General features: G+C 55.4%; 46 protein-coding genes, 1 tRNA gene, 1 rRNA gene and 3 pseudogenes. 31 read left to right on the top strand and 20 right to left on the bottom strand.

Features of this window, described 5'->3' with window-relative positions; all coding sequences use genetic code 11:
- Positions 1-2: 2 nt before the first annotated feature.
- The 3 genes from rrf (at position 3) to LZP73_RS18440 (ending at position 1263) form a co-directional block, all read left to right on the top strand.
- A 5S ribosomal RNA gene (gene rrf, locus LZP73_RS18450) occupies positions 3-118 on the top strand.
- A 92-nt stretch (positions 119-210) separates the two neighbouring features.
- Positions 211-287 (top strand) — tRNA-Asp (locus LZP73_RS18445).
- A 724-nt stretch (positions 288-1011) separates the two neighbouring features.
- Positions 1012-1263, top strand: a complete 252-nt coding sequence (locus LZP73_RS18440) for a YkgJ family cysteine cluster protein (RefSeq protein WP_169564992.1) — start codon at positions 1012-1014, stop codon at positions 1261-1263.
- A 1-nt stretch (position 1264) separates the two neighbouring features.
- Here the strand turns inward: LZP73_RS18440 and LZP73_RS18435 are convergent, their stop codons facing one another.
- Genes LZP73_RS18435 through gpmM form a run of 4 tightly spaced genes read right to left on the bottom strand, consistent with a single transcriptional unit; the run spans position 1265 to position 5957 of the window.
- The gene (locus LZP73_RS18435) at positions 1265-2026 is read right to left on the bottom strand and encodes a divergent polysaccharide deacetylase family protein (RefSeq protein ID WP_234236400.1); all 762 of its coding nucleotides are present in this window, start codon (positions 2024-2026) and stop codon (positions 1265-1267) included.
- 12 nt (positions 2027-2038) lie between these two features.
- Positions 2039-3244 (bottom strand): S41 family peptidase, encoded by a 1206-nt coding sequence (locus tag LZP73_RS18430; RefSeq protein ID WP_234236399.1) that lies wholly within the window; start codon positions 3242-3244, stop codon positions 2039-2041.
- Between the two features lie 24 nt (positions 3245-3268).
- Positions 3269-4402 carry a murein hydrolase activator EnvC family protein gene (locus tag LZP73_RS18425; RefSeq protein WP_234236398.1) on the bottom strand — a complete coding sequence of 378 codons (1134 nt, stop codon included), beginning with the start codon at positions 4400-4402 and terminating at the stop codon, positions 3269-3271.
- Positions 4403-4409: 7 nt separating this feature from the next.
- Positions 4410-5957, bottom strand: coding sequence for a 2,3-bisphosphoglycerate-independent phosphoglycerate mutase (gene gpmM / locus LZP73_RS18420; RefSeq protein WP_234236397.1), 1548 nt, complete (start codon positions 5955-5957; stop codon positions 4410-4412).
- A 298-nt stretch (positions 5958-6255) separates the two neighbouring features.
- Between gpmM and LZP73_RS18415 the strand changes: the two genes are divergently transcribed.
- From LZP73_RS18415 to LZP73_RS18400, 4 genes are all read left to right on the top strand, one after another.
- Positions 6256-6690 carry a rhodanese-like domain-containing protein gene (locus LZP73_RS18415; RefSeq protein WP_234236396.1) on the top strand — a complete coding sequence of 145 codons (435 nt, stop codon included), beginning with the start codon at positions 6256-6258 and terminating at the stop codon, positions 6688-6690.
- A 218-nt stretch (positions 6691-6908) separates the two neighbouring features.
- The gene (gene secB, locus LZP73_RS18410; RefSeq protein WP_169564987.1) at positions 6909-7397 is read left to right on the top strand and encodes a protein-export chaperone SecB; all 489 of its coding nucleotides are present in this window, start codon (positions 6909-6911) and stop codon (positions 7395-7397) included.
- 8 nt (positions 7398-7405) lie between these two features.
- Complete coding sequence (gene gpsA / locus LZP73_RS18405; protein WP_234236395.1) at positions 7406-8422, top strand: NAD(P)H-dependent glycerol-3-phosphate dehydrogenase; 1017 nt, start codon at positions 7406-7408, stop codon at positions 8420-8422.
- Between the two features lie 139 nt (positions 8423-8561).
- Positions 8562-9746: an NAD(P)/FAD-dependent oxidoreductase gene (locus LZP73_RS18400; protein WP_234236394.1), complete on the top strand. Its 1185-nt coding sequence runs from the start codon at positions 8562-8564 to the stop codon at positions 9744-9746.
- 31 nt (positions 9747-9777) lie between these two features.
- Here LZP73_RS18400 and LZP73_RS18395 read toward each other — a convergent pair whose 3' ends face one another.
- From LZP73_RS18395 to LZP73_RS18385, 3 genes are all read right to left on the bottom strand, one after another.
- Positions 9778-10461, bottom strand: a complete 684-nt coding sequence (locus tag LZP73_RS18395; RefSeq protein ID WP_234236393.1) for an HD domain-containing protein — start codon at positions 10459-10461, stop codon at positions 9778-9780.
- An 85-nt stretch (positions 10462-10546) separates the two neighbouring features.
- Positions 10547-11008 carry a GNAT family N-acetyltransferase gene (locus tag LZP73_RS18390; protein ID WP_234236392.1) on the bottom strand — a complete coding sequence of 154 codons (462 nt, stop codon included), beginning with the start codon at positions 11006-11008 and terminating at the stop codon, positions 10547-10549.
- A gap of 17 nt (positions 11009-11025) precedes the next feature.
- A complete protein-coding gene (locus tag LZP73_RS18385; protein WP_234236391.1) occupies positions 11026-11439 on the bottom strand; it encodes a rhodanese-like domain-containing protein in 414 nt (137 codons plus the stop codon).
- A gap of 196 nt (positions 11440-11635) precedes the next feature.
- On the opposite strand from LZP73_RS18385, the gene LZP73_RS18380 reads away from it, so the two are divergent.
- From LZP73_RS18380 to LZP73_RS18365, 4 genes are all read left to right on the top strand, one after another.
- Positions 11636-12505, top strand: a complete 870-nt coding sequence (locus LZP73_RS18380) for a LysR family transcriptional regulator (RefSeq protein WP_234236390.1) — start codon at positions 11636-11638, stop codon at positions 12503-12505.
- Between the two features lie 158 nt (positions 12506-12663).
- On the top strand, positions 12664-13128 hold the full coding sequence (locus tag LZP73_RS18375) for an NlpC/P60 family protein (RefSeq protein WP_234236389.1): 465 nt from the start codon (positions 12664-12666) through the stop codon (positions 13126-13128).
- A gap of 163 nt (positions 13129-13291) precedes the next feature.
- Positions 13292-13825: a molybdopterin adenylyltransferase gene (gene mog / locus LZP73_RS18370; RefSeq protein ID WP_234236388.1), complete on the top strand. Its 534-nt coding sequence runs from the start codon at positions 13292-13294 to the stop codon at positions 13823-13825.
- Positions 13826-14095: 270 nt separating this feature from the next.
- Complete coding sequence (locus LZP73_RS18365; protein WP_234236387.1) at positions 14096-15124, top strand: LacI family DNA-binding transcriptional regulator; 1029 nt, start codon at positions 14096-14098, stop codon at positions 15122-15124.
- A gap of 92 nt (positions 15125-15216) precedes the next feature.
- On the opposite strand, the gene gtfA is transcribed toward LZP73_RS18365, so the two are convergent.
- On the bottom strand, positions 15217-16719 hold the full coding sequence (gtfA, locus tag LZP73_RS18360) for a sucrose phosphorylase (RefSeq protein WP_234236386.1): 1503 nt from the start codon (positions 16717-16719) through the stop codon (positions 15217-15219).
- A 261-nt stretch (positions 16720-16980) separates the two neighbouring features.
- Between gtfA and LZP73_RS18355 the strand changes: the two genes are divergently transcribed.
- From LZP73_RS18355 to LZP73_RS18345, 3 genes are all read left to right on the top strand, one after another.
- The gene (locus LZP73_RS18355) at positions 16981-18201 is read left to right on the top strand and encodes an MFS transporter (RefSeq protein WP_234236385.1); all 1221 of its coding nucleotides are present in this window, start codon (positions 16981-16983) and stop codon (positions 18199-18201) included.
- A 266-nt stretch (positions 18202-18467) separates the two neighbouring features.
- Positions 18468-20864, top strand: a complete 2397-nt coding sequence (locus tag LZP73_RS18350) for a TonB-dependent receptor domain-containing protein (RefSeq protein WP_234236384.1) — start codon at positions 18468-18470, stop codon at positions 20862-20864.
- A 135-nt stretch (positions 20865-20999) separates the two neighbouring features.
- Positions 21000-22019: a carbohydrate kinase family protein gene (locus LZP73_RS18345; protein WP_234236383.1), complete on the top strand. Its 1020-nt coding sequence runs from the start codon at positions 21000-21002 to the stop codon at positions 22017-22019.
- A 506-nt stretch (positions 22020-22525) separates the two neighbouring features.
- On the opposite strand, the gene LZP73_RS18340 is transcribed toward LZP73_RS18345, so the two are convergent.
- On the bottom strand, positions 22526-22726 hold the full coding sequence (locus LZP73_RS18340; protein WP_234236382.1) for a hypothetical protein: 201 nt from the start codon (positions 22724-22726) through the stop codon (positions 22526-22528).
- A 150-nt stretch (positions 22727-22876) separates the two neighbouring features.
- On the opposite strand from LZP73_RS18340, the gene LZP73_RS18335 reads away from it, so the two are divergent.
- Positions 22877-23884, top strand: coding sequence for a GlxA family transcriptional regulator (locus LZP73_RS18335; RefSeq protein WP_234236381.1), 1008 nt, complete (start codon positions 22877-22879; stop codon positions 23882-23884).
- A 38-nt stretch (positions 23885-23922) separates the two neighbouring features.
- Here LZP73_RS18335 and LZP73_RS18330 read toward each other — a convergent pair whose 3' ends face one another.
- From LZP73_RS18330 to LZP73_RS18320, 3 genes are all read right to left on the bottom strand, one after another.
- Positions 23923-25059, bottom strand: a complete 1137-nt coding sequence (locus LZP73_RS18330; RefSeq protein ID WP_442800762.1) for an ABC transporter permease — start codon at positions 25057-25059, stop codon at positions 23923-23925.
- Positions 25060-25138: 79 nt separating this feature from the next.
- Positions 25139-25873: an ABC transporter ATP-binding protein gene (locus tag LZP73_RS18325; protein ID WP_234236380.1), complete on the bottom strand. Its 735-nt coding sequence runs from the start codon at positions 25871-25873 to the stop codon at positions 25139-25141.
- The gene (locus LZP73_RS18320; RefSeq protein ID WP_234236379.1) at positions 25870-27441 is read right to left on the bottom strand and encodes an alpha/beta hydrolase; all 1572 of its coding nucleotides are present in this window, start codon (positions 27439-27441) and stop codon (positions 25870-25872) included. Before LZP73_RS18320 ends, LZP73_RS18325 begins: the two co-directional genes overlap by 4 nt.
- Before the next feature lie 257 nt (positions 27442-27698).
- On the opposite strand from LZP73_RS18320, the gene LZP73_RS18315 reads away from it, so the two are divergent.
- The 3 genes from LZP73_RS18315 to LZP73_RS18305 all read left to right on the top strand — a co-directional run bounded on the left by LZP73_RS18315 (position 27699) and on the right by LZP73_RS18305 (position 30712).
- A complete protein-coding gene (locus LZP73_RS18315; RefSeq protein WP_234236378.1) occupies positions 27699-29492 on the top strand; it encodes an AMP-dependent synthetase/ligase in 1794 nt (597 codons plus the stop codon).
- 164 nt (positions 29493-29656) lie between these two features.
- Positions 29657-30064 (top strand): acyl-CoA thioesterase, encoded by a 408-nt coding sequence (locus LZP73_RS18310; protein WP_234236377.1) that lies wholly within the window; start codon positions 29657-29659, stop codon positions 30062-30064.
- Positions 30065-30244: 180 nt separating this feature from the next.
- A complete protein-coding gene (locus tag LZP73_RS18305) occupies positions 30245-30712 on the top strand; it encodes a methyltransferase family protein (RefSeq protein WP_234236376.1) in 468 nt (155 codons plus the stop codon).
- Here LZP73_RS18305 and LZP73_RS18300 read toward each other — a convergent pair.
- A complete protein-coding gene (locus LZP73_RS18300) occupies positions 30696-31151 on the bottom strand; it encodes an acyl-CoA thioesterase (protein WP_234236375.1) in 456 nt (151 codons plus the stop codon). The genes LZP73_RS18305 and LZP73_RS18300 overlap by 17 nt on opposite strands.
- 203 nt (positions 31152-31354) lie before the next feature.
- Here LZP73_RS18300 and LZP73_RS18295 point away from each other — a divergent pair.
- Positions 31355-31891 (top strand): annotated as a pseudogene (locus LZP73_RS18295) (hypothetical protein); the annotation flags it as partial.
- Positions 31892-31905: 14 nt separating this feature from the next.
- Complete coding sequence (locus LZP73_RS18290) at positions 31906-32664, top strand: hypothetical protein (RefSeq protein ID WP_234236373.1); 759 nt, start codon at positions 31906-31908, stop codon at positions 32662-32664.
- A gap of 171 nt (positions 32665-32835) precedes the next feature.
- On the opposite strand, the gene norR is transcribed toward LZP73_RS18290, so the two are convergent.
- Positions 32836-34491 carry a nitric oxide reductase transcriptional regulator NorR gene (gene norR / locus LZP73_RS18285; RefSeq protein ID WP_442800761.1) on the bottom strand — a complete coding sequence of 552 codons (1656 nt, stop codon included), beginning with the start codon at positions 34489-34491 and terminating at the stop codon, positions 32836-32838.
- A gap of 317 nt (positions 34492-34808) precedes the next feature.
- Between norR and LZP73_RS18280 the strand changes: the two genes are divergently transcribed.
- The 3 genes from LZP73_RS18280 to LZP73_RS18270 all read left to right on the top strand — a co-directional run bounded on the left by LZP73_RS18280 (position 34809) and on the right by LZP73_RS18270 (position 37029).
- Positions 34809-35138: a hypothetical protein gene (locus LZP73_RS18280; RefSeq protein WP_234236372.1), complete on the top strand. Its 330-nt coding sequence runs from the start codon at positions 34809-34811 to the stop codon at positions 35136-35138.
- A 51-nt stretch (positions 35139-35189) separates the two neighbouring features.
- Positions 35190-36503 carry an NnrS family protein gene (locus tag LZP73_RS18275; RefSeq protein ID WP_234236371.1) on the top strand — a complete coding sequence of 438 codons (1314 nt, stop codon included), beginning with the start codon at positions 35190-35192 and terminating at the stop codon, positions 36501-36503.
- Positions 36504-36657: 154 nt separating this feature from the next.
- Positions 36658-37029 carry a hypothetical protein gene (locus LZP73_RS18270; protein ID WP_169564964.1) on the top strand — a complete coding sequence of 124 codons (372 nt, stop codon included), beginning with the start codon at positions 36658-36660 and terminating at the stop codon, positions 37027-37029.
- A 124-nt stretch (positions 37030-37153) separates the two neighbouring features.
- Here the strand turns inward: LZP73_RS18270 and mtnC are convergent, their stop codons facing one another.
- The 3 genes from mtnC to ubiU form a co-directional block, all read right to left on the bottom strand.
- A complete protein-coding gene (gene mtnC, locus LZP73_RS18265) occupies positions 37154-37834 on the bottom strand; it encodes an acireductone synthase (RefSeq protein WP_234236370.1) in 681 nt (226 codons plus the stop codon).
- A 173-nt stretch (positions 37835-38007) separates the two neighbouring features.
- Positions 38008-38862: a U32 family peptidase gene (locus tag LZP73_RS18260; RefSeq protein WP_234236369.1), complete on the bottom strand. Its 855-nt coding sequence runs from the start codon at positions 38860-38862 to the stop codon at positions 38008-38010.
- 12 nt (positions 38863-38874) lie between these two features.
- A complete protein-coding gene (gene ubiU, locus LZP73_RS18255; protein WP_234236368.1) occupies positions 38875-39876 on the bottom strand; it encodes a ubiquinone anaerobic biosynthesis protein UbiU in 1002 nt (333 codons plus the stop codon).
- Positions 39877-40016: 140 nt separating this feature from the next.
- On the opposite strand from ubiU, the gene ubiT reads away from it, so the two are divergent.
- The 3 genes from ubiT (at position 40017) to LZP73_RS18240 (ending at position 42096) form a co-directional block, all read left to right on the top strand.
- Positions 40017-40550 (top strand): ubiquinone anaerobic biosynthesis accessory factor UbiT, encoded by a 534-nt coding sequence (gene ubiT, locus LZP73_RS18250; RefSeq protein WP_234236367.1) that lies wholly within the window; start codon positions 40017-40019, stop codon positions 40548-40550.
- Positions 40551-40659: 109 nt separating this feature from the next.
- Positions 40660-41133, top strand: coding sequence for an Hsp20/alpha crystallin family protein (locus LZP73_RS18245; RefSeq protein WP_169564959.1), 474 nt, complete (start codon positions 40660-40662; stop codon positions 41131-41133).
- 222 nt (positions 41134-41355) lie between these two features.
- Complete coding sequence (locus LZP73_RS18240) at positions 41356-42096, top strand: hypothetical protein (RefSeq protein ID WP_234236366.1); 741 nt, start codon at positions 41356-41358, stop codon at positions 42094-42096.
- Positions 42097-42163: 67 nt separating this feature from the next.
- On the opposite strand, the gene LZP73_RS18235 is transcribed toward LZP73_RS18240, so the two are convergent.
- Positions 42164-44032: a DUF885 domain-containing protein gene (locus tag LZP73_RS18235; RefSeq protein WP_234236365.1), complete on the bottom strand. Its 1869-nt coding sequence runs from the start codon at positions 44030-44032 to the stop codon at positions 42164-42166.
- A 152-nt stretch (positions 44033-44184) separates the two neighbouring features.
- On the opposite strand from LZP73_RS18235, the gene LZP73_RS18230 reads away from it, so the two are divergent.
- On the top strand, positions 44185-44418 hold the full coding sequence (locus LZP73_RS18230) for a hypothetical protein (protein ID WP_234236364.1): 234 nt from the start codon (positions 44185-44187) through the stop codon (positions 44416-44418).
- A gap of 28 nt (positions 44419-44446) precedes the next feature.
- On the opposite strand, the gene LZP73_RS18225 is transcribed toward LZP73_RS18230, so the two are convergent.
- Together LZP73_RS18225 and LZP73_RS18220 are read right to left on the bottom strand one after the other, a co-directional pair.
- Positions 44447-45136 (bottom strand): RES family NAD+ phosphorylase, encoded by a 690-nt coding sequence (locus tag LZP73_RS18225; RefSeq protein ID WP_234236401.1) that lies wholly within the window; start codon positions 45134-45136, stop codon positions 44447-44449.
- Positions 45136-45576: an MbcA/ParS/Xre antitoxin family protein gene (locus LZP73_RS18220; protein WP_211164416.1), complete on the bottom strand. Its 441-nt coding sequence runs from the start codon at positions 45574-45576 to the stop codon at positions 45136-45138. The genes LZP73_RS18225 and LZP73_RS18220 overlap by 1 nt, the downstream gene beginning before the upstream one ends.
- A 384-nt stretch (positions 45577-45960) precedes the next feature.
- Between LZP73_RS18220 and LZP73_RS18215 the strand changes: the two genes are divergently transcribed.
- From LZP73_RS18215 to LZP73_RS18200, 4 genes and pseudogenes are all read left to right on the top strand, one after another.
- Positions 45961-48162, top strand: coding sequence for an OsmC domain/YcaO domain-containing protein (locus LZP73_RS18215; RefSeq protein WP_234236363.1), 2202 nt, complete (start codon positions 45961-45963; stop codon positions 48160-48162).
- Between the two features lie 969 nt (positions 48163-49131).
- Complete coding sequence (locus tag LZP73_RS18210) at positions 49132-49815, top strand: hypothetical protein (RefSeq protein ID WP_234236362.1); 684 nt, start codon at positions 49132-49134, stop codon at positions 49813-49815.
- 177 nt (positions 49816-49992) lie between these two features.
- A pseudogene (locus LZP73_RS18205) lies at positions 49993-50334 on the top strand (transposase); the annotation flags it as partial.
- 72 nt (positions 50335-50406) lie between these two features.
- A pseudogene (locus LZP73_RS18200) lies at positions 50407-51094 on the top strand (IS3 family transposase); the annotation flags it as partial.

The following is a 51094-nucleotide window of genomic DNA, read 5'->3' as shown; positions in this document are numbered from 1 at the left end:
TGTCTGGAAACCATAGCATTGTGGCACCACCTGATCCCATCCCGAACTCAGAAGTGAAACGCAATCGCGCCGATGGTAGTGTGGGGTCTCCCCATGTGAGAGTAGGTCATTTCCAGGCGCCTAATTTCTCTTTTGAAGAGAAAGTCTACTGATAATGACATATCAACGACTTTAAAAGAATTTAGCATCCTGCGTAAGCAAATTGCTAAAGGAGCGGTAGTTCAGTTGGTTAGAATACCGGCCTGTCACGCCGGGGGTCGCGGGTTCGAGTCCCGTCCGCTCCGCCAACTTAAGATTGAGGCCTTTGCAGAAATGCAAAGGCCTTTTTCGTGTTTGAAACTTATACAGTTACTAAAGATTGAGCGGTAGTTCAGTTGGTTAGCTTCTTATTAAATAGAAAGCGGCCTGTCACGCCGGGGGTCGCGGGTTCGAGTCCCGTCCGCTCCGCCAACATCAAGACGAAAGCCTCTACAGCAATGTAGAGGCTTTTTTCGTTGTGTCAAAGAAAGCTAAAGGAGCGGTAGTTCAGTTGGACCAACAATGTTCCCGACATTGTTTGGCATTCACCCCATCCATGGGGATTTTAGCTTTTTTATAAATAGAAAGCAGTGTGCATCCCTGCACTGAGCCAGTTCGACCTCCTATCTCTCGTTCATGAGCGCATGACTTCGTCATATTCACCCTGTCACGCCGGGGGGCGCGGGTTCACTCTTTCAACATCGGCGTCCGCTGTGCCACTTACATAGAGGGCTCGTCATATGATGAGGCGTTTTTCGTATGTGCGTCTCATGAATAATCCGTGCGGCTTCTGCTCAAAAGCAGCGCCCGCTGAGTCCATATCAAGATGAGAGCCGCTGCAGCAATGTTACGGCGCTTTCGTTTGGGGGTTTATTGATAACGCCTCTTCAAGGCCGGGTGAGCCTTTGGCTGTCACTGTCATCCTTTGAGGGTATCTCTGTGGGGATAGGGGTATAATAGCCGCTTTACAGGCTCAGGTTGTGGAAGGATAAGATGGATTGTCGTCTCGGCTGCGGTGCTTGCTGCATAGCGCCATCAATAAGCAGTGCTATTCCGGGCATGCCGAATGGCAAGGCCGCCGGGGTGCGCTGTATTCAATTAACGGACGATAACTTGTGTGGCATCTTTGGCCGGCCGGAGCGGCCCGCTGTGTGTGGCGAATTCAGTGCCTCACCAGATGTGTGTGGCGGCTCGAATGAGGAGGCCCTATGGCTGATCACTTCGTTGGAGACCCAGACAGGCTAGCTTAACGGCTGGTGCTCTGGTTACTCTCTAGTTGCGCCTTAGCCAGTCTCTGTGTCCCCAGGCCCAACAGGGCCGAGGTGGGCACCAAAGTAATTCCCTGCGCCGCCAGTCTCCCCAGGTTTTCCTTCAAAAACAGCACAGTTTCCGGGTGTGGGTGGGCGATGACGACCAGGTTTCCCTGAGTCTTTGCCCGGGCAATGGCCTGACGAAACTGCTTTTCCAATACCTTGGGAGTCAAATCATTGTCGAGGAAGATGCCACGCTCCAGCAGAGGCACACCTTCGCGTCTTGCTTGATTGCCTGCCTGGGTAAAATGTGTCGTTACACTGTCGACAAAATAGAGTTCATGCTGCTTCAGGCGCTGCATTACCCAATGCATGGGCAGTTGCAGCTGCGTGAGCAGGCTTCCCATATGATTATTGACCCCTTTGGCGAAGGGAATGCGCTCTAATGCCTTGTCTACCTGAGATTTAATCTCGGCTTCATCCATGAGGTTGGTGAGGCCTCCCATGCCCAGGGCGTTGCCATTGAGCGCCTGCATGGGCAGATGCAGCATGATCTCATGGCCTTTGACGTGGGCCTTATGGGCGAGTTGGTCGCCGAAGGGGGTGTAGGGCAGAATCGAGAGGGTGACATTCTGCGGCAGGCTCAATACCGCCGCATCGGTTCGTCTATAGCCTATGTCGTCTATGATGAGCGCTAATTGGGCCGCATAAGCACTGGGTATGCCTGTCAGTAACAAGACTAGAAGAAGATAGCGCACTCGGCCTGCTTTTTAGTTATTGGTTTTAATCCATGCGATCGCCGAGTTTACCACTGTATCTTGGGCTATATCATCATGGGGATAGCTGGGCTCGATTATAGGCATATTCTCCCCCGCTAATACAGTCTCGGATGGAAAATTTATGTCTGGTTTTATGCCTTTAGTATGAATGTCTTCGCCGTTGGGCGTCTGGTAATGCGCTATGGTCAGCTTGATGGCATTGCCTTGGTTCAGGGTCGGGATCAGGCTCTGGACTGTGCCCTTGCCGAAGCTGGTCTGGCCCATGAGTTTCGCCCGGCCATTTTCCTGCAGGGCTGCCGCCAGGACTTCAGATGCGGATGCCGAGCCCTTGTTGATCAATACCAGCATGGGCTTGTCGGTCATTAAGGTATCCGAGGAGGCATAGTACTCGGAATTGGCATCGAAGAAGCGTCCCGAGGTGGAGACAATTTTGCCCTTGGCGAGAAAGAGATCGGCGATTTTGATGGCTTGATCCAACAGACCGCCCGGATTATTGCGCAGATCCAGTATCAGCCCCTTGAGCGGCTGGCTTTGCCATCCCTGGAGCAGTTTCATCATGTCTTGGGTCGAGTCTTCCTGGAAGCTCGACAGCCTGATGTAGCCAATCTTATTGTCGAGTATTTTGCCTTCTACCGAGTCGACTTCGATGAGCGCCGGACTGAGCACTATCTGAAATTTTCCTTCGGTATTCTGGTGACTGATGACCAGGTCTATCGCCTGGTTCTTCAGGCTATGTTGCTTGATTTCCTGCAGCAGTTCGGACAGGTTGCCGGCGCTGACCTGGACATCGTTGAGCGCTATGATCTGGTCGCCGGCACGGATCCCTGCGTGTGCTGCCGGGGAGTTGGGGAAGGGGGTCACTATGGTGATCTTGTCGCTGTCGGTGGCGATTTCGAAGCCGAAACCGAAATACTCGCCCTTATTGCTGTCTCTGAGGCTCAGCTGCTCCTGATAGTTGAGCAGACTGGAATAGGGATCCAGATGGGCGAAGATCCCCTGAATCGCCGCCTGTATGAGCTCTTCCTTGGACATGGGTTGCACATAATAGGTCTCTATCGTGTCTACCACATCCAACAGCAGCGGAAAATCAAACTGAGTGTCTTGGGCCTGAGTATTTTCTTTACCCGAAAGGGTGACCGACAGTCCCAGGGTCAACCCAAGGACGAGGCAGCAGAGATAGCGGATATAGGATGACATGGAACCCCCTTAGTGGCTAAGGGGTCAGTGGCAGTATCTCGCCGGATCGACGGCTTGCCCCTTATGCCGTACCTCGAAGTATAGGCCAGGCTCTGTCTGTCCACCCGAACGTCCGACGAGTGCGATGGCTTCACCGGTTTTGACCAAGTCGCCGGGCGCCTTCAGCAGCGCCTGGGCATGACCGTAGAGGCTCATGTAGCCCTTGCCATGATCTATGACCAACACCATGCCGAAGCCCCTGAGCCAATCGGCATAGATGACTTGCCCGGCCGCCACCGCGTTGACATTCTGGCCTTCCGGTGCCGCCAGCATTATGCCTTTCCAGTTGAGTCGCCCGGAACGGCTGCTGCCGAAGCTGGCGCTGACTCTGCCCTTGGTGGGCCAGCCCAGTTTGCCCTTGAGTGCGTCCAAGCCGTCCATGGCGGGGGTGTCCTTCATGGCGAGCAAGGCCTGCTCCACTATGCGTTTCAGGCTGGCCTCTTCTATCTGTAACTGTTCCAGCTCTTCGGCCTTGCTTGAGAGGGTGCGCTGTAGCTCGGTCAGGGTGGATTTACGTTGGCTCTGCTCCTGGCTCAGGCGCTTGGCCTGTTCCTGTTGGGTGATGACCAAGGCATTGAGCTGCTGCTGCTTGTCCTTCTGACTGCTGCGGATCTCATTCAGGGCCGAGAGCGTTTGTTTCAGCTGATCTATGGCCTGGGTGCGGGCCTTGTTCAAGTATTGGTAGTAGGCCAGCAGGCGTTCTATGCTGGCCGGATCCTGCTGATTGAGCAACATCTTGCTGTAATCGTGGTTGCCGGCGAGGTAGGCGCTGGATAGCTGTTTCGACAGTGTCTGTTGTTGGCTGAGCCTGAGGGTGTCCAGCTGTTGCTGGCGCCGGTTGAGCTCGACCAGCTTGGCATCCAGAGCGGCGAGTTCGCTCTTGGTGGCGTTGACCCGCTTCGCCGCCTCGGCAATCGCCTTCTCGTCACTCTTGAGCAGGCTGACCAGCTTTTCTCTTTGCTTGCCGGTATCCTGCAGGGCGCTCTGCTGCTTATTGATCTGCGCCTGGATGGACTTGAGCTCGGATTGACGCCGCTCCAGATCCGAAGACAGCGCAGGTTGAGACAAGATAAGCAAGCCAGCGACCAGGCTGGCCTTGATTGACAGTCGTATATTCACTGCCGGCTTATGACTCAAGTAATTCGATCAGTGGCTGTCCGGTCATTTCCTCGGGAATGGCTTCGCCCATGAGGGCCAGCATGGTTGGCGCTATGTCACTGAGGCGACCGCCTTCCCTGATCTTGGCCTTGCGGCCAACGAAGAGGAAAGGCACCAGCTCGCTGGTATGGGCTGTGTGGGCCTGGCCGGTAGACTCATCGACCATCTTCTCGGCGTTGCCATGATCCGCCGTGATGATGCATTCGCCGTCGACCTTGGCCAGGGCCTCGACCACCCTGCCTATGCAGGCATCTACCGCCTCACAGGCCTTGACCGCGGCGTCGAAATTACCGCTATGGCCCACCATGTCGCCATTGGGATAGTTGCATATGATGACATCGTACTTGGTCGACTCTATGGCTTCGACCAGCTTATCCGTCAGTTCGGCCGAATTCATCTCAGGCTGCAGATCATAGGTGGCGACCTTGGGCGATTGGATAAGTATCCGATCTTCACCCTCGAACGGCGTCTCTTTCCCCCCGTTGAAGAAGAAGGTCACATGGGCATACTTCTCGGTTTCCGAGATGCGCAGCTGGGTCTTGCCGCGGTTCTGCAGCACTTCGCCCAAGGTGTTGACCAGATCCACCGAGGGATAGGCGACAGGCGCCTGGATATCGGCGGCGTATTCGGTCAGCATCACGAAATGTATCTTGGGGGTGACGGCCCGCGGGAAGCCGTCGAAGTCGGCATTGACGAAGCTGCGGGTGATCTGACGGGCACGGTCGGCGCGGAAATTCATGAAAATCAGCGCATCGCCATCCTCTAGGGTGGCGACCCGGCCGTCGGCATCCGTGATCGCCGAGGCGCCGACGAATTCGTCGTTTTCATCACGGGCATAGGCGGCATCCAAAGCGTCGAGGGCGTTGCCATAGCTGTGCTTACCCTTGCCTTGGGTGATCAGCTCATAGGCCTGGGATACCCGATCCCAGCGATTGTCCCTGTCCATGGCATAGTATCTGCCTATGATGGAGGCGATGCGGCCATGGCCCAGGTCGGCAAAGAGGTCGTTGAAGTGTGCCAGGCTGCCCTTGGCACTGCGGGGCGGGGTGTCGCGACCATCGAGGAAGGCATGCAGATAAACCTTGGTTGCACCGCGCTTCACCGCCATGCGGCACATGGCTTCGATATGGTCTTCGTGGCTGTGCACGCCACCGGCCGACAACAGGCCCATGAGGTGTACCGCACCCTTGGCGGCGATAGCGGCATCGACCGCTGCGACCAGCGCCGGGTTGCTGTCGAATTCACCATCTGCTATGTCTTTGCTGATGCGCGACAATTCCTGGTAAACGATGCGACCCGACCCCAGGTTGATATGTCCTACTTCCGAGTTGCCCATCTGCCCGTCCGGCAGACCGACATCATAGCCTGAGCCAGACACCAAACTGTGGGCATACTGGGCATTGAGTCGATCCAGCACTGGGGTATTGGCGTGAAAAATCGCGTTCTTATGGGTTTCTTCACGGTAACCCCAGCCATCGAGTATGAGTAATGCCAGAGGACGTTTACTTGTCTTCATCTTGATACCTTTAAGTTTGATCTGGCCCGAATCGGATGCGACAAGGGACTTGGCGCCGAATTGCAGGGCATTGGAAGCGGTAGAAACCTGAAATTGGTTAAATATTACTACGTAAGGCAGGTGTGAAAAAGCGCTTTACCCGGATAATCCTCACCGAGTGCTTAATAATGGCTGCCAAGGCCGGCTCTGTGGCCCCAACCCATGGCTTGCCCGGCGCCGACTAACTTGCTGCATTCTGCCAAGGCAATGGGTATACTCTGGGCCTTAAACTTCTTCGCCATCTAAATGGGCCTAAACCATGCAAGAATATATCGAATTTTTTAAAGCTCACGCCATGCTCAGTCTGGCCTGGGTGGGTTTGTTTGTCGTACTCCTGGTGAGCCTGATCAAGTCCGGCACCTCGAAGGTCAAGAATATCAACCCACAGGAGCTGACGCTGCTGATCAATCGTCAGGAAGCCAAGGTGGTCGATGTGCGGACCAAAGACGAGTTTCGCAAGGGCCATATAGTCGATGCCATCAACCTGACTCTGGCAGAGATTAAAAATAATCAGCTGGCAAGCCTTGAAAAGCATAAAACCAGTCCCATTATATTGGTATGTAACACTGGCATAACATCATCACAGGCGGCCCAGCTGCTGATTAAACAAGGTTTTGAGCAAGTGTTTAATCTCAAAGGCGGCATGGGCGATTGGCAGGCGGCAAATATGCCGGTTGCCAAGAGCAAGAGATAATGTTGTAGACTTGAGCGCCGAGCTTGCTCTGCTGCGTTATGGCAGCAGGGATTCGGCAGCATAAGGATGATGTCCAGCGCGGCAGGATCGACTAGGGCTCAAGCTTAAGTTCGTTCTAAACCCCGGGATAGTGCTGAGATCTCAGGTCTCGCAAGGCAAAAGCCCTGAATATTGGCTTTCAAAGAAAAAGCCGAACTAACATTGGAAGGTAGGAAATTATGGCTGAAGTAGCAAACAACGAACAACAAGCCCCACAGTTCAACATTCAACGCATCTACACCAAGGACATTTCTTTCGAAACGCCTAACAGCCCAGGCGTATTCCAGAAAGAATGGAACCCGGAAGTTAAGCTGGATCTGGACACTCGCAGCGCCAAGCTGGCCGACGATGTCTACGAAGTCGTACTGTCTCTGACCGTGACTGCGAAAAATGGTGAAGAAACAGCTTTCCTGTGTGAAGTTCAGCAAGCGGGTATCTTCTCTATTCAAGGTCTGACCGAGCCGCAACTGGCACATTCTTTAGGTGCATACTGCCCTAACGTGCTGTTCCCATACGCTCGTGAAGCCGTTGGCAGTCTGGTTGGCCGTGGTACTTTCCCACAACTGAACCTGGCACCTGTTAACTTCGACGCCCTGTTTGCCCAATACGTGCAACAACGTCAAGCCGCTGCGGCCGAAGCAACAACTGCCGAAGAAGCCAACGCGTAAGTTAAAGCATGAAAAACTCTGCCGAAATTACGGTATTGGGGGCGGGCTCTTATGGCACCGCCCTCGCCATTTCTTTGGCCAGCAACGGCCACAAGACCCTGTTATGGGGGCATGACCCTGACAAGTTGCGCCTGTTGGCCGACGAGCGCTGCAATCAGGCCTTTCTGCCCGGCATTCAATTTCCCGATTGTCTGGAAATCGAAGCCGACTTGGGCAAGGCGCTGGCGGCCAGTCGCAATGTGCTGCTGGTGGTCCCGAGCCATGTGTTCGGAGAGGTATTGGCCCAGGCCAAGCCGCTGCTGCGCAGCGATGCCCGCATCGTCTGGGCCACCAAAGGGCTGGAACCCGAAACAGGACGTTTGCTGCAGGATGTTGCCCGCGATGTATTAGGCGAGCAATTTCCCTTGGCTGTGCTGTCCGGGCCCACCTTCGCCAAAGAGTTGGCTCAGGGCCTGCCGACGGCCATTTCCGTTGCCGGGACTTGTCCTGCGTTCACCCAGGATCTGGTGGAGTTGCTGCATAGTCCCAAGCGTCTGCGTGTCTATGCCAACGATGATTTCATCGGCCTGCAACTGGGCGGCGCCGTCAAGAACGTCATCGCCATAGGTGCCGGCATGTCCGATGGCATAGGCTTCGGTGCCAACGCCAGAACGGCACTGATCACCCGCGGCTTGGTCGAACTGACCCGTCTGGGTGAAGCCCTGGGCGCCAATGCGGCCACCTTCATGGGCATGGCAGGTTTGGGCGATCTGGTGCTGACCTGTACCGACAACCAATCCCGTAACCGCCGCTTCGGTTTGGCGCTGGGTAAGGGCTGTGATGTCGACACTGCCCAGGCCGAAATAGGCCAGGTGGTCGAAGGCTACCGCAACACCAAGGAAGTCTACACCCTGGCGCACCGCCTCGGGGTTGAGATGCCGATCACAGAGCAGATCTATCAGGTGCTCTATGGTGGTAAATCGCCGGTGGATGCCGCCAAAGAGTTGCTCAGCAGAGAACAGAAATCGGAAACACCCGCGTCCTAGCATGGGGGTGATGCTGAAAAGAACAAAGGGTGCTAGAATAGCGCCCTTTTTTGTGGGCGAAATTTGAGCAGTTTTGTGTTCGAATCGCCGTCAGGGCCGACAAGTTGAACTCGTTTATTTTTACGTTTGGAGCAGTGCAGTGAAACATCATGAGGTTATTATCATCGGCGCCGGCGCGGCAGGATTGATGTGCGCAGCCACTGCGGGTTACCGAGGTCGTGATGTGCTGCTACTGGACAACGCCAAGCAGGCCGGCCGCAAGATCCTCATCAGCGGCGGTGGCCGATGTAACTTTACCAATCTGAGGGTCGAGCCGGGCAATTTTCTCTGCGGCAACCCGCACTTCGTCAAATCGGCGCTGGCCCGTTACCCTTCGGGGCAATTTATCGAGCTGGTGGAACGTCACGGCATAGAGTATCACGAGCGGGATCATGGCCAGTTGTTCTGCAACGACTCGGCCAAGGAGATAGTGCAGATGCTGCTGACCGAATGCGACTGGGCCGGGGTGACCATCAAGCTGCGCACCGAGATCCTGGCCGTGGTCAAGACGGCGGCGGGCAAGTTCGAACTCAATACTGCCAATGGCCCCTTGAGCTGCGATTCGCTGGTGATCGCCACCGGCGGCCTGTCCATGCCCAAGTTGGGCGCCACGCCCTATGGGTACCAGCTCGCCGAGCAGTTTGGTCTCAAGGTGTTGCCGACTCACGCCGGCCTGGTGCCTTTTACCTGGCACAGCGAAGACAAGCTGCGCTTCGAGCCCCTGTCGGGCATAGCCGTGCCCAGCCGCATTACCGCCAAAGATGGCACTGCCTTCAGCGAAGCCTTGCTGTTTACCCACCGCGGCCTGTCGGGACCGGCGATACTGCAGATCTCCAACTACTGGAAGGCCGGTGAGACCATAGAAATCGACCTGTTGCCGTCACTGGATGCGGCCCAGGCGCTGGAACAGCAATTGGCGGCCCATCCCAGGCAGAGCCTGCGCAACACCCTAGGTCAGTGGCTGCCCAAGCGCCTGGTGGAAGTGCTGTTCGCCGAAGCCCTGTTGGATAAGGCCCTCAATCAGCTGCTGCATGCCGAGCGCGCTGGCTTGGCCGACAGCCTGCATCGCTGGACTGTGCTGATGAACGGCACCGAAGGCTACCGCACCGCCGAAGTAACCCTGGGCGGCGTCGACAGCAACGAGCTGTCATCCAAGACCATGGAAGCCACCAAGGTGCCTGGGCTGTATTTCATCGGCGAAGTCATGGACGTCAGCGGCTGGCTCGGTGGCTTCAACTTCCAGTGGGCCTGGGCCTCGGGCGTCGCCGCCGGTCAGGCCGTATAGTCGCTATGCTCTCTGTCGGAGACCGGCGTTTTCACAATGCCAGGCCGCCGATGCTTTCAGACGCGAGCGCTTCGGTAAACTCTCTGGCCTCGGCCACTCTCTGTTTGGCTAGCTCTCTCGAGCTTGGGTAGAGGAGTTTGGCCGGGAGTTCACGGTTGAACTTTGAAATCGATTCAAGCGCATCAGGCAGGTCCTTGGCCCATCTATGGCGGGATGTGACTGAGATGATCCTGGCTATGCCTATGTTACCCAGAAAATCCAGGGTGTCGGCATCATGGAGTACGCGGGCCGTTTCACTGTCGTTTGGCGTGGAATAAAACATATGGGACAGTATGCATCTTTTCACCTCCCGGATTTTCTCCATTGGAAATCCGCTCTGGTCTAAGATCTGTTCCACATGCTGCGCCGCCACTGCCGCGTGGTCGGCGCCGGCCGTCTCATAGGGCTTGAAGACCCCGATATCGTGCAGGAATGCGGCGGCGAATAACACGTCATAGTCAATGTCGAGCCGTTCCGCTGCTGCTATCCGTTTTGCCAGCAGATAATCCCGCTCACTGTGAGCCAGGCCCCAGGCGGAATGTTGCAGTTTATCTACGGCAAACCGGTAAACCCTCTGTTGCCATGGCTTGGATAAGTCTATTCCGCTCTGGGTGGTGGCAGCGTAACCTGCGCCCGACATGAACAAGGTTGCGAAAAACAGCAGCAGGTATTTCATCTTCATCTCTCTTGTGTTTTTAAGTGGCATTGCGGTCCCGATTTTTGCAATGCGCCAGCTGTGGTTAATATCATCCAGTAAGCGATCACTGTGGCGATAACGGCCAGAAGAAGCGTTGCTTCTCACGGCAGCTGGCACCGAGTCCCAGGTAGAAGCCTATGGCCGATGCATTGTCACTTGGGGTTTGCCATTGGATGAGCGCGATGCCGTTTTCTTTGGCATAACATTCGAGCCTCTGCATTAATTCCAGGCCTATGCCCCGACCTCTGGCGTCTTCTCTGAGATAGAGGCAGTCGAGGTACAGATACCAGTCCATATCCCAGGTGGAGAACTGTTTTGTCACCGAAGCGTATCCGAGTAACTCCTCTTTTGACTCTACAACGAACAGAGTCAGTGGCAGCCTTGTCGGGTCGCTTAAACGTTCCCCTTGCTTGATGACTCTCAGTTTATGGCCTTCATATAGCGCGTGTTCTTTCATCAGGCCTAATAAGGCCTCGCCATCCATGGCGGTCGCGGTGCGAATGTGGTGTGTGTTCCGGATCAGCATTTGGGTATCCACTCACATTAACTTTGGGCTTCGGCCACCCGACGATTGACCGGATAACGTTCGAAATCTTCCCAGTAATGAATGCCGCCGATCATCTCCTTGACGGCAAATCCCAGCGCCGAAATTTTTAACGCGGCCCGGGTGGCACCGTTGCAACCCGGTCCCCAGCAATACACAACGAAGCGCGTGTCTTTGGGGTATTTTGCCATCGAGGCCTGGTCTATCTCTGCGTGGGGCAGGTTGTGCGCGGTAATGGCATGGCTCTTCTCGAAGGCTTCCCGGGAACGCACATCCAGTAATACATAGTGCCTGGTGTCAGCTCTTATGTCGGCGTACACATCCGAACAATCGGTTTCACAGGCGAGTTTTGTGGCAAAATAGCCGTGCGCATTGGCGGCTTGGCCGGGAAAAGCTTTGGTCTGGTCTGACATAGAGTGATGCTCCTGGCAATCTGTTATTCGGTCACTATTGGGTGATGCCGGACTAATCTAACCTGTGTGCTGCGAGCTTAAAATTCACCTTGGCTGAAGCCTGAGTTCATGAGAAATGAATGAAGTGGCAGGGGCTTTGGCTGTATGCTGGGAAACGTGCGTTTGGAGTAATCATTTTCAGTATCGGGAACTGACCTTGGAATTTTATCATTTGCGTTCATTCGTTGCCGTGGCACAAGCGGGTAACTTAACCCTGGCGGCCAAGCGGCTGTATACCACCCCGCCGGCGATCAGCGCCCACATCAAGGCACTGGAAGAAGAGCTGGCAACGCCTCTGTTTATTCGCTCAAGTAAGGGCATGTGTTTGACGGACAAGGGGCGAATATTGCTCAAAAAAGCCCAGCATACCCTCGACAGTGCCCTCGAACTCGTCAATACGGCCGCAGAAAACCAGCATGAAATCATGGGAACATTTCGCGTGGGCATCAATCTGTCCGCAGAGCTCGTCAGGCTGGCCGAATTGGTCATGAACCTGAGGGAAAATTGTCCGGGCATCGGCCTGGATGTGCATCCTCTGTGGAGCGGCAAGACCCTGGAGGGCATTCGGGCCCATACCTTGGACGGCGGTTATATCTATGGCGAGGTTCCGGAGGATATGGCTGGTATCCAAGTAAAACTGCAGGCGATCACCACGGTCGCACCCAAGGATTTTGATGTGAGTGATGTCAGGACCGCCGGTGATCTCTGCGCTTATCCCTGGATAAGCATGGGCAAGGACTGCCCCTTCGAAGCTTTCCTCGCCGAGAAGCTGGGAAACGATCTTGCTTCTGTGGTGAAAAGCGCAGATGAACGGGCTCGGCTGGAGCTGGTAAAGAGCGGCATGGGGCTGAGCTTTCTTGAGTTGGAAGAGGCTCGTCGGCAGGAGCAAAGCCAGGCATTGCAGGTGATTTCAATACTGGACTTTCATGCTCCCCTGTACTTTGTCGTTGCCAAGAGCAGGGCAAATGAGCCGATAGTGCGTGCCATGCTGCAGGAGATCAGAATTCTGTGGGAGCTGGCTATCTAGCAGATATCTCGGCAGCGGGCTGCCAATGTCCTAAACGCGCCGAGATCAGCGATTATGTGTCCAAGAAGCAGCTGGACCGCAAACGTACCTTGCAGCACTTTGGCCATGGAGACCTTGGCCTGGTTATGCAGGGCAGAACACCAATAATAGAGTGTCCAATGAAGTCAGTCATACCCCTTGTTTTCATCCTCCTGTTGCAGACAATACTGGCTGGTTGTGCCGGCAAACCTGAGGCGCCCAAGGCTGTACCAATACAGAGCCCGTTGAAGGCTTTATTGGCGCTGCATGAGGAATGGCAGGGGGTGCCCTATCGTTTCGGTGGCAGCAGCAAGCGCGGCATAGACTGCTCGGCGCTGGTGGCCCTGGCCTTGAAGGATATGCTGGGGAGGCAGCTGCCGAGAACCGTTGCCGAGCAGCGCAGGTTAGGCAAGGAAGTGCCCCGCAATGAGCTGCAAAGCGGCGATCTGCTGTTCTTCAAGACGGGTAGCTCGAGCCGGCATGTGGGCATCTATCTGGATAAGGACAGATTCCTCCATGCTTCGACCAGCAAAGGGGTGACCATTTCCAGCCTGCTCAATCCCTACTGGGCGGCCAAGTACTGGGTGGCGAAACGCCTCCGGTAGCCTGGCACTCTTTCAGGCCCGGAGCGCCCCCAAAGGGGAAGATTTCCCTGTGAAGGCGCACACAATCGCAAACCAATTATGCTATTTTAACGGCCGGCAATGAGTGTTGTTGCCATGATTGCCCGGCTAACGGATAAGTTGAATAAGCAGGAGATAGAGTGACATGGATAAGGCGAAAATAGGCATAGTGACTGTCAGCGACCGGGCCAGTGCCGGCGTGTACGAGGACCTCTCCGGGCAGGCGATCCTGGATACCCTCAAGGCCTATCTCACTTCCGAGTGGGAGCCGGTATACAAGGTGATCCCGGATGAGAGGCAGCTGATCGAGAATACCCTGATAGAGTTGGCCGATGATGTGGGCTGCTGCCTGATAGTCACCACAGGCGGCACAGGGCCGGCCAAACGCGACGTGACCCCGGAGGCGACCGAGGCCGTATGTGAGCGCATGATGCCGGGATTCGGTGAGCTGATGCGCGCCGAGTCGCTGAAGTTTGTGCCCACAGCGATACTGTCGCGCCAGACTGCCGGCTTGCGCGGCCATAGTCTGATAGTCAATCTGCCCGGCAAGCCCAAGTCGATCCGCGAGTGCCTGGATGCCGTGTTCCCAGCCATTCCCTACTGCATAGATCTGATGGAAGGGCCCTTTTTGGAATGCGATCCTGAGGTGATCCAGGCGTTTCGGCCCAAGGCCAAATAATCTTCAGCTGCCAAGCCGAGCGTGCCTGGATGCGCTCATTTCTCGCCATCCCATCTCCCTGTATTCAGCTGGAGCCGATGGCAGGGGGCGCTTGCGTGTCATGCGCTGCATCTGTGCCCGAGACGCTGCGGCCCAAGGCGTAATAACCTGATATCTGCCATTCCAGCCCTTGGCATTAACCTGGATTTGCAGGTGCGTGACCCATTTAAGGCGTGTACTATTTGCGCTGAGCCGTACTTTTGTGGCCTTATTCGACTCCAGGAAATAAGCATGACAACAAAACACTGGACCCTAAAGAGCATAGCCAACGAGTTGGGTGTCTCTAGTGCCACAGTTTCCAACGCGTTTAATCGCCCCGACCAACTATCGGAAAAACGTCGTAACGACATTTTGGCTGCCTGCACTAAGCTGGGCTATTTCGGGCCGAATAAAGCGGCTCAGTCCCTACGCAAGGGCAAGTTTGATACTGTGGCCTTGGTATTGTCTGACAGCGTGGAATATATGGTGTCCGATCCCGTCGCCAGTAAATTTATGAAGGGTGTCGCCTCGGTTTTGGAGCAGGAGAAGCTGAATTTACTGCTGTTTTCGGGCAGTTCCGACAGCGTGAACGCGGTCGCCGACTTTGTGGATGGCTTTATCTGTTATGGTCGCCCGCGCAATGCCCTGTTGGCCGAGCAGTTAAAGCAGGTCAAGAAAAAGGTCGTCACGGTCGACTTTGATATCCATCGCAATGCGTCTGTGGGTATAGACAATAAGTCAGCCGCCTATGAAGTGGCGAAACTGGCATTGCAGTCGCCTGCGGATAATGTGGCTATTTTGGGGCTGCGTTTGCTCGATACCCACTTAACTTGCCGAGTTTATGATTTGAATTTGCTGGAGATAGATACCTCTATCGCCCATCAAAGGTTGCAGGGTTACTTGCAAGCGATCGCAGAAGCAGGTGTTGTACTGGGGCAAGACAGGATTTGGAATATCCCGGAGAGCAATGCCGACTATGCGGCGATAGCGGCAAAAGAAGCGCTGAACTCGACTCCGCGTCCGAATGTGTTTTTATGTATGAGTGACTTAATCGCCCTGAGTGTGCTCGATGAAGCACAGGCCATGGGGCTGAGTGTTCCCGAACAAGTGCGAGTGGTGGGCTTTGATGGCATAGATGAAGGCATGCGCTCCAATCCGCCGTTAACCACTGTCTACCAATACTCTGAGCAGAAGGGCCGAAAAGCGGCGCAAATGTTCGTCAGTGATGCAGTGCATGCGGAAGTCTTGGGCTATGAGTTGCGTCTGGGCAAGAGCTGCTAGCAGCTAATCTCTTAACTAAGAAGGCGCATTGAATGCGCCTTCTTGCTATCTGCCGACTAGGTCGTTCGGCTTACACTCAAGTTCGGGCAGGCTCAGACTTGAGATTGCGCCAGCAGCCTTGATAACGACACCTGCGTCTCTTGGCCTTGCTCATCCAATAGCATGATTTGGCCATCCTTATTGGTAAAGTCGAGCGTGAGACTCGCCCGAGAAGCTGCCGCAGCCCAAGATAGGGTCAAGGTGTGCTCCGCCGATGCCCCAGCTTTATTCGATGTCATGGTAAAACGGCCATCGAAGGCTGGGCTGCTGTTACGCAGTTTAATCAGCTTCGTTAGCGCCTTGACTACGGGTTTCTGTAACCCTTGCTGCACCTTTTCTGGGGTCAAGTAGGGCCGATTGATGTCGCGACCCACCTGGGTGTTGTTGAGCAGTGCCATATCGTTCGGCATCGCCAGCAGACCCGCGTAATACACCTGCGGAATACCAGGTGCGAAAAACTGAATCGCCCGCGCCATCAAATAATCCAGGTCATTCTGACCGAGGGCATCGTAGTAGGTGCAGTTGATCTGGTACAAGTCGACGTTGCTGGCGGCGGCACCCGTGGCCTGTAGACTCTCGCCCTTGCTGTTGTCGTGTATGGTCTCAACCAGATTATCGATTTGATTTTCGGTCAATAATCCGCGCAAGCCATCCATGGGGCCGACATCTATGATGCCGATGCCGTCGTGGGTGTCGAGCACGGTAATGCAGTTGCGCGGCGCCATTTCGAGCCAATGGGTCAAGGCTTGGCAATCTCGGCTGAACAGCGTGTGCAATATGAGCGGTGGCAGGGCGAAGTCGTACACCATGTCTACCCGTTTCGCGATTTCGACCTGAGTCATATGGTGCGAATGGATTTCGGCCAGAGTAGTCATGCCCAACTCATTGGCTTGCTTGGCCAATTTATCCACAAACTCGAAGGACTCTTCAATCATAAAGCAACTGGTGCCGGGCTTCTTAACCGCATAGCCAGCGGCATCCAGGCGGATCAAATTGACTTTACTGTGGTCGAAACGCGCCAGAACCCGGTTTAAATAATCTTTACCCGCGGCCGAGTTGACGTCGATATCGATTTGATTGCGGGTAAAGGTGGTCCAAAATTCTTCGGTCGAGCCATCGGCTAAGGTGTAAGTGCTGAAACAACTGCCCGGACGTGGACGATAGATAGCGGATTGATCTTGCTCGCTTAATCCCTCGGGGAATACCTTGTCTTTGGTTAGAAACAAATCCCAGTAAGCCGATTGCTTGCCGTGCTTGAGCACGTCTTTAAATTCTGGCGACTCGGCGGACATATGGTTAACGATAAGGTCGGCCATGATGTCGTAGTCATCACCAATGCGTTTAACGTCATCCCAATTGCCTAAGCGTGAATCGACTTGTACATGGTCTATGGGATCGAAGCCCGCATCACTGCCGTCAATGGGAAAATAGAAAGGCAAAAGATGCACGCCGCCGAACAGGCCTTGCAACTCGTCATCGAGCAGCGCTTTGAGCTCTTTGAGCCCTGCATTGCTAATCCTGTCGACATAGGTGATCAGTTGCACTTGATTTTTCATACTTTGCCCACGCTTGAGTTGTCTTTCCAGAGTAAAGGTTTATGGCGATCTTTTAATTGATTTGCACAACCAAACTTAATCGATTAAGTTGTATGTTTAACCAATGTGAAACATTATTCAAGTGGTTTGTTGGATTTTTGAGTTAGTCTCAAGTTTTGGGGGAGGCTGGCTCGTTGCTGTACATAAAAGCCGAAACCCTTGCAGTATGCTGTCACTAGCGGCTGAGAGCGAGTAGGTATAATAACGATAAGGTGAAATGGTATGGTAAGTGATTCAAAAGGTTGCGATAAGCGTAATCATACCCGTATTCGGGTACTCACATATTTGATGTTTTTCATGTTCGCTATGACCTCGGATGCCGTGGGCGTCATTATTCCAGAGTTGATATCCCAGTTTGGTTTGTCCATGTCGCAGGCCAGTGCTTTCCACTATATGCCTATGATTTTTATCGCGATTAGTGGGCTGTTTTTAGGCTTCTTGGCGGATAAGATAGGGCGTAAGTTAACCATTCTATTGGGGCTGTTATTATTCGCGCTCGCCTGCTTCATGTTCGCGCTGGGGGAATCTTTTTACTATTTCCTGTTTCTGCTCGCCTTTGTCGGCACAGCGATTGGTGTCTTTAAGACGGGCGCGCTCGGGCTTATCGGCGATATCTCGGCCTCCTCAAGACAGCACTCGAGCACTATGAATACTGTGGAGGGCTTCTTTGGTGTCGGCGCCATGATAGGGCCGGCCATCGTCAGTTATTTACTGATCAGCGGCGTCTCTTGGAAGTACTTGTATTTTGGGGCGGGTTGCTTCTGTTTGGTGCTGTGTTGGCTAGCCTTCCGGGCGGATTATCCACAGATTAAGCGTTCCTCCACTGACGCCATTAACCTTGCCAGCACCTTTAGGATGATGAAAAACCCTTATGCATTAGGGTTTTCTCTCGCGATAGGCTTATACGTTGCGACCGAAGTGGCGATTTACGTGTGGATGCCGACCTTGCTGCAAAGCTATCAGGGCGATTACGCCACTCTGGCCGCCTACGCCCTGACGATCTTTTTTACCCTGCGTGCGGGTGGCCGCTTCTTGGGTGGCTGGGTGCTCGAACGCTTCCCCTGGCAGCTGGTGATGTTCTGGTTTAGTTTTGCGATAAGTGCTTGTTACCTTGGGTCGATGATCTACGGTATTGAGGCCGCCGTCGTCTTGCTGCCCTTGTCTGGGCTGTTTATGTCCATGATGTATCCCACGCTTAACTCCAAGGGAATTAGCTGTTTCCCTGTGGATCAGCATGGCTCAGTGGCCGGGGTGATCTTGTTTTTTACTGCCGTGTCCGCCGCCGCAGGGCCCTTGTTGATGGGCCTGGTGGGCGACATCTTCGGCCATGTTAAATATGGCTTCTACCTCGCCACAGGTTTTGCCATTTTGTTGTGCCTCCTCAGCGGATTTAACCTGGCCAAAGATCCGGCACGCCATTTGTTGGCCTTAGATGTGCACTAATTTGGGCTGCGGCAGAAAATATTTTTATGTCACATTTCTACAATTAATCAATGCCTTGACTTAATACACCCAGAGTGTGAACCAAAACTGTGCAAAAAACGCACTTGCTTTTTGTGGCTAAGTTGCTAGCTTGTTAACTTAATCGATTAAGTTGATTCAATGTGACTTTGAATGATGACTGAGATGATTCTTCGATTAATCACAATTCGGTAGATGCAGCCATGGGGAGAGTGGGCTGCATCTCACATATGGGTGGGGACATAAAAATGATAAAAAGCACATCACAGAAATTCTTGTTGAGTACATTGGCCGTGTTGGTGAGTTCTCACCTTTGGGCTGCCGAAGCACCACAACAGCAAGACGCCAAGAAAGACGCGCTGGGTTTGGAAAGAATTGCCGTGACTGGGGTTGCCCGCGGCACTCGTGTCATGGACTCGAGTGTGTCAGTGAGCAGTGTGTCACTCGCCGAGCTTGAAGTGAGCTCGCCACGTTCATCGGCCGAGGCATTTCGTATTATTCCTGGGATGAAGGTTGAATCTACGGGCGGTGAAGGTAATGCTAACATTGCCGTTCGTGGTTTACCCGTGGCGTCTGGTGGCGCCAAGTTTCTGCAAATTCAAGAAGATGGTTTGCCAATCCTGCAGTTTGGCGATATTGCCTTCGGTAACTCAGACATCTTTTTGCGCTTGGACTCTACAGTGCAAACTATTGAATCTATCCGTGGCGGCTCGGCATCGACCGCAGCCAGTAATGCGCCCGGCGGCATTATCAATGTGATCAGTAAAACAGGCACCTCTGATGCGGGCAGTGTTTCTGCCACCTTGGGGCTGGATTACGACACTTTCCGTACCGACTTTGAATACGGCACCAGCATCAACGACAGCCTGCGTTTCCATGTGGGTGGTTTTGTGCGTACGGGTGAAGGCCCACGCGAAGCCGGCTATAACGCCAACAAAGGCGGTCAGATCAAAGCCAATTTAACCAAAGAATTTGATAAGGGCTATGTTCGCCTGTATTTCAAACATTTGGATGATAAAAGCATAGGTTATTTACCTATGCCCATGTACTCGGATGGCAGTTCAATCCCGGGTTTTGACGCTAAATCCGATGCGATTCAATCCGCTTATTTCCAGTCAACCTTGAGCTTGGGTGCCGATGGCGAACGTCGTCGTGGCGATATGCGCGATGGCATGAATCCTGTGGTCGATTCTGTCGGCTTGGAGGCGTCCTTCGATCTGGGTAACGATTGGCAGGTGGAAAACCGTTTCCGTTTCTCCGATGTGAGCGGTAACTTCATAGCGCCGTTCCCCGCCGAAGTGGCAAACGGCAGCGATATCGCCACCAGTATTGCCGGCACCGGCGCTAAGCTGATTTACGCCAACGGGCCGAACGCGGGCAATGCTATGGCCGGTTTAGCCATGCGTATCAATACCTTTGATGTGAAAATGAATGATTTTGGCTCGATCGTAAACGATCTGAAGTTAACCAAAACCTTCGACGACACCAGCGTGACCTTGGGTTATTACAATGCGACCCAAAACATCGGCATGAGTTGGATGTGGAACTCCTATCTGATGGAAGTGAAGGGCGACAACGCCGCGCTGCTGGATGTGGTGGCCGCCGATGGTACCTCTTATTCCGACAATGGCCTCTATGGTTATGGCGTGCCTTACTGGGGAAATTGTTGCCAACGTAATTACGCTACCGACTACAGTATTAAAGCACCTTACCTCGCATTGGCATCGAATCTTGGCGACTTGTCGCTCGATGCCAGTGTGCGTTATGACAGCGGTGATGCCAGCGGTTATTACGCAGGCAGTGTGCAATCACAGGTGGATATGAATCTCGATGGGGTGATTTCCATCCCTGAGCAGAGCGTGTCTTCAATCGACAATGCCAATCCTCAGCCAGTCAATTACGATTGGAGCTACACCTCCTATTCATTGGGTGCTAATTATAAATTTTCCGGTGATTTAGCCGCCTTTGGTCGCTTGAGCCATGGTGGCCGCGCCAATGCCGATCGCTTGTTATTTGGCAAGGTGCGTGCCGATGGTTCGGTGGCGAAGGAAGATGCGGTGGATATCGTTGATCAATACGAGTTGGGTGTTAAGTACCGTCACAATGATCTGTCGGTGTTTGCGACTGCGTTCTACTCAGAAACCGAAGAGCAAAACTTTGAAGCCACCAGCCAACGTTTCTTCGACCGTAAGTACAAAGCCAAAGGTATCGAAATCGAGTCGGCGTATTTTATCGGCGACTTCGACTTTAGGGGCAACCTAACCTGGACAGATGCCGAGATAGCCAAAGATGCCTTGACGCCGGAAGTGGTCGGCAATACCCCAAGAAGACAGGCTGACTTTATCTACTCTTTGATGGGACGTTACAACTTTGACCAAGGTTCAGTGGGGGCCAACTTAATCGGCACCACAGATTCTTATGCTCAGGACAATAATGACTTAAGTTTTGATGGCTACAACCAAGTCAATGCCTTTGCGACCTACAATCTGACCGGGGCCATGAGTGTGTCCTTAAACGTCAACAATTTGTTTAATGCCACGGGCCTTACCGAAGCGGAAGAAGGTTCAATCCCAGATAACAATATCATCCGTGCCCGTACCCTCAATGGCCGCACAACCAGCCTGACGCTTAAATACGAGTTCTAAGCTGATGTTGCTACAGAAACTGTTGCTACAGAAACTGTTTTTACAGGAAAAATGCTAAACCCAAAACAGCCCATGAAAGTGGGCTTTTTGCCCGATACAGAACACAGAATATAGAATGACAAGGTTGGAAGGAATATGAAGGTATTACTCAGTTTCGGTGAGGTGTTAGTGGATTTGCTGCCAACCGATGCCACGGGCAAGCAGCATCAGCCGATTGCCGGCGGCGCGCCGGCAAACGTGGCCGTGGGTTACGCTAAACTCGGCGGCAAGAGTTATTTTGCCGGTGGCATAAGCACAGATCCATATGGCGTCATGTTAACCGCCGCCTTGGCGGAGCAGGGGGTGGCGACCGATTATCTTGCCGAAGTGCCGGGCGCGCCTACGGCGACGGTGCAGGTTTATTTGGATGAACAGGGTGAACGCACCTTCGAGTTCAATCGCAATGGCACAGCAGATATGCGCTACAGCAAACAGCATTTCGACACTATTCCATGGCAGGGGATTGATATCTTTCACCTTTGCTCTAATACCTTTACCGAAACTGCTCTCTTCAACACCAGCCTTTACGGTGCGCACTGTGCCAATGCGTTCAATAAGTTAGTGAGTTTCGATGTGAATCTGCGTTTATCCCTGTGGCAGGATACTTCTCTGTTGGCCGAGCGGGTCGAGCGGTGTTTCAGCCATACCCAAGTGCTGAAGATGAGCCGTGAAGAAGCCGATTATTTAGCGCTGGCGCGGGATAAAAGTTTAGCGCGGGCGCGGGAAATGAGTCTAGCAGAGGCGCGCAGCAGCAGTGGCAAGAATAGTTTTGAAGATTATCTGCAGTTCTGCCTCGCCCAAGGGGTTGAGGTGATTCTGGTCACAGATGGCGCCAATCCTGTGCAATGCATCAGTGCGCGGCAAAGGTTTAGCGTACCAGTCCCCCAAATTGCTGCCGTAGATACCACGGCCGCGGGCGACAGCTTTATCTCTGGTTTCCTGTTCGCCTTAGGCTTAGAGCTCGAATACGATCTCGAACACTTAACCCTGCTGCAAAGGTTAGAAAGCAGAGCGCACTTAGAGGCTGCCGTGGCATTTGCCATCCGCTGCGGCGCCATGACTTGTGGGCAAAAGGGCGCGTTTCCCGCCTTGCCGACACTCGCGCAGATCGGTTAAACGTGACTCCATTAACCATGACATCCAAGTCGGGCCGTGAGTGTCTGTGCGGCCCAAGGCAAAATCACTGCAAGCCTCGGCAGCTTTTAACACCTAAGCCACTAATGTATAAGCCATCAGCGCTCTAGCCATCAGCACCCAAGCCATTAGCACCCAAGCCATTAGCACTCAAGCCGTTAGCACCCAAGCCATTAGCACTCAAGCCGTTAGCACCCAAGCCATGCCGCGTCGGCGGCATCAGCAAAACATCAGCTTTTCATCAGCTTCAACTCAGGCTTTCTCCCCGCACTCGGCTTAGTCTCTGGCCGTACTGGTCCTCCCGCCTGGGCTGGTGGCCGGTGAATCAATCGGCATGAATACAGCCGGGTCCAACGCGCCCGGATAAGGCCCAGATAAGGAGAGTCTCGATGCGAGCAGGGTTAGGTTTCTTGATGTTGTTATGGAGTATAAGCATGGGGGCCGCCGCTGCCGCCCAGGCAGAAGGTGCCAGCGACAGCGACCGGGTGCTAGTGGCGCTCCGGCCGCTTGCCCAGATACAGGGCGGAGAGGCCGGTCGCCAACAGCAGCGAGGGAATGGCGACCAGGTGGGCGAAGACGTTGGGCTCTATGGCGAAGTTCAGCCATAGCAGCAGCGACCAGCTCAGCAGCAGGTAACCCAGGCTCAGCAGTCTGTAAGTGTGGCGCGTGGCGGTGACGTATTTGGACATGACAGGCTCCTTAATGGCTGTACCTCAGATGCATCGCCAGTATAAAAACTGGACAATGTAACCGGGAGTGGCATTATTGACATTAATTGGGTGATAAGTGACATTCGTGTGTGCCGGCACCTAAGCTGGCTAGGTCATGGAGTGGGTTAGATGAAGAAGATACTGATATTGGCGGCGAACAATTCGGTGGCCGGTGGCTTGGTCGGCTTTCTCGATGTGTTCAGTTTCTGCAATGCCTATTGGCGCAGAGCGAACCCCGAGGTGCAGGAAGACTTATTCCACTGCCAGCTGGTGTCCCACGATGGCCGGGCGATCGTGACCAACCAGGGCATAGCGTTGCCTGCTGTGGGGCTGGAACGACCGGAAGATATCCTGGCCGCGGATGCGGTGATCTTGGGGTCGGCATTCGTGACCAATAAGGCCGAGTTTCAGGCCTATCTGAGTGAATTCGAGTCTTTCTTCGCGCCTCTGGCACTCTTTGCCCTAAGCGACAAACCGATAGCCGCCTACTGCTCGGGTACTCTGGTGCTGGCCGCTTCCGGTCTGCTCGATGGCCGGCAGGCGACCACCGTCTGGTGGCTCGCCGAGATGTTTCAGCGCAATTTCTCCAGGGTGCAGCTGCGCCTGGATAAGCTGGTGGTGTCGGACGGTCAGTTTCACACCGCAGGGGCGACCACCTCCAACCTGAGCCTGGCACTGCATCTGGTGCAGCTGCTGGCGGGGGAACAGTTGGCGAGCCAGATGGCGAAGATACTGCTGATAGATCCCAACAGAATTTCCCAGCAGGCCTTCATGTCGATGGCGCTCGATCTTGACAGCCATAAGGACACTCTGGTCGGCAGGGTACAGCAGTGGATGCAGAAGCATCTGACCCAGACCCTGCTGCTCGATGATATCGCCGCCCAATTTGCCGTAGGCAAGCGCACCCTGATCCGCCGTTTCAAGCAGGCGCTCAATGAGACTCCCGCCAGCTATCTGCAGCGGATGAGGGTCGACGAAGCCAAACGTCTGCTGGAAACCACAGAGCTGGCCTTGGAGGAGATAGTCACCCGGGTCGGCTACGAGGATGTCAGTTCCTTCAGGAAGCTCTTCATCCAACTGACCAGCCTGTCACCCAGGGCCTACCGGCAGAAGTTCAACACCCGGCATGGCCAATGACGGCGCGGCGCCCTTGGCCTAGGGCCGGGTGTTGAGCCTTAGAGGCCGAAGATCACCTTCTCACTCTTGAGGGATCTCTCCATTCCCAGCGCCAGCGCCAGGGCGAGAGCCAGGGTGGCAAGGGAGGATACCAGCAGCTGCAACATGGGGATCTCCCGCCCCTTGATGAAGGCCATCAAGGCCTGTTGCTGACCCGAGACCGGCAGCCATTGCAGGGCGTCGGGGGCTATGTTGTAGCTGGCCGCCATCGACAGCGCCAGCGGCACGAACAACACCATGGTCAGGTAGGACTGGGCCTCCTTGAAGGTCTTGGCCATGAAGGACACGAACAGCTGCATGCTGGCGGCCATCAAGGCCACCGGCAAGCCTATGGCCAGCATCAGCACCATGAATTGCGGGCTGATGCTGATGCTGAATCCCAGCTCCTGCCAGGGCACCAGGGTGTAGGCCAGCTTGGACACCAGCAAGATCAGCACCAGCCCCAGCATGGCGAACAGGGTCACGGCGATGATCTTCGACAGCACCAGCTGACGGGTCGACAGAGGATGGCTGAGCAGCAAGGCCAGCGAGTTGCGTTCGCGCTCGCCGGCACTGGTATCTATCGCCAGGTTCATGCCCGAGATGAATACCGAGTAGATCATGGTGAAGATGGCGATGCCGAGTATCATCCCGCCCTTGGAATCCGGGGTGGCCTGATCTTCCAGGTTGACCTGCAGCGAGCGCACGACCCTGGGATCTATGCCGCGGGCGACCAGTCGCAGGCTGCCCATCTCGCTGCTGTAGGCCTGCAGCTGGGTCTGCAACCTGCGGATGGAGGTCTGAAGTTTTTCGTCTGAGTTATCTGCGATGATGGTCACCTGGGCGGATCTTGCCTTGGCCATCTGCTGCGGGTAATCCTGGCTGATCACCAGGCGGATCTTGGCGGCGTCCTCGCTGTCGCTGTGGTTTATGCCCTGATTGCCCAGGTACCTGACAAGATCCGGCGCCCTGTCGGCGTTGCTTATCTTGATGTCCAGATCTTCCGGGCTGGCGAGCTGGGCTATCAGCACCATGAACAGGGCACACATCACAAGTGGCGTGCCTATGGCGTAATAGAGGCCGGCCATCACAGAGCGTTTGTCCCGCGCGGCATCCAGCAACTCCTTGCGCACCAGGGTCAATAACTTACTCAACATGCTGTAATTCCTTCGTTTGTATCAGGCCTGCGAAAGCTTGGGGCTGCCTTATGCCCTCCAGGGCGCAGTGACTCATGCATCATGCCGCTATGCCCTCGTCCGTGCCTATCAGCTGGATGAAAGCTTCCTCGAGCGAGTCTTTACCCGTTTGCCGGCATAACGCCGCCGGGCTGCCGACGGCCACTACCTTGCCGCCGGCCATGACGATCACCTTATCGCACAGGGCGGCGACCTCCTGCATCACATGGCTGGAGAAGAGCACGCAATGCCCCTGATCCCTCAGGTCTTTCAATATGTCGCGCAGCAAGCGGGTGCTCATCACATCCAGGCCGCGGGTGGGCTCATCCAGTATTATGTTGCTCGGCTGGTGGACTATGGCCTGGGCCAGCGCCGTCTTCATTCTCTGCCCCTGGGAGAAGCCCTTGCAGCGCCGGTCGGCGATATCCTGCAGGTGCAGCCTGGTGATCACCCTGGCGGTGGCGTCCCAGGCCTCGGCGCGGCCCATGCCGCTGAGCTCGGCGAAATAACTTATGTACTCCCTGGGTGTCAGGCGTTCATAGAGGCCGAAGGGATCCGGAAATAACCCCAGTTGTTGCTTGGCCCCCAGGGGATCCTTGGCCACGTCTATGCCGTCGATCTCGGCAGTGCCGCTGTCCGGGGTCAGGAGGCCGAACAGGGTGCGCAGGCAGGTGGTCTTGCCGGCGCCGTTGGGGCCGAGCAGGCCGGTGATCTGGCCATTGGCGGCGTCGAAGCTGAGATCGGCCAATGCCTGTACCTCGCCTATATGCTTGGTTAAGTTGGATACCCGGATCATGGTTGCTCCTTGGCGGGGCCGGCCGCCGCCGTTTGTTTGCCGGCGCTGGGAATCGCCTCGACCGTGCTGGCATTGAGGTAGAAGCTGCGGCGCACGTCCTTGCTCAGGCAGTCGGCGTCGAGATCCTCGAGGGAGCCGGACTCCACCAACTGGGCGACCAGGTTATTGCCGCAGGACTGAAAGGCCACCCCATGGGTGGCATGGGGGGCGATGAAGTGTTTGGCGTGGGTGAGTCTCGCCAGCGCCAGTTCACCCCAGCTCGGCGGGGTGGCGGGATCCAGCTCGCCGGATAACACCAGGGTCGGCAGATCGCTGGCGATGGGCTCGGCGAAGTCGGCGCTTGCGGCCGGGATTTGCCACACGGCGCAGGTCTGGCTCAGGCCGTCCAACATGTCGCGCCCGATTCGGGACGCCCGGGTCCTGGCTTTGAGTGCCGGGGTCAGGCGCTGCATGTCCTCGCCGCACACCACTGAGGCATGCATGCCCATGGCCATACCGGCGCCGTCCAGCGTCAGGGCATACAGGCCGAGTATCGGCTGATAATTTTCCCTGGCCGCCTCATGGATCGCATGGGGCAAGAGGGCGCGGGTGTTGGGCATGTACAAAGCCATGCGGATGGCCCCGAGGAACTTGCCCAGGGTCATGGTCAGTGGCGTCGGCTCGCCCGTGAGCGGATCCCGGCTCTGGCTCAGGTTGGGCGCCTTGGCCAGGCGGGCTTCGACCTGAGTGAGATCGTCTGCCAGGGTCGGGAACTGGGCCTGGCAGGCGCGGGTCTCACGACAGTCCCGCAGCAACAGCTCGAAGGCCCTGTCTATGGCGCCGGCGATGGCGAGCACGCTTTGCTGCATGGGCACTACGCCGTCCAGGGTGACGCTGGCCAGATGCTCCGGATAGCGGCGCATATAGAGTTGTGCCATGCGGGTGCCGTAGGAAATCCCGTACAGGTGCAGCTTGTCATAGCCCAGCTTGCGGCGCACGAGTTCGAAGTCGGCCAGCGCCTGCAGGCTGCCGTATTGGGTGACATCTGCGTCCAGCTTGGCCAGACAACGGCTGGCCTCTGCGCCTATGTCCAGTGCCGTGTCGTCCAGTGCCAGGGGCTCGAGTGTCGGATCCGAGTCGCAGTTGAGTGGATGGGATCTGCCCGTGCCGCGCTGATCTATCAGCAGTATGTCTCTCTGCTGGCGCACCTTGGTGAAGATGCGGTCGAAATTGGCGGCATTGTCGATCGCCGACTGCCCCGGGCCGCCGGCGATGGCCAGCAGGGCTTCCCCAGGATGACTCTGCTTGATCGCCGGCAACACGGCATAATGTATGTCTATCTGCCGCCCGGCCGGCTTGTCCGGGTTTTCGGCCACAGTGATGAAGCCACACTTCAGCCTGTCGGCCAGGCCTTCGACATAGCAGCTGGCGTCCCCGGTTTCTGTGCCCGTGGTGGTTGCCTCCGCCCAGGCCAGAGGCGCCAATACCAATGCTTGGGCCGACAGCAGGGCGAAGAGGCCGATGGCCCCCTGGCTGCGTCTGGATAAGAGGTACGCCTTGCTGACGTTGGCTGACTGGCTCGGGTGCATGTCCCATCCCCTTGAATCTATGGTGAAATGAATTATTTTGCAATTCTATCAGTAGTTTAATCAGTTGTAGAGGCTAATGCCCACTGGGGGGGATGTCAACTCACACCGACCTGGACCCGCCTGGCGCTTTTTCCCTGTCGCACTCGGCCCGGCCGAGGCGTCGGCGCCGGGTTAGAGCAAAAACTCTTATTATCCGCCATGAGTTAGGGTAAAATGCGTCCAAAACGGCACAGCTGTAAGCTAAGAACGAGAAAATTATGTCCCTCGAACAGTATCACCTTATTCGACTCCTGCAGCAGAGAAGCGCCGAGTCACCCGCCGCCATCGCCCTGGAGGGCTTCGAAATGTCGGCCCCCTGGCAGCAGGTCAGTTGGCAGTCATTCGACGAGATCAGCGGCCGCATCGCCCGTTGGGCGATAGACATAGGCCTGCAGGTGCAGGACAGGGCGGTGATCCTGGCGGAAAACTGCCCCCAATGGACCTGCGCCGATGTCGGCCTGCTGAAGGCCAGAGCCGTGGTGGTCCCCATATACCCGACCAGCACACTGGAACAGGCCGCCTACATAGTCAAGGATGCCGAGGCCAAACTGCTCATAGTGGGTGACGCCGAACAATACGCCATGGCCCGTGAGCTGCAGGCCCTATGCCCCAGTGTCGAACATATTCTGGTGTTCGACGCCCGGGTGGCGCTGGTGGATGACAGGCATCTGCATCTGGACAGCCTCCTGTCAGCTCCCCTGGTTGCCGGGACGGCTGATGAACTCGAGCAACGCCTGGCGCAGCTCAGTCTGGACGACCTCTTGACCCTGATCTACACCTCGGGCACCACGGGCGATCCCAAGGGGGTGATGCTGAGTCAGCGCAACTTCGCCGCGACCGTGCCCCAGCATGACGACAAGCTGGCCTTCACCCCGGGCGACGTGTCGCTGGCCTTCCTGCCGCTGAGCCATGTGTTCGAGCGCAGCTGGAGTTTCTATGTCCTATGCCGTGGCGGCCGCAACGTCTATCTGAGTGACACCGCCAGGGTCAAGGAAGCGATAGCCGAGGTGCGGCCACATAACTTGTGTGTGGTGCCCAGGTTCCTGGAGAAGGTCTACAGCGCAGTGCAGGACAAGGTGTCCCGTTCTTCCAAGACCAAACGGGCGCTGTTTGCCTGGGCCCTGGGGGTCGGTGAGCGCTATTTCGAGGCGAGCCAGGGACGTGCCGACATGGGATTCGGACTCGCGCTGCAGCGGCGCTTGGCCCAGCGCCTGGTGTTCAGCAAGCTGCAACAGGCGCTGGGCGGACGACTCAAGTTCATGCCCTGTGGCGGTGCCGCCCTGGATACCAAGGTTGGCCGTTTCTTTCATGCCATAGAAGTGCCCGTGCTCTGCGGCTACGGAATGACGGAAACCACGGCCACCGTCAGCTGCAACACCCTGAGCAACAGGGTCGCCGGCTCCAACGGTCAGGTGCTGCCGGCGGTCGAGCTCAAGCTGGGACAGGACAATGAGATCTTGGTGCGCGGCGATACCATAATGCAGGGCTATTACAAGCGTCCGCAGGATACCGCCGCCGCGTTCGAGGATGGCTGGCTGAAAACCGGCGATGCCGGGCGTCTGGACGAGCAAGGCAACCTCTACATCACAGATCGCATCAAGGAGTTGATGAAGACGTCCAACGGCAAGTATATCGCGCCGCAAAGGGTCGAAGGCAAGGTAGGTTGTTGTCCCTTCATAGAACAAGTGGCGGTAATCGCCGATGCCCGTAACTATGTGACCGCTCTGATAGTCCCGGCCTTCGAGGCGCTGGAAGTCTGGGCCCAGGAGCAGGGGCTCAAGTATGGCTCTACCCTGGAACTGCTGCGCCACAACCAGGTCGTAATGCACTTCGAACAAAGGCTGCTGCACCTGCAACAGGACCTGGCAGGCTTCGAGCAGATCAAGAAATTTACCCTGCTGCCTGAGGCTTTCTCCATGGAGGCTGGACTCATCACCCCGACGCTGAAACTGAAGCGCAAGATGATCTACCATAAATACACCCGGGAAATTAATGCCATGTATGGCAGTTAACCCAGTCTGGCAGTGAACTCAAGCGCAACGAGGGACGCCAATGGCGTCCCTTGTCATATGGGTCCAGCTTGCCGCGTTGTCGCGGCCGTTTTATGTCATTCCCTTTGAAGTCAGTGGCTTTTACCGTTAATCTGACGGACTCAACAAGCCGATAGGAAGCCTAGATGTTTGAAAATACCCTGAGCCTGGACATACAGCCAAGATTCAATGAGACCGATGGCCTGGGCCATATCAACAACACTGTCATTCCTGTCTGGTTCGAGGCGGCCCGCGAGCCCATCTTCGAGATCTTCAATCCAGAGCTGGATCTGAACCAATGGAATCTTATCGTTGCCGGCTTCACCATAGCCTACACGGCCCCGACCTTCTACGGTAAGCCTGTGACAGTGAAGACCTGGATCAGCCGCATAGGCAACAGCAGCTTCGAGGTCGGTCAGAGCTGTTGGCAACAGGGCAAGAAAACCGCCGAAGCCAAGACCTCGCTGGTGCATTACGACTATGCCGTCGAGAAGAGCCAGCCGATCCCGGCCGACATACGCGGGCTGCTCGGTCGCCTGTTGCACTCGGAGTAGCAGCCGGACGCCTTAGTCCCTGAAGTTGGGGATGGGCTACAGGATAGAGACTCTGACATTGTTGCCCCGTCGACCAGCCTGAGTAAAATTTCATACAGTGCGACGGATTTCAATGCGCTGTGTATGACATCCAGGCTCGGGGCTGTTCCCGAGTCCAATGTCGAAGGAGAGACTGAGAGCATGACGTGCTTGGCACTCAAGATACCACCGCTGTTGTTGCTGCTGATTTACGGCGCTTTGATGTCGCTCGGCAGCCTTTGTACTCTCGCCGAGATTGAGCTTGAATTCGGACAGTTGGGCCTGACATTGGCCGCGTCGGTTTTTGTTTGCGGGATCTTGCTGGCCACTCTGGGCCTGTATCAATTCAGGGCGGCCAGGACGACGGTCAACCCTATGCTGCCGCAGACATCGGCTGTGCTGGTGCAGTCGGGTGTGTATCGAATGAGCCGAAATCCCATGTATCTCGGCTTCTTCGCCATCTTACTGGCCCTGGCCATTTATCTGGGAAATTGGCTGTCCTATCTGATCTGTTGCTCTTTTATCCCCTATATGAATCGTTTTCAAATCATCCCAGAAGAGCAGGCATTGTTTGAGCTTTTCGGCGAAGAGTTTGCTCAATATCGCCAAAGTGTCAGGCGCTGGCTCTAGCCGTCGACCCTGGCTGGTCCTGGTGTTGTCTCAGTATCTCGAGTAGTGCCGCCGGCAGTTCGGCCTTCTTGCCCGTCTTGAAGTTGAACATCACGGCCACGGATGAGCCTGTGGTGGTGATGACCTGCTGCGCCTTGCTGAAGACCTGGTAGTGCATGGTGAATCTGTCGTTGTGGATATCGCTGATGCCGATGCTGACCAATAAGCTATCGGGGAAGGTGACGGGGCGTTTGTATCTGGCCTGGTTCTCACTGATGACGGGGCCTACGCCGGACTTATACATGGCATCCAGCGGGTACAGGCGGTTGAAAAAATCGATACGGGCCGTCTCGAAGTAGCGGAAATACACTACGTTATTGACGTGTTGCAGGGCATCCATCTCACCCCAGGCGACCGGGATTTCGGTGACCAGAGCATGGCTCGCGAGAAACTTTTCCATAGTTAGACCTTAGCTAAAGCTGAGTTAAAACGCTCGTTTAATTCCAAGGGCCAGACTAACAGCATGGCGGGAGGCCAGCAAGGGGGCCGGCCTCATGCTATTCGTTTGGCTCTCAAGTTGTGTTGTGCCTGCCTCGTGTTTCCTGTCATGATTTCAGCAGCAGAAAAAGCGACCTTGCGAGCTAGAATGGAAAGTACGAAGGGAAAGTTAGCCATATGTACTTGGATTCAAAAGGTTTGGTTACCGTTGGGGTAGGGCATCTCCTGAAAGATTCCGCCAGCGCCCAGATGCTGAACTTTAAGACCTGCACTAACCTGCCGGCATCTAAGGATGAAGTTCGCGCCGACTATGAAGCTGTTAAAAAACAACCGGCAAACAGGTTGGTCGCTTTTTATAAGCAGCAGGTGAAGCTTAAACTTGCGGATGCAGACATAAATAGCCTGACGGATAAACATATAGATAGCTTCGAAGGCGAATTAAGAAGGATATTTCCTGATTTTCCAACCTATCCAGCTGAGGTCAAACTCGCCCTGTTTGATATTATTTTCAACGTTGGCATGACGGATTTGAACAATATGTGGCCTGGGCTTAAGCAAGCAGTCAAAACCAAGGATTGGACGACGGCGGCAAAAGAGTCTAACAGAAAGTCTCCTATCTCATTTGAACGAAATGAATACGTCAAAGATTTGTTCGAGAAAGCCGCGGCTGATTCCCGGAGTCAGACCTTGGTCAAACCATGAGCGGTGGAGCTACTATGAATATTAAGTTTATCAAGCCTTTCTTTATGATGGGCCTTTTCCTGTGTCTTATGGGAGGCCTGAGTGTCGCTGCTATCGTCTCGAATAAGGCTACGGACAGTATTCCTGTGAGCTGGGATACTGGGTTTATTATGCCGGCGTTGTTGGCGTCGCCGGTCGAGCTGCATAATCTAGAGGATCTCCAACAACTCATAGCTGCGCCCTGGTATGCTGAGCTAAAAGTTAGCCAGACGAAGGTTGGAGAATCTGTGTTCTCTTCTTGTCGGGATTACTTCGAACGAGTGGATGATGCAACCCGCACAACCGCGGCCAGTGAGATGAATGCCTATCTGGAATTTAAGGTCATGTGCGAAGCCATTCGTCTGTTGATGACAGCCGAAAATTCTGAATCGAGTTATTTGCCGGATCCAATACTCAGTGATGCTGCGCCAAAACAGTGGCCCAAGGCACTTGCGCTGCAAATATCTGTGGAAGAATCGCGGAGAAGTGCTGAAGATCCCGAATTGAAGTATTGGTCGGATATTACGCCAATCACTAAATATGAATCTCAATCCACGGCTAAAGCCAGCTATTACCATGAGAGTGGCTATCAGGAGGTTGAAATTGTCGGTCGCGGGGATACGAATAGTGATGGTGTTGAAGATGTGCTGCTCGTGATGCGCGACCATGTCTACGGTGGTAATTATTTCAATATCAGACTATTAGTGCTGTCAGTGGATGCCCAGAGGCGCTGGCATCTGCTGACGGAATTTTAGCCGCCTACCGTTGGGTACCGCTCCAGCCATGGCAGTAAGCTTGCCGCTCATCGGCTGGCGTGGGCTCCGGCCTGACAGCTGACAGGCCAGAGACTCATCCCCAGCTCTCGTTTGCATGCTGGTGCCTGTGGCGTGCTTGCGCAAGCTTCCGGTATCCAGGCAACAACGGCATCAACTGTCGCTGATTATCTGTTTGGTTACCTTTATCCCCAGGCGTTTCGCCAGGCGGCTGAGGTTGGCGCGATCTGTGTCCAGGCGCTTGGCCGCCGCCGACCAGCTGCCGTTTTCCTGGGACAATACCCTAGCGATCAGCTGGCGCTGATAGGTTTCTGTCTGCTGCTTGAGATTGAGTTGCTGCCCTGGAGCTGGTCGCTCCTGTGCTGGATTCGGCTCCAGGTCTATGGAGTCGTCATCCGCTCCCTGTGACTGGGTCGCGACCAGCTGCTCTATGTGTTTGGCGTAGATCCTTATGATGCTCCCGGCTTGCTGCCTGGCCCCATTCTCGTTCCTGGCTCTGAGTGTCGCCCGGGCGAGCACATGCTCGAGCTCGCGCACATTGCCGGGCCAGTCGTAACGGCAGAGCAGCTCTATGGCTTCCGAGTCCAGCGCCAGCTGGCGTATCCCGAGTTTACGCCGCAGCTGCTCGACGAAGTAACCTGCGAGCAGGGCGACATCGCCCTCCCTGTGGCGCAGCGGTGGCACCGACATGGGATACACGCTCAGCCTGTGGTACAGATCGGCGCGAAAGCGTCCCTCGGCGACCTCCTGCTTCAATTGGCGGTTGGTGGCGGCCAGCACCCGCACGTCAACCTTCTCCGTGGCGTCCTTGCCCAGGGGTTGGATCTCCTGGTTTTGCAGTGCCCGCAACAACTTACTCTGTACCGCCAGCGGCAGCTCGCCGATCTCGTCGAGGAACAGGGTGCCGCCGTCCGCCAGGCTGAATTTCCCCTTGCGGGTACGATCTGCACCCGTGAAGGCCCCCTTCACATGGCCGAAGAGTTCGCTCTCGATCAGGTTTTCCGGCAGGGCGGCGCAGTTGACATACACCAGCGGTCCCTCGGTGCGTGTCGATTGCCTGTGCAGGGTACGGGCGACCAGCTCCTTGCCCACGCCGGTTTCACCCTCGATCAGTATGGTGAAGTCGGAGGAAGCGACCATGTCTATCTCCCGCTTGAGCCTCTGCATGGCCTGACTGTTGCCTATCAGCTCGCCACCGTCTTTTACCAATGCCTCATGGGTCAACTCGGCCACCAACAGCTGGTTATGCTGTGAGTGTTGCTCCAGCTGTTGCAGCAGTATGGCCGTCTTGAGGGTCGCCGCCGACATGGCGGAGATCACGTCCAGGGTGCGTTTGGGGATGGCGTCGAACACATGGGGCGTCATGCTGTCCAGGGTCAACACACCGATCAGCTGCTCATCGGCCCGTAACGGCAACCCCATGCAGGCATGCACAGGCAGATTGCCCTCATGGACCAGGAGCATGCCATCGTAGGGATCGGGCAGGGGGCTGTCGGCGGGGAAACGTACCGGAGTGCCCGAGTCGCAGATGGCGGCGAATCTGGGGTGGAGTGGGATCTCGAAGCGCCGCCCCAGGGTGTCCTGGGTCAAGCCCTGCTGGGCCAGCGGCTTCAGCTGATCCGGCCGCCCATCCTGGGTGTTGAGGGCCTGCAACAGCACCACGGCATCGCAGCTGACGGTGCGCCTGACTGTGGTCAGCAGGCGCTCGAAACGATCTTGGGTGGTGAGGCTGTTGGTTAAATCCAATGCCAGCTCGATTAACGCCGCCGATGAGATGTCGGCCATGGGTTTGCTCCAATCTGATGTCATGACTCGTGCCTGTTGTTTGCATAAGAGTGCCGGATCTTGGTTTCAGCCTAACACGCCTGGAGGCTAAATGATTCACTTGCGTCATAATGACTCATACTAAAGTGTGTCTTTATGACTCATGCAAGCGTGGCTGATTCGGCAACTGCTTTGTTATTAAAGGATATTCTGTATGCGAGTACCTTGGCATGGTATTCGCTATATCAGTCTTGAGTCGCGTTATCTTTGGTAGGAGGCGCGGTAACAGGTTTGAGGCCAATCTCAGGACAAGAGTGTTGAGCGAGGCAGGGCAAAGGTTAACAGAATTTAAGGGCCAGGCTATGAATATTTCTCAGACAATGGCGTTAACGGCGGATACCCAGTTCGGCCATGATGTTTTTCAGGCACCGCGAGTGAAGGGACTTGATGCTGGTCAAGGCAAGTCCAAGCATGGCTATGCTACCTTGTTGTCGGCGGGTAATTGGGCCATGGGACTGACCCTGCTGGGGCTGCTATGCAGCGTGCTGGTGAGTTACAGTCAACTGCTGAGCTTTTCCCTCGGCGCCCAGATCGCCGGTCATATTGCGCTGGTACTCTTTGCCACCTTGTTCAAGATCTCTTACGTCATACGTTGCATTGGCTTGAACGGTTTGGGTAAGCCAATACACTGAGCATTAGAGAACAGCATGAAACAGATACAGAGAAAGGATTAAAGCAGGCCTATGAGCAAATCACTCTTGAAGATCAATGAGCCGGAGAGCAAGCACAGGGCGGCTAAACCCGGGACCAGGCAGATACTCTCGTCGACGGGTGAGCTCGAGGCGAAAACCGCAGGTACAGGTGTCAAAGCGAGTGGCTATGCCTCGCTGCGCGGCCTCAGCAAGCAAGCCGTCTGGGATCTGCCGTTTCGCCCCTGGTTTCTCGCCGCCGCCTGCCTGTCTGTGGTCAGCATAGGCATCTGGATCTCCTTCCTGCAGGGACATTTCGGCGGCTTTGCCGATGACGGCATCACGCCTCTGGTATGGCATATCCACGAAATGCTGTTCGGTTTCGGTGCCACGGTCGCCGTGGCCTTCCTGCTCACGGCGGCGCAGACCTGGACGGGCAAGCGCAGTCTCCACGGCGGCGGCCTGATCGCCTTGACGCTGGTTTGGCTCTCGGTGCGTGTGTTGCTCTGGAGTCCCGCCCCCGGGCTGCAGCTGCTGGCCATAGGCCTACAGGCGCTCTGGTGGTTGGGCTCGATAGGCTATTTGGCCTCCATGCTGGTCCGCGCCCGCAGTCGGCGCAATTACCAGTTTATTCCGCTGTTGGGCGCCATGATGTTGCTTAACCTGGGCTTCCTGCTGGCCGACTTCAACGGCCATACCCAGCTGGCATTGCATCTGGCCCGCAGTGTGATCCTCCTGTTCGGTTTGATGGTCGGCATAGTGGGCGGGCGGGTGATCCCCTTCTTCACCGGCCGGGGCGCCGAGCATGCCAAGGTAGTGGCCACACCGCTGCTGGACAAACTCTTGCCTCCTGTCACCCTGGCCGGCGTTATCGTTTTCTTTACCGCCGACTTGGTGAGCTTGCCCTTCACCCCGGCGACGCTCTTGATCGCGGCCGGCGTGCTGCACCTGCTGCGTCTCTGGTGCTGGGATCCCCGCGCGACCCTCAGGGTGCCCTTGCTCTGGTCGCTGCATGCCTCCTACCTGGCGTTGGGGCTGGGACTGGTGGCCATAGGCGCCAGCTATTACACAGATGCCATCCGCTTCAGCGAGGCCTTGCATCTGATCACGGTCGGCACCATAGGGGGGATGATCCTGGCCATGATGGCACGGGTGTCTCTGGGGCATACGGGCCGACCACTCCAGCCGCACCCGGCATTGAGTCTGGCCTTCGGCCTGATACTCTTGGGCGCCCTGGCCCGGGTCGGCTTGCCGCTGCTGGGAAACCCTGCCTGGGGCTGGAGCCTGGCCGCCCTCTGCTGGATCTTGTCTTTCGGCATCTTCCTCTGGCATTACACACCTATCCTATGCGCGCCGCGCAAGGGCTAGTGTCTGCCCTGCATGTAGAAAGCGGCCTCTGGGTCGCTTTTTTTGTTTTCATGGGGCCTTGCAAAGCTAACCTATGCCGATATTTTCTGCTAACTTAGCCGAATGTGAGACATTGATTACCCTTAGATGGATAAGTAACAAAAGGAATTAGCATATGGCTGCCATAGAAAACCTGAATCCCAAGAGCCTGTCCAAGACTGTGTGGGCGGGAATACTGCTGGTGTATCTGGTGCTGTTTGTCGCGACAGGTTATGTGGCTTTCTTCGAAATAGACCACAACCCGACTATCGATCTTAATCCCTCCCTCTACGCCGATATCCAGGATCCCGAGACCAAGTCGCTGATCATCGAGACCCTGAAACAAGATACCGCCAGTCATCAGAAGAAACGCGAGCTGGCATCCCATTCGTTCAATGTGGTGTTGGGGGCATTGTTGGGCTTCCTGTCTGCCTCGGCCGTGTCGGGATTCAGGCATCGCGAAACCCAGAATAGCCAGGATGCAGTCGCGGTCGATAAACCTCAGTGACGTTTGACTCAGAGCGCTGCGATAGGCAAGGGCCTGGCCGTACAGGGATAAAATAACAGCGACCCTGGGTCGCTGTCGTGTTTGCCTGTTTGGCGCGTGTCTATGTCACTGCCGGCGCCGGCGCTTATTCGATGAGCAACTCAGCGAAACTCTTCACCTGGCGGAACTTGTCCGTGGTCTGTGCCGGGCTGCGCACCATCTGGCAGGTGAGCATGCCGGCGGCATCGGCGGCCTTGAGCTCTTCCACCACATCGGACACGAACAGCACCTGCTTGGGGCTCAGGCTGATGGTGTTGAGTATGTTGCAATAGGCCTGCTTGTCTTGTTTGTTGCCCGTGCGGGTGTCGAAGTGGCCGTTGAACAGCGGCGTCAGATCACCTGCATCGCTGTGGCTGAAGAGTAACTTCTGCGCATCGACTGAGCCGGAGGAGAAGCTGTAGACTCTCAGTTTCTGCTCGGCATAACGGTGCATGGCCTCGATGAAGTCGGGGTAGATGTGGCCCTTGAAGTCGACCTTGGTATAGCCCTGCTTCCAGATCAATCCCTGCAACGTCTTCAGTGGGGTGGCCTTGCGATCCTCGGCGACCCACTGCTGCAATATCTCCGTGGTCCTGGCCAGATCCGCTTCAGGCTCCAGGGCTATCTCCCGGGTGTCGCACAGGCAATTCTCAACCAAGACATTGGTTTGATTCTGTTCGAGAAACTCGGGTAATGCCTTAACTGAGTAGGGAAACAAGATCTCCTGAATGAAGTTAAGATCAGTCGTCGTGCCCGCTGTGTCTACGACTATGGCTCTGATACCCATATGTGTGATTACTCCCGATATGCCTGCAAAATTAGCTGGCTAGATCCTAAGCTGATTTAGCGGATTTGACCAGCCTTTCGCTGTGGCTTTGTGGTCCCTAAACGGCGAAATTCGGGCCCGGCAGCCTCATGCCAGGCCCGCGACGCCGGGCTCAGCTGTTGGCGCCTCGCAGCTCAGCACGAAACCATGCCGGGTGCGTCGTGCCAATAGCCGTTGCAGGGCATCTCGGGCTTGGGCAAGGGTTGGCCCTGGGTGAGCAGGCTGGCTGTCTCTATGCTGCCAAGATCCGAGGGCGACACCCTGAAATAGTCGACCCCCAGACTATGCATGTCGGCGATTTCGGCCGACAGGTCGACGCAGGCCGCCGATTGGGTCTGAATGCCATTGAGCCTCAGCAGGGGTTGTGCTTCCTGGGTCTGCGCCAGCAGGCCCTGAGGGTGTGACAGGCAGACTATGTTGCATTGATCCTTATGCAACCCCATATGCCTGGCGGTAAAGCAGCGGGCCGAATGCGCCAGCGGCATATGACCGTGACCGAAGACTTCTATTTCGAACGGCAGTTTGCCGCCGGCTGCCTCCATCACCTTGACGAGCCAGGAGCGGGACAGCTCCAGCGGCATGACGAAGCGTTGCATGCCCCAGCCATGGAGCCGGGTCAGGCTGGCGAGGTTGTAGTTGTTGATGCTTGGACCACAGACGAAGGGCAGTCCCAGGGCTTTGGCCTGCTGCACTGCGGCGACATCGTTGGCTTCTATGATGAATTCGCCATTCTCCACCTGCTTCTTGAGCTCGTTATATTCGGAGGGCGCCTCCAGCAGCGCCAGGGTCGAGAGCACCACCTGCTTGCCCGCCTGTTTGAGCATGCTTGCCAATGCCAGATAGTCACCGAACTTCAGCTCGCGCCTGCGACTGCAAACGGCTTCGCCCAGGTAGACAAGGGGGATGGGGCTGTGTGCGACCCGCTGGTAGAAGTCCATGACCTGCGGTTTCTTCCAGCAGTACAGCAGTGGACCTAAAGAAATCTTCATTGTGATTCGCCTCTATTGCCAGTTGCGCTCATAGGCGCCCAGGGTGGTGATTTGCCCTTCCGAGACCTTGGCCAGGGCACTATCCCATTCGCTGCGGCACTGGAAGTGTTGCGGATCTTGCAGGTAGGTGTCTATGGCGCGGCGCCAGACCCTGGTGACCTGCTCCACATAGGCCGGGCTGCGTTGCCGCCCCTCTATCTTGAGCGACACTATGCCCGCCTGTGCCAGCTCGGGGATCAGGCTCAGGGTGTTGAGGCTGGTGGGGGATTCGAGCAGGTATTCGGGAGAGTCCTGCGCGTCTGTGAGGTAGCGGCCCTTGCAGACCACGGGGTAGCCCATCTGTTCGTCGACGTTGGAGACATCGATCAGCACTTCGTTGAGCCGGGTCAGCCTGCTCTGGTCCTGTTCCTGCCAGCGCACATGTTTGGCCGGCGAGCAGCTGCCCCCAGTGTTGGGCGACTGGCCGGTGACATAGGAAGACAGGTGACAGCGGCCTTCGGCCATGATGCATAGGCTGCCGAAGGCGAAGACTTCCAGATCCACAGGGCTGACCTTGGCCAGATCCCGTACCTGTTTCATCGACAATACCCTGGGCAGCACGGCGCGGGCTATGTTGAATTCTTCCTTATATAGGCTCAAGGCGCCCAGGTTGGTGGCACTGGCCTGTACCGAGAGGTGCAGGGGAATATGGGGGTAGCGACTGTGGGCGTAATCCAGCAGCGACAGATCTGCCACTATCAGGGCATCCATGTCGCAGTTTGCCGCGAGATCTACGGCTTGATACCAACGTGACTCCTCGCCGGGTTTAGGGAAGGTGTTGATGGTCAGGAATAACTTCCTGCCCTGCCTATGGGTAAATTGCGCCGCCTCTTGCAGTTTGTCCGGCGTAAAGTTCAGCCCGGCAAAGGAGCGGGCATTGGTATCATCTTTCAAGCCTAAATACACGGCGTCGGCACCGGCATTCAATGCCGTTTTCAGTGATGCCAGATTACCCGCCGGACACAGTAGTTCCATACTCAGTTCCCCCTGTTGTTTGGTTGAGGCGAAAGTGTAGAAGGGTTTGAATGACAGAGAATTGATGTAAAACAGGTTTGCCAACGGAAAGCGCAGTTAAACTTGGCGGCAGTTTTGAGTCATTCAGCAGGAGTGCCAAGATGCACACAGATTTCACCGTAGTGGCGGCAAAGAAGCTATTGGATGGGGTTCCCAGGTTTGCCCGCCGTCCGCTGGCCATGGTGCCTTTTCCGCTCAAGTCGGCGTTGATCGCCAGGGTGTTGGGGTTAATCCTCGCCGGGCAGGCCAGGGAGGGCGAGTTAAGCTTCCTGGAGGATAAATGGGTCGGGATCCAAGTGCCTGATCTGGCGTTGGCCTTCGAAGTCGGCTTCGACGGCCATTGGCTGGTGCGTGAGATGGGGGAGCAGCCCCCGGCTGTGACCTTCATGGCCGAGTCGAAGGAACTGGTGCTGGTGGCGGCCGGCAAGGAAGATCCCGATACCTTATTCTTCCAGCGGCGGCTCTGCATCGAAGGCGATACCGAGCTGGGCCTGGAGGTGAAAAACCTGCTGCTGAGCATAGAATTCGCTGCCATGCCCCTGGCCATTCGCTTCAGTATCGCCAAGTTGGCCGGGGTGATACTGAGACTTCAAGACCATGCAAGTTGTAGGGTTATGCCCCGGCCCTTGTACTAAAATAATAGTAGGGAGTCCGGAAGATTCGGGCTTCGGGGGGCGTGAATATTGAGTGAGTCAGCCCCATATTCGGCCCCTAACATAGCGTCAGGCTAGTAAGGAGGTTGTCATGAAATCAATTTTCCCCTCCATCTTTCACAGAGATGATGCCCGGACTGCACTGCAATCTAGGTTAGACAACGTCTTCGACGAGTTTGCCAGAGATTGGATGTCTAACTGGCCTGGTGTCAGGGCAGAGCGGCAGAACCTGTTTCCTGCAATAGATGTAAAAGAATGCGGCGAGTACTTCGAGATCAAGGCCGAGTTACCCGATATGGACGAAAAGGACATAGAAGTCGAAGTTCAAGGTAACTACCTGAGCATTAAGGGTGAGAAGAAATTCGAACAAGACAAGGATGAGAAAGGCTACCACTTCAGGGAACGTTCCTTTGGCTTATTCAACCGTCAGATCCCTTTGGGCTTCAACGCAGATGTCGATGCCATAACCGCCAAGTATGATAGAGGCGTGTTGTCCATCCATGTGCCAAAACCCGAAGAACTCCAACATGGTGCCAAGAAGGTGCGCATCAGTTTCAAGGAGTAGGCTCTTAGTGTAGAGCTTGGCGGTCAGCCATGTGCCCGGCCTGTCAGCGCCGGATCCAGGCGTCACTCGGTTATTGCAGTGACGCCTTTTTATTAACCTACCTCGCCTTCCATGACCAAGGCCGGGATGCTCCCCATGGGCGTGAGACAAGAAAGTGACTTTTGGCACTTATGGGCCATGGGGGCATTTCATATCATCAAGCTTCAACAGTTAAGGAGCTTGATGATGAACGCCATATTTACCCTGTCACAAACATTGCATATCGGCGCCGGCGCCTTCGCCCTGGTGTTGTTCTGGCTGCCGGCCTTCCTCAGGAAGGGCAGTGCCAACCACAGCCGTTTCGGCCGCTATTATGTGTATGCCATGTATTGTGTCGCGGCCACAGGTTGTACCATGGCGACCCTGGGCCTGCTCGATCCCCTGGCGGTGATCTCGCATCCGGCCAAGGATGCCGAGGCGCTGGCGCAGCAGATAGCGACGCGCAGCAATACCTGGATCTTCTTGCTGTACCTGAGTCTGTTGACCGTCACCACAGTCAGGCATGGGGTATTGGTGTTGCGCCACAAGACCCAGCGTCGGCAGTTGCAGGCGCCTGTCCATCTGCTGCTGATGGCGGGCTTAACGGTCGCGGGTCCTTTGCTGGCCATCTGGGGTCATGGTCAGCAACAAATATTGCCGGTGATCTTCGGCGTACTGGGGACGCTGGTGGGTGGAGGCTTCCTGCGCTACAGCTTCAAGGCCAGCCTGAGCAAGATGGAATGGTGGATAGAGCATCTGGGGGCCATGATAGGTTCAGGCATCGCCTGTTACACCGCCTTCTTCGCCTTCGGTGGCAGCCGCCTGTTCGTCAGCCATGGCAATCTACAGCTGCTGTCGTGGATCTTGCCCGGGGTCATAGGCGTCGGCTTCATTCGTTACCTGGGCAAGCACTATCGGCGTAAATTTGCCGGCCAGGGCGCCTGAAAGCCGCCAATAAACAGGGTCAAGATGCAGGCATCTTGACCCTGTTAGCTATCTTGCCCGGCTCAACTTACTTCACAGAATCCAGCCACATTTCTATCTTCTGCTGCATCAGAGCCAGTGGCAGGGCACCATTTTCCAGCAAGCGGTCGTGGAATACCTTGATATCGAAACGACTGCCCAGTACCTTTTTCGCCTTCTCACGCAATTCTATGATCTTCAGCTCGCCCAGCTTGTAGCCCAGCGCCTGTCCAGGCCATACGCAATAACGCTCGATTTCGCCCGTGGCCTCGTCTATGTGTATGCCTTCGGTGGCGACTGCATAGTCGATCGCCTGTTCTCGACTCCAGCCCTTGGCATGCATGCCGGTATCCACCACCAGACGCACGGCGCGGTGCAGCTCGGATTGCAGGCGGCCGATATCGTCTATGGGATCCTCGGCATAGATACCCATCTCTGCCGCCAGGCGTTCGGCGTACAGTGCCCAGCCTTCGCCCGCCGCATTGGAGTAGAAGAGGGTACTCATCAGCGGCAAGGTGTCGGACAGGCCTATTATGGTCTGCAGGTGATGACCCGGGTTGGTCTCGTGGTAGGTCAGGGTCTGCAGCGAGTAAGATGGCAGGGAGGCAGTGTCGTACAGGCTGATCCAGAAGGTGCCCTTGCGCGAACCGTCCTGGGATGGCGCATCGTAGAAGGCGCCGCTGGTGGAGGCGGCGCGGCTGTCGGGCACGGCCTCGACTGCGACCTCCTGATCCGGCAAGCGCCCGAACCACTGCGGCAGTTTGGCGTTGACCAAGTCCAAGTCGGCATGAATATCCGCCATCAGCTGCCGCTTGCCTTCCGGTGTATTGGGGTAGAGGTATTTGGGATCTTTGAGCAGCACCTGCATGCGCTCACCCACTGTGCCGTCCGTGTAGCCGACTTTTTTCAGCAGGCCGTCCATCTCAGTGGTGATCCGCGCCACCTCGGCCAGGCCCAGCCGATGAATTTCATCCGCTGTCTTGTCCGAGTTGGCCAGGTGTTTGATCATGGCCTGATACAGCTCGGCCCCTTTTGGCAGTCTGCCTATGCCGGCATCATGGGTCGCCTTCGGCCGCAGGGCCTCAAGTGCGGCAATCAGCGCCCGGGTGGCGGGGTAATATTGGCTGTCGACCAATTCAGTCGCGGATGTGGCCAGCGTTTCAGCCCCGTCCACGCCGGCCGCCGCCAGCTTGGCCTTGAAGCTCAACACCAAAGGGTGCTCGGCAGGGGGCATGGCTATCTGGGCCGCCAGGCCGCGCAGCGTCTTGTCTATCACGAAGTCGGGGGGGATCACCCCAAGTTCGGCATCCTGCTCCATCTTGGCGATAAGCCCGGCCATGGCCGCGGGATAGGCCCTCAGGCGTGCCAGATAGGCCTTGGCCTCGGTGCTGTCGGTGACAGCGAACTTGTCTTCCATGTAACCTGGGAATTCAACCTGCAGGCCGGAAAGATGGTTCACCGCATAGGGCAGGAACCAGACACCGTATTCGCCCAGTACGTTGCCATAGTCGACTGTCTGGGCCGGCAGCAGGGCGCCCCTGACTTCGGATCTGATGGCATTCAGGCTCACCCTATCCGATGGGCTCAGCCTGGCACTGTCCATGGCATCGAGTTTGGCCAGCATGGCTGCGAGGCCCGCCCTGCGATGGGCTTCTCCTGCCGGGCTGTAATCTGTCAGGCTGGACATGACCCCGGCACCTGCATTGGCGTCTGTCACCCCGTAATAAGTGGCCAGCTCGGGCCTGAGGGCGAAATAGTCCTTGGTCATACCGACCAATTGCTGCTTGAGGCTGGCCGCAGCCGGGGCGGGGGCCGGGGTTGCTGTCTCGGCCGCGGTGGGCGTGGCGTCTTGTTTAACCGGGTCGCTACAGCCGCTGACCAGTAAACCCAGTATTAGGCCATTGATTATTTTTTTCATAGGGTACTCGTGAAGTGGGTGTATTTGGTAGGCTCATCCTATCGGCGTGCAGCATTGGCATAGATACTTGCTGCGCATTAGGGCCAAAATAAGCTCACAAATCTGACGTTTATTTGGATAGTTATCCTAGCAGCAAAAATGGCCAACATCCCGTGATTTTTGTATACAATCCTCTGGGTGAGATCGCCAAGTGGCATCACCCCTATCCAGCTGGCACCGGCATGTCCGTGCCTGTCATCTCCAATGGTGACTATCGGCTGGATCCTGGATGGGTGTTTGTTGATCTTGTGGCATCGGCCATTCAGCTGAATCTTGTTCCTTTCAGAGTGACGAGAGGCCTGTGTATTCAGGGTGAAACATCGCCTGGCGTTCACCCTGGGTCGTAGGCTCCATGCCAGGCTAGAGCCATAATGGCTATTCGCCGTAGAGCTTGATTTCGAGCACATTGGTGATGGCATTGCCATTCCAATGGTACTCCAGGTGCTTGGATTGCAATATCTGGGTGACTAGACGTGGGCGGTACAAGACATAGCAGTCATGGCCCGGATGACGCACCGACAGGTAGCGGATCCCATCCACATCCCTGAGCTTATGTTCGTTGGCAAAGACCTGGCTGTAGGCATAGCTGGTGCCGTTATAGAGCAGACTCTCCTGGAAGTCTGGCCCCGTGATGTCGAGCAGCAGCGCATCGAATACTGCGACCAGCACCCGCATCTGTATCTTCTGGGGTGGTTCATCGGTATAGCCGAGCAACCTCTCCTGGTGATAGACAGTTTCCTTGACCGAAGTATCCAGCAAGGGCGCGCAGTAGTAGCCGCCAAAATCCCTGGTGGTAAACCTGGCGCCTTCCGGGTTGATATGGGTAAAGGCGGCCATCACAGCATTGCAGCCGGGCAGGCCGGTTAACCAGTCAGCCTTGGGCACCCGATTCAAGTCGCCGGCCTGCTCGTTCAACCTGCTGTTGGTCATGGCTTCTATGGCCCACACTGCCTCGAGTTCGTCTTCATTGGCCACATCCTCGAAGAGGTTGATCGTGGGGTATCGACTTGGGACCACACGATAACATTTCTGCTGCTCGTAGCCTGTCAGCGGCGGTTGCTCCATCAAGCCATGCCTCCGCGCCAGGCATGCAGCCGGCTGGCGACTTCATAGAGATCGGCCACGCGCCCCTGCTTCATGATATCCATGGCGCTGTGACCGGCGAAGAAGGGATGCTTGTTGGGTTTGCGTACCCAGCCATAGACGCTGTCATCGGCGCTGAACAGGGTCCGCAGGCATTTATGTATGTTCAGTATGTAGCTCATGCGTTCTTGGGTGTCCAAGGATAGGCGCAGTCCGCCGCTGGCTTCCTTGTATTTGCTCAATGTTGAACGAGAGCTTATCCCCAAAATTGCCAGCTGCTCCGCGGTATTGCAGTGCCACTTGTCCATGATCCTGAATACCACCGGCAGGGCCTTGCTGTAATCCATGGCTTCACTGCGCTGCTCCTGGGAATGGGTCTTAGCCTGGGCTTTGGAGTGAGCTTGCTGTTTGAGGCCGGTCATACACGGCTCCTTATCTTGAGCTGGCAAGGCGGCCTTGGATGTCGCTTAAGCCGCAATGAAAAGGGAACGTCTGAGTAAATTCTAGTCGAAATGTTCGTAAATGAACATAATTTTGTGTATTTGCACAATATTGGGCATGCCACAGGCGGCAACCCTGGCAGGGAATGGCGTCTGCCACGACCCTGGCTTAGCCTGAATAAGCTGAGCCATGTCGGCCCCGCGCCGCCCCTGCGGGCAATTAATCCAAGACTATTGGCCCAAAAAAGCAGATAATTCCCCCAATTTCGCACTATTTGTCCACGGCCGAGGCATGCTTTTAAACTGCATGTCATCAACAGCGCCCTGGGGCGAGCGGCAAGCCCAGCAGCAATTCGGAACTATCCAATGGAAATCAAAGTAAATTTTCTCGACAATCTCAGACTCGAAGCCAAGTTTGATGATTTCAGCGTCATCGCCGACCAGCCCATCCGCTACAAGGGCGATGGTTCGGCCCCGGGTCCCTTCGATTACTTCCTGGCGTCCTCGGCCCTGTGCGCCGCCTATTTCGTCAAGGTGTACTGCAGCTCCCGCGACATACCCACAGAGGGCATTCGCCTGTCGCAGAACAACATAGTCGATCCGGAAAACCGCTATAACCAGATCTTCAAGATCCAGGTGGAACTGCCGGAAAGCATTTCCGACAGGGACAGGGAAGGCATACTGCGCTCCATCGACCGCTGCACGGTAAAAAAAGTGGTGCAGACGGGCCCCGAGTTCCAGATTGAAACCGTGGCCAGCCTGGATCAGGACGCCCAGGCCATGCTGATGCTCAAGCCAGACGAGAGCCACCACACCTTCATCCTCGGCAAGGACCTGCCGCTGGAGCAGACCATAGCCAACATGACGGGCATGCTGGCGGATCTGGGGATGAAGATAGAGATCTCCTCCTGGCGCAACCTGGTGCCCCATGTCTGGTCGCTGCATATCCGCGACGCCGCTTCGCCCAAGTGCTTCACCAACGGCAAGGGTGCCACCAAGGAGAGCGCCCTGTGCTCGGCGCTGGGGGAATTTATCGAGCGCCTGAGCTGCAACTTCTTCTACAACGACCAGTATTTCGGCCCGGAGATAGCCAACGCCGACTTCGTCCACTACCCCAACGAGCAGTGGTTCCAGCCGGGGGCGGATGATGCGCTGCCGGACGGCATACTCGACGACTATTGCCTGGAGATCTACAACCCGGACGGGGATCTCTGCGGCTCCAACCTGATAGACACCAACTCGGGCAACAAGGCGCGCGGCATCTGCGCCATCCCCTATGTGCGCCAGAGTGACGGCGAGACGGTGTATTTCCCGTCGAACCTGATAGAGAACCTGTTTTTGAGCAACGGCATGAGCGCAGGCAACAACCTGGACGAAGCCAAGGTGCAGTGTCTGTCGGAGATCTTCGAGCGGGCGGTCAAGCGCCAGATCATAGAAGAGGAGATCGCCCTGCCGGACGTGCCCAGGGAAGTGCTGGCCAAGTACCCGGGCATAATGGCCGGCATAGAAGCGCTGGAGGCCCAGGGCTTCCCTCTGGTCATCAAGGATGCGTCTCTGGGCGGGCAGTTCCCCGTGATGTGCGTGACCCTGATGAACCCGCGCACCGGCGGCGTGTTCGCCTCCTTCGGCGCCCACCCCAGCCTGGAAGTGGCGCTGGAGCGCAGCCTCACCGAGCTGCTACAGGGCCGCAGCTTCGAGGGCCTCAACGATGTGCAGAAGCCCACCTTCAACAGCATGGCGGTGCAGGAGCCGGAGAACTTCGTCGAGCACTTCATCGACTCCACCGGGGTGATCTCCTGGCGCTTCTTCAGCGCCAAGCACGACTATGAGTTCGTCGAGTGGGACTTCTCGGGCACCAATGCCGAGGAGAGTGAGCGCCTGTTCGCCATACTGGAAGATCTCGGCAAGGAAGTGTACATCGCCGAATTTACCGAGCTGGGCAACGCCTGCCGTATCCTGGTGCCGGACTTCTCCGAGGTCTACCCTGTGTCGGATCTCATCTGGGACAACACCAACAAGGCGCTGGACTACCGCGAAGACATACTCAACCTGCACACTCTCAACAACCGGCAGCTGCGCAAGCTGTCCGAGCGTCTGGACGAGAGCCAGCTGGATATCTACACGGATATCATCACTCTTATCGGCATAGAGTTCGACGAGAACACAGTCTGGGGCCAGCTGACGATCCTCGAGCTCAGGCTGCTGATCGCCCTGGCGCTCGGCGAGCTGGAAGAGGCGCTGGAGCTGACCGAAACCTTCCTGCAGTACAACAACAACACTGTCGCCCGTGGCCTCTTCTACCAGGGCGTGCAGGCGGTGCTGGAAATCAGCCTCGACGACGAGCTGGAGCTAACAGATTATCTGGAGAGCCTGGGGCGCATGTTCGGCCGGGAGACCCTGGATGCCGTGGTGGGTTCTGTCGAAGGCTCGGTGCGCTTCTTTGGCCTGACGCCAACGAATTCGCAGCTCGAAGGTCTGGAGAAGCATCAGAAGCTGATCGACAGCTACAAGAAGCTGCATGCGGCCAGGGCACGATTAGCGGCCATGGCTGCCGCCAAGGCCAGTTAGGCGGGTTTCAGCGGCCGCCATAGGCCATAGCAGAAAGCCAACCCGAGAGGGTTGGCTTTTTTGTTGGTGTTTTGACTGTGGCGTTGGGCCAGAGCCTTGGGGGTGAAGCGTTGCGGGCTTCATTCAGCTGTAAATGGACCCAGCTGCGCTGGCTCTGACCGCCTTTCAGGCGGTATAAGGTCGTGGGCTTCCCGCCCACACCCGGGCAAGGAGGACTGCTCGTCCTATCCTCCTTGCATCCACCATGACGCCCCGACGAAGCGGACTCTTGTTAAAGCATTAGCCTCGGGCTAATTGCCTACGCCTCGGATGGTAAATCCCAACTCTCTTTTACAAAGAGTCCCGAGGTTGGCGCATCGTCCATGACGCGCCTACGGCATTTCCCCCAACGCCCTCGGCCGCTTCAAAGGGGAATGGGTACACTATTCTGCCTGCGTGCTTACAAGAGAGTTGTGGGTGCCCTCTTTTTCGCCTCTTTCCCGGCTGTGTACTAACAAGAGGGGACGGGGCCACTTGCTTTTTCCGAAAAACGGGCTGGGGATTGGCTCGCCCGGGAATGATTTGATCAACAAGGCCATTAAGTTGCCACATAGATGGTGATAGGTGTCAAACAATCCTTTACACTCTTAACTTATAATGGTCAAATAATATCCTTATAATAAGGAAGTTTTCACAAAACTTTGAATTCAAGGATATGAGTCATGGTTAAATATTGTACCCCAATTTTATTTTGCGGCATTGTAAGCCTTACAGTTTTGGCCGATAGTATCGTCGTTACCTCGCAAGGAACTTTTAAATGTCCAAATGCATGCAAAGTAGCTGCAGACGGAACTGTAACAGATAGTCAAGGCGAGCCCGTCTGGAAAATGCTACCACCGACACCGGAAGCGCCAAAAGAAACTTAATACATTAAAATTCATATCCAAACACGAGCTCAACATTTAAAAAATGTTTTAAGGATTTGTTTTTATGAGTATGAAGTTTAAAGTTTTCTTTGTTACAATTTTGATGGGGGCGAGTGCATACTCTGCGCATTTTTTCACTTTAAATTCAGCATTGAAAAGAATAGATGTCGCTGCACAAAAAACTGTAATAAATAACGAAACACAATCTATAATTTTCACCGAGACATATCCTGATGAATTAAAAATGCAGACTGTACTAGTGAACGACGACATAAGGGAGGAAGATAATAAAGGTATCACAGAAAAACAGAGGCCAGTAAGGTTATCTCATCTTGATGAAATTATAACTAAAAGCAGCGATGGATACACATTATTCGATAGTGGGTCAATTGATAAGCTGTCGTTATCGGATACACGCGAGCTGCTTTCATCGCTCACAGACAAAATGACTGACATAGATTCTCAATCGACGTTAGACTCTTTAAATGATGTAGTTGCTAAAATAGCATATTTAAATGCATCACCCGGTCTATTCGTTGATTCAACATCATGCTCTGACAAAATTTGTGGTTTATTATTGTCTGGGCAAGAACAGAATGTTCTGCTGCAAGAATTAAACGCTGTCACATCCAGCTTAGAATTAAAAGGAAAATTACAAGGCGGGACATTAAGAGTATTCAAGGAGGATGGAATGTATTTCGGACTGATGATTTCAGCCATAGGAAAAGAACCAATTAAAATAAGATAGTCGTGACTGGATACTGCACGCCAAAACAGGCAGGGGAAGATGGGCTGGTAGGTAGGCCTGGTTGAATGGTCCGGTTTTCTTCGCACCGAGAGGGGTAATTATGGCCACCTACAGTAATTGGCGTGCTTCAGTAGCCTCTTCTAGACTGAGATAAATTGTCTATATTAGAGTCTTGCCATGTCGTGCCCCCGGAGAACCCAGATTAGTTTGGAACTGATTATTTACAATCAGACCCTATTACCACAGCTGTAGCCGGGTGGCACGGCACGCACTTCTTGTTAATAAAGAGTGTGCGGCGATGATACCTATTCGGGTAAAAACTATGACCATCGCCGGGGCTGGGTAGAGTCACTGCTCTTTGAACTTGAAGCGGTTTTTGCCATCGATGTGGCGGCTTTTTCGGCCATGTCGAATCATCTGCATGTGGTGTTGTGAATTGATATCGACACGGCAAACCGTTGGAGTGACAGAGAAGTGCTGGAGCAGTGGCATAAACTGTTTAAAGGCTATGAATTAACTGTAGGGGCATACTAAATTTGGCCACCTGATTAGAGGTGATATCATCACGTCTGTATTTAAACAGGTGACACAATGACAAAGCAAACCAGACCAACATACAGCCCGGAGTTTCGACTCGAGGCAGCACAACTGGTCGTTGACCAAAACTACTCAGTCATTGACGCTGCTAAAGCCATGGGCGTGAGTAAATCAGGCATGGAAAAGTGGGTTAGACAACTCAAGCAAGAACGTATGGGGAGCTCACCCAAAGCCACGCTAATGACGCCAGAACAAATTGAAATTCGTGAGTTGAAGAAGAAAATTGATCGCCTCGAGGAGCATAATGCCATCCTAAAAAAGGCTACCGCTCTCTTGATGTCAGACTCCCTGAACAGTTCTCGTTAGTCGAGAAGCTCAAGCAGAGCCATACGGTAAAATGCATCTGTGAAGTGTTCGGGCTTCACCGAAGTAGCTATAAGTATTGGCGCAGTCGTCCAAAGGCCATTTCACCAGAGAAGGTAAAATTACAAAGTCTGATACGGGAAGCCCATGCAGCGAGCAATGGCTCTGCGGGGGCGAGAAGCGTTGCAGAGATAGTAACGGCTAAAGGGATAAACTTGAGTCGTTATCGCGCGAGTAAACTGATGAAACAGTTAGGGCTAGTCAGTTGCCAGCAGCCAAAGCATGCTTATAAGAAAGCTGACCGAGAACATGTTGAAATACCCAACCACTTGGCTCGCCAGTTCCAAGTCACTGAGCCTAATCAAGTGTGGTGTGGGGA

Source organism: Shewanella sp. AS16, from assembly GCF_021412365.1.
Taxonomy (GTDB): Bacteria; Pseudomonadota; Gammaproteobacteria; order Enterobacterales; family Shewanellaceae; genus Shewanella; species Shewanella salipaludis.
The sequence above is the reverse complement of the archived record's forward strand: the minus strand, read 5'-3'. Positions and strand labels throughout refer to the sequence as shown.

Bases quoted from the DNA above. Each gene is read 5' to 3' on its own strand.
- norR (WP_442800761.1), bottom strand. From the start codon at position 34,491: ATGACATCAGATTGGAGCAAACCCATGGCCGACATCTCATCGGCGGCG.
- LZP73_RS18365 (WP_234236387.1), top strand. From the start codon at position 14,096: ATGACAACAAAACACTGGACCCTAAAGAGCATAGCCAACGAGTTGGGT.
- LZP73_RS18395 (WP_234236393.1), bottom strand. From the start codon at position 10,461: ATGAAATACCTGCTGCTGTTTTTCGCAACCTTGTTCATGTCGGGCGCA.
- LZP73_RS18375 (WP_234236389.1), top strand. From the start codon at position 12,664: ATGAAGTCAGTCATACCCCTTGTTTTCATCCTCCTGTTGCAGACAATA.
- LZP73_RS18320 (WP_234236379.1), bottom strand. From the start codon at position 27,441: ATGCACCCGAGCCAGTCAGCCAACGTCAGCAAGGCGTACCTCTTATCC.
- LZP73_RS18390 (WP_234236392.1), bottom strand. From the start codon at position 11,008: ATGCTGATCCGGAACACACACCACATTCGCACCGCGACCGCCATGGAT.
- LZP73_RS18270 (WP_169564964.1), top strand. From the start codon at position 36,658: ATGGCTGCCATAGAAAACCTGAATCCCAAGAGCCTGTCCAAGACTGTG.
- LZP73_RS18345 (WP_234236383.1), top strand. From the start codon at position 21,000: ATGAAGGTATTACTCAGTTTCGGTGAGGTGTTAGTGGATTTGCTGCCA.
- secB (WP_169564987.1), top strand. From the start codon at position 6,909: ATGGCTGAAGTAGCAAACAACGAACAACAAGCCCCACAGTTCAACATT.
- LZP73_RS18275 (WP_234236371.1), top strand. From the start codon at position 35,190: ATGAGCAAATCACTCTTGAAGATCAATGAGCCGGAGAGCAAGCACAGG.
- gtfA (WP_234236386.1), bottom strand. From the start codon at position 16,719: ATGAAAAATCAAGTGCAACTGATCACCTATGTCGACAGGATTAGCAAT.
- LZP73_RS18260 (WP_234236369.1), bottom strand. From the start codon at position 38,862: ATGAAGATTTCTTTAGGTCCACTGCTGTACTGCTGGAAGAAACCGCAG.
- LZP73_RS18215 (WP_234236363.1), top strand. From the start codon at position 45,961: ATGGAAATCAAAGTAAATTTTCTCGACAATCTCAGACTCGAAGCCAAG.
- LZP73_RS18240 (WP_234236366.1), top strand. From the start codon at position 41,356: ATGATGAACGCCATATTTACCCTGTCACAAACATTGCATATCGGCGCC.
- LZP73_RS18330 (WP_442800762.1), bottom strand. From the start codon at position 25,059: ATGTTGAGTAAGTTATTGACCCTGGTGCGCAAGGAGTTGCTGGATGCC.
- gpsA (WP_234236395.1), top strand. From the start codon at position 7,406: ATGAAAAACTCTGCCGAAATTACGGTATTGGGGGCGGGCTCTTATGGC.
- LZP73_RS18310 (WP_234236377.1), top strand. From the start codon at position 29,657: ATGTTTGAAAATACCCTGAGCCTGGACATACAGCCAAGATTCAATGAG.
- LZP73_RS18290 (WP_234236373.1), top strand. From the start codon at position 31,906: ATGAATATTAAGTTTATCAAGCCTTTCTTTATGATGGGCCTTTTCCTG.
- LZP73_RS18210 (WP_234236362.1), top strand. From the start codon at position 49,132: ATGAGTATGAAGTTTAAAGTTTTCTTTGTTACAATTTTGATGGGGGCG.
- LZP73_RS18440 (WP_169564992.1), top strand. From the start codon at position 1,012: ATGGATTGTCGTCTCGGCTGCGGTGCTTGCTGCATAGCGCCATCAATA.
- LZP73_RS18305 (WP_234236376.1), top strand. From the start codon at position 30,245: ATGACGTGCTTGGCACTCAAGATACCACCGCTGTTGTTGCTGCTGATT.
- LZP73_RS18315 (WP_234236378.1), top strand. From the start codon at position 27,699: ATGTCCCTCGAACAGTATCACCTTATTCGACTCCTGCAGCAGAGAAGC.
- mtnC (WP_234236370.1), bottom strand. From the start codon at position 37,834: ATGGGTATCAGAGCCATAGTCGTAGACACAGCGGGCACGACGACTGAT.
- ubiU (WP_234236368.1), bottom strand. From the start codon at position 39,876: ATGGAACTACTGTGTCCGGCGGGTAATCTGGCATCACTGAAAACGGCA.
- LZP73_RS18415 (WP_234236396.1), top strand. From the start codon at position 6,256: ATGCAAGAATATATCGAATTTTTTAAAGCTCACGCCATGCTCAGTCTG.
- LZP73_RS18335 (WP_234236381.1), top strand. From the start codon at position 22,877: ATGAAGAAGATACTGATATTGGCGGCGAACAATTCGGTGGCCGGTGGC.
- gpmM (WP_234236397.1), bottom strand. From the start codon at position 5,957: ATGAAGACAAGTAAACGTCCTCTGGCATTACTCATACTCGATGGCTGG.
- LZP73_RS18245 (WP_169564959.1), top strand. From the start codon at position 40,660: ATGAAATCAATTTTCCCCTCCATCTTTCACAGAGATGATGCCCGGACT.
- LZP73_RS18325 (WP_234236380.1), bottom strand. From the start codon at position 25,873: ATGATCCGGGTATCCAACTTAACCAAGCATATAGGCGAGGTACAGGCA.
- ubiT (WP_234236367.1), top strand. From the start codon at position 40,017: ATGCACACAGATTTCACCGTAGTGGCGGCAAAGAAGCTATTGGATGGG.
- LZP73_RS18225 (WP_234236401.1), bottom strand. From the start codon at position 45,136: ATGGAGCAACCGCCGCTGACAGGCTACGAGCAGCAGAAATGTTATCGT.
- LZP73_RS18300 (WP_234236375.1), bottom strand. From the start codon at position 31,151: ATGGAAAAGTTTCTCGCGAGCCATGCTCTGGTCACCGAAATCCCGGTC.
- mog (WP_234236388.1), top strand. From the start codon at position 13,292: ATGGATAAGGCGAAAATAGGCATAGTGACTGTCAGCGACCGGGCCAGT.
- LZP73_RS18280 (WP_234236372.1), top strand. From the start codon at position 34,809: ATGAATATTTCTCAGACAATGGCGTTAACGGCGGATACCCAGTTCGGC.
- LZP73_RS18350 (WP_234236384.1), top strand. From the start codon at position 18,468: ATGATAAAAAGCACATCACAGAAATTCTTGTTGAGTACATTGGCCGTG.
- LZP73_RS18220 (WP_211164416.1), bottom strand. From the start codon at position 45,576: ATGACCGGCCTCAAACAGCAAGCTCACTCCAAAGCCCAGGCTAAGACC.
- LZP73_RS18355 (WP_234236385.1), top strand. From the start codon at position 16,981: ATGGTAAGTGATTCAAAAGGTTGCGATAAGCGTAATCATACCCGTATT.
- LZP73_RS18385 (WP_234236391.1), bottom strand. From the start codon at position 11,439: ATGTCAGACCAGACCAAAGCTTTTCCCGGCCAAGCCGCCAATGCGCAC.
- LZP73_RS18340 (WP_234236382.1), bottom strand. From the start codon at position 22,726: ATGTCCAAATACGTCACCGCCACGCGCCACACTTACAGACTGCTGAGC.
- LZP73_RS18430 (WP_234236399.1), bottom strand. From the start codon at position 3,244: ATGTCATCCTATATCCGCTATCTCTGCTGCCTCGTCCTTGGGTTGACC.
- LZP73_RS18235 (WP_234236365.1), bottom strand. From the start codon at position 44,032: ATGAAAAAAATAATCAATGGCCTAATACTGGGTTTACTGGTCAGCGGC.